Source organism: Paenibacillus arenilitoris, from assembly GCF_014705655.1.
GTDB lineage: Bacteria > Bacillota > Bacilli > Paenibacillales > Paenibacillaceae > Pristimantibacillus > Pristimantibacillus arenilitoris.
The window spans coordinates 1-56,185 of the sequence record NZ_JACXIY010000045.1; the positions used below are offsets into that span (position 1 = coordinate 1).

The following is a 56,185-nucleotide window of genomic DNA, read 5'->3' on the forward strand; positions in this document are numbered from 1 at the left end:
CCCCTTGAAGACGACGAGGTTGATAGGTTCGGGGTGGAAGCGCAGCAATGCGTGCAGCTGACGAATACTAATCGGTCGAGGGCTTACCCTAAAGAAATATCAGAAACTAAGCATTTCAGCACACACTTTCGTATCCAGTTTTCAGCGTGCAAATGATTCATGCTGACGGTAATTGCATTACATACGGAGCTGTGGTGTAGAGGCCTAACATGCCTGCCTGTCACGCAGGAGACCGCGGGTTCGAATCCCGTCAGCTCCGCCATTTCTTTACGGTATGGCTAACAACGTCGTTGGGGATTAGCCAAGCGGTAAGGCAACGGACTTTGACTCCGTCATGCCTAGGTTCGAATCCTAGATCCCCAGCCAACCTTTATATTTGCGGAAGTGGCTCAGCGGTAGAGCATCGCCTTGCCAAGGCGAGGGTCGCGGGTTCGATTCCCGTCTTCCGCTCCATTCATTCACTAAAGCATCTTGCGAAGCAGGATGCTTTTTTTGCGTTATTCGGCGTAGTGTCCATGCAGTTACGCTGCATTTCGTACAACGGAAATCCGACGTGGGAGCTCAGTGAGGCGATCGATGCATGCGGCTACGATCTTGTATAATCGGCGGAAGGGGCTTACGATAGAGGAGGGAGGCGAGATGGTTGCGGAAATTAGTGTTTTTCTTGGGGGGAGCCGGCGCGGGCAAGACGACGCTGGCGAAAGCAGTTGCCCGGAGAAGCGGCGCGGCGCTCTTCGATATGGATACGCTGCTGCGGCCGGCGGCGGTCGCGCTGATGACGCAGGCCGGACTCGATCCGAGCGATCGCGATTCGGCCGAGTACAAGAAGCTGTGCCGCGACCTGGGTTATCGCATTACGATGGATGCCGCGCTTGAGAATATCGGCATCGGCAACGACGCCTTCGTTATTGGTCCGTTCACGAAAGAAACGGAGGCCCCGGAGTGGATCGAGCGCGAGCTCGCTTCCATCGGAGTCTCTTTGGGAGACGTGGACGTGAAGGTTATTTTCGTCTCGTTGCAGGTTGAGCGTCTGTATTTCGAACGAATTGTCGGAAGAGGTTCGGAGCTCGATCAATGGAAGCTGGACCATTGGAACGATTTCAGCCGATCGCTTGGGAAGCGAGAGCTGAGCTGGCCCCTTCCGGCAGAGTCCGTGCTGTCCTACGACAATTCGGAACCGCTAGGCACCGAAACGATAGACGCCCTGGAGCGGTTCATTTACGGGACAAGCGTTTAGGCGCTCGGTTCGGGTGCGTCTCGTAAAGCTTTCAGTTCATCGAAAATCGCCTTTGTGTTAACCGCATTCTTGTCGTTGAAAATAACGTACTGGCCGTCCAGCTTCGCCAAAATGTACGGCGGCGATTTTTTGAATACATACAGCTTGGCGTTCCCGAGCTTCTCGAGGTTGAAGCTGCCGCGGGCATACTCGGCCGTAGCCGTTCCGTTCGTACGAAAGCCGCTCGGGATGGAATCCACCAGCGACAATTCGCGTACCTCGCCGATCTCGAAGCTGTAGTCGTGCAAAGGGTAATCGATCGCGACGATGCCGCTCTTCCCAATATGGAGCACGGGCGCCGTATGGTCGGACTGCACGGCGAACGCGGCGAGCGGCAGGATGATCGCGAAGGCGAGCACGACGCTGCCGTACCGGAACCATTTGCCCGCGCGGGTGGCCATGTTGAAGGTCGTACCGATGCCGACGCGTTTAGGAACCATGACCGATTGGTCATCCGGATTGTAGTAGGTGGATCCGTTAATCCAGTAAGCATCGTCGTCGGCGATCATCCCTTGACCGTCGCTCGCGGCAAGGCTCTCTTCCAGGGCGCGAACTTTGTTATGGACGAAGAAGACGGCGCCGAGCGGCACCAGCGATACCATTACGCCTCCGATCAGCCACAACGTGAAGTCGGAGGCGCTTCCGCTGTTCAATATCGCATAGGCCACCATCGCGTTAAGGCTTTCAAAAATAGCCATGCCAAGCCACAGAATGGACCAATATCGCCGGCTGGCGCGGTTGATCGCCGCATTGACGTCGGGGTTGCCGCCGTATATTTTCGAATCCAATTGGCGGAACGCATGGGAGATGGCGAACAATACGGCGGTCATGGCGAGCGAAGCGAAACCGGTCATTTTGAGAAGAACATTGGCGTTGGTAAACGATGCGACGATAAGCGTGACGGACATGAGGGCGGGAATGAGAAACCAGTAGGGCGATAAAGCCTTCGCTTGTTTGTGGTGCCGCAGCTTGGCATCCATCTGGACGAGCCTTTTTTCGCCGACGAACCAATCCTTCTCCCGCTTGAGCGCGGCGGCCTGGCGGTGTATGCGGTTGAACGGGAGCTTGGAGGTGTAAATAAAAGCCGCGAACCAAATGAACATATAGATAAGCGCCATGGAGAAGTAATCGGCGAGCGCAAAAAACGGAGCAATCGCCAATAACGAAACGACGCCGTACCAGGCATAGGTCTTCTTATACTCGGTCCGGAGCTTCGCGATCGAAGGGTCGAGCAGCGCGTCCGAGGGAAGCGTTACGCCGAACAAAAGCCGGTTGCGGGGCGTGGCCTGCCGGATAAACATAACCATTATGCAAATGTAAGCTAACAGGGCGGGTACGATGAAATAGATAGCGTCCATGATCGTGCCTCCTTTTGGATGATGGTTGTTGGCATCTTAATACAAAAGCTGGATTTTGTCAAAGGCGCGGGGCGGCCGATTTGGACAGAAGTTTCCTTGCGAGGCTATAATAGGAGGAGACTTTGGACACTTTTTTTTGGAAGCGAAATTAGCACAACGAGGAGCTGCAAGCCATGATAAGATTCGGATTGATCGGGACGAACTGGATTACGGAGGCGTTTATCGACGCCGCGCGGGAGGTCGAAGGATTCCAATTGGCGGCGGTGTATTCGCGCTCGGAAGAAACGGGACGCGCATTCGCGGAGAAGCACGGGATCGCGGCGGTTTTCACCGATGTGGACGCGATGGCCGGCAGCGGCGAGATCGACGCCGTCTATATCGCAAGCCCCAACGCTTATCACGCGGTGCATGCGGTGGCGTGTATGAATCGGGGGGTGCACGTGCTATGCGAGAAGCCGCTCGCTTCGAACGTACAAGAAGCCCGGCGGATGATCGAGGCTGCGCGAAGCAACGGCGTGCTGCTGATGGAGGCGATGAAGTCGACGCTGCTGCCCGGTTTTAAGGCGATACGGGATAACGTCGCGAAGCTGGGGACGGTTCGCCGTTATTTTGCGAGCTACTGCCAATACTCCTCCCGCTACGACGCTTACAAGGCGGGGACGGTGCTTAACGCGTTCAATCCCGTGTTCTCGAACGGGGCGCTGATGGATCTCGGCGTGTACGGCCTCTATCCGCTCGTGGCGCTGTTCGGAAAGCCGGAAGCCGTCAAAGCGACGGGGGTCATGCTGGAGTCCGGCGTCGACGGCGAAGGCAGCATCGTGCTGCAGTATCCGACAATGGATGCGGTCGTCATGTACTCGAAAATTACCGACTCTTCGCTGCCTTCCGAAATTCAGGGCGAGGGCGGAAGCATCGTCATCGACAAGATCAGCGAGCCCGGCAAAATCGAGTTGCGGTATCGAAACGGTGAGGCCGAGGATCTCTCGCAGCCGACGAATCCGAAGACGATGTATTACGAAGCGGCGGAGTTTATCGAACTGATCCGGGCGGGGCGGACGGAGTCGTCGGTCAATACGTTCGAGAATACGCTGAAGACGCTGGAAATTATGGACGAAGCCAGAAAACAGCTCGGCCTTGTCTATCCGGCGGATTTGGCTGCGGCTGCGGATTAGCGTGGATAGGATCCAGTCAAAAGCATGCTTAGAGGCGGAGTTTATGATTTGACTGGATATTATCCAACCAAACAGACGAAAAAGGACGTTCGGAGCCAATTTTCGAGCATTTTGGATGGAAAAAGTACATTCAAATCAAGTAGAGTGAAAGGAAAGGCTGCTTTTGGCTGGATGAAATACAGGCAAATCAAGCAGCGGGTCGAATAGGCGAGCCAAAAAGCGGCTTCAATGAAGGAAAGCCTGCCTTTTGGCTGGATGACGTACATGCGACCCGGGGATCTGGCTGAACGGGGCGTGCATGGCAGCAACAGCCTGCAATTGGAGAAGCGGCGAACAGCCGCTTTTTTTCGTGCCGGGCCGGCGCTTGCCGGGTCACCTTCGCAGCGTCCGCCTGCCAAGGCAGCAGAGCGGCAAGAGCCAGCGGTCGGCGATGTGAAGAGTGACTGCCGCCTCTCCGCAAGCCTATTTTTGACAAAAGGGATTGACATCGACCTTTGATAATGTCATTATGATAATATCAAATCGACAAAATAAAATTAGCAGGTGAACCGAAACGATGATCGAGAACGAATCGAACTATTCCGCGAGTCGATACCGGACGCCTGACGGGGCGCCCGCGGATATCGTGATCTTCACGATCGTGTCGTCCGGAAAGCGGACGAAGAAGAAGGCTTTGCCGACGCGCGAGCTGCAGGTGCTGCTGATCCAGCGCAAAATATGGCCGTTCGAGGGACAGTGGGCGCTGCCGGGCGGCTTTACGAAGGAAACGGAATCGGTATACGATTGCGCGCTTCGGGAGCTGAAGGAGGAGACGGCGGTGGATCACGTGAAGCTGGAGTATTTCAACGCGTACAGCGCTCCCGGCCGCGATCCGCGCGGATGGATGATCTCGCACGCGTTTCTGGCGCTCGTGAACGAGCGGCAGCTTGCGCATCGGGCCGCGGCGGTGGACGCGATGGACGTTCGGCTGTTCCCGGTCGAAGAAGCGCTGCGGCTGGAGCTGGCCTTCGACCACAGGCAAATTTTGAGCGACGCCCTGCAGGTCGTTCGCCGCAAAATGATGACGACGAAGATCGCCAAGGAATTTCTGCCGGAAGCGTTCACGTTAAGCGAGCTGTACCAGGTGATCCGGACGGTCGTGCCGGATTACGAGGAGCCGAATTTTATCCGCAAGCTGACATCGACGAAGAGCCGCAGCGCGATTCTCGAAGAGGTCAAGGACGAGAAGGGCGAGCCGTTGTCGTCCAACCAATATTCGCAGCGGGCGGCGCAGCTGTACCGGTTCACGGATGACGAGCCTTCATTGTCGATATACGGCTAATAGGGGAGAGGAGAGACGGCCATGATGAAGCTGAACGGCAAGGAGCTGAGCTTTAAAACGTTTCCGAACGGGGAGACGCTGGTCGACGGCGAACAAATTTTAACGCATATGACGGATTTCAACGCGATCTATTGGAAGTACGAGGACGACGGCGATCTGATCAGGCTCATGTTCGTGAAGAGCTATCTGGATGCTCGCGGAGCCAATTGCTCGCTGACGATCGCGTATATGCCGTACAGCCGGATGGACCGGGTAGAGGGCACGTCCGTATTCACGCTTAAGGCGGCGGCGGCGTTCATCAATTCGCTCCGGTTCGAATCCGTGACGGTCATCGAGCCGCATTCCGACGTTACGCCGGCGCTGATCGACCGGAGTCTGACGAAATATCCGACGCTGCAGCTGATCGGGCAGGTCGCGGCCGAGATCGGGTTCGATCCGGAGCAGGATTATTTGTTCTTCCCGGACGCGGGCGCGCAGAAGCGCTACAGCAAGGTGACGGGCTACAAGCAGCTCGTCGGCTTCAAGGAGAGGGATTTCCGGACCGGCGACATCAAAAGCCTGGAGGTCGTCGGGCAGCTGCCGGCGGGCGCCTTCAAAGCGATCATCGTCGATGACTTGTGCTCGTACGGCGGCACCTTCCTGAGGAGCGCGGAGAAGCTGAAGGCGCTCGGGGCAACGAATATTTATTTGCTGGTCGCGCACTGCGAGAAATCGATTTACAAAGGAAAGCTGCTCGGTTCGGGACTAATCGACCGCGTGTACACAACAGATACGATACTGGAGCCGGGCGGCCATGATGACATTCACGTATACGAAATGGGAGGTTTGTGAGATGAGCGAACGATTCGTTTACCCGGCAACGCTGCTGTGCGATTTCTATAAGGTCAGCCACAAAAATCAATATCCGAAAGGGACGGAGCTGGTCTATTCGACCTGGACGGCCCGCACGAGCCGCCTCGAAGGCATTAACGAAGTCGTCGCCTTCGGCTTCCAATCGTTCGTCAAGCAGTATGTGATCGACTACTTTAATGAGCATTTCTTCGCACGAACGAAGGAGGAGGTCGCCGAAGAGTACAGGAGAGTAATCCGCCACGCGCTCGGCGAGGCGGATCCGGACGCTTCGCATATCGAAGAGCTGCACGAGCTCGGCTATTTGCCGATCAAAATCAAAGCGATCAAGGAAGGCACGCTCGTACCGGTTCGGGTGCCGATGCTGACGATCGAAAATACGCTGCCGCGGTTTTTCTGGCTGACCAATTATTTAGAGACGCTCATGTCGTGCCAGCTGTGGATGCCGGCGACGAGCGCCACGCTCGCCTTCGAATACCGCAAAATATTGGAGGACTATGCGCGCAAAACAAACGGAGACGTATCGGGCGTGCCGTTCCAAGGGCATGATTTCTCGATGCGCGGCATGGGCGCGCTGGAGGCGGCGCTCGGCAGCAGCGCGGGGCATTTGATTTCGTTTACCGGTACGGATACGATCCCGGCTATTCTCTATTTGGAAAATTACTACAACGCCAATATGGAACGCGAGCTGGTCGGCACCTCGATTCCGGCGACGGAGCACAGCGTCATGTGCGCGCACGGACGGGATGAAATGGCTTCGTACCGATACCTCATCAAAGAAATATACCCGAGCGGCTTCGTCTCGATCGTATCGGACACGTGGGATTTGTGGAGCGTGCTGGACGTGGTGATCCGGGGGCTGAAGGACGACATCCTGAGCAGGGATGGCCGAGTCGTCATCCGACCGGACAGCGGCGACCCGGTTAATATCATTTGCGGCGATCCGGACGGGGAGAGCGAATTCGAGCGCAAGGGCGTCATCGAGCTGCTATGGGACATCTTCGGCGGCACGGTGACGGAGAAGGGCTACAGGCAGCTGGACAGCCACATCGGCGCCATCTACGGCGACGCGATCACGATCGCGCGCTGCCGCGAAATTTGCGAGAAGCTCGAGGCCAAAGGCTTCGCTTCGACGAATATGGTATACGGCATCGGCTCGTTCACGTACCAGTACAATACGCGCGATACGTTCGGGTTCGCCCTGAAATCGACGTTCACGATCGTGAACGGCGAAGAACGCAAAATTTACAAGGATCCGAAGACGGACAGCGGCGTCAAAAAATCGCAAACCGGCCTCGTCCTCGTCACGGAGGAGAACGGGAAGCTGGTCTATACGGATAACCTCGGCGTCGCGGAATACGAGCGGCGCAAGGAGGAGGACCGGCTCGAGGTCGTGTTCGAGAACGGCAAGCTGATGCGGGACATGAAGCTGTCGGACGTGCGCGCGAACTTATTGGCTCATTTATAAATAGCAGGAAGGCTGCCGCTTCGTCGCGTACGAGGCCGGCGGCCTTTTTCGCTTATACGTCATTTTGCCGCCTCGCGGTCCTCCCGCCCGGGATCGTGATCGACGGCGAAGGCGAAGGCGACTTTGACGAGATAAAATAAGAGCGTTGCGAGCAGCAGCTTCGGAAGGGACCCGGCGTACTGCAGCAGGAAAAAGCCGATGCCGGCGCAAAGCAGAGCCGCCCCAATCGTGCGCTGCGCGTAATGCCGCGCGCAAGCATTGACGATGAGGGCGCTGGCGGCCGCATACAGCCAAACGAACAGGCAGGCGGACCAGCCTTCGCCGAGCAGCCAGGCAAGCAGAAGCGGCTGGACGTGCACGAGGATGAACAGGTAACGGGCGCCCGGGCTTGCCCGGTAATACCGATTCGTGGATGCGGTAAAATTGGCGATGACTCCCCCGTTAATATCGAGCAGCAGCAGCGCGAGCGCCGCGACTTTCCAGCCGGCGAGCGTCAGCCACTCCTTGGCGGAATAAGCGAGCATCGCCGCGCTCATCGCAGCGCTGAAGAACAAGGTGACGGACAGCTCAAGGACGCTCGTGCGCCTGCCGAAAAGCTCATACAAATAGGGCGGGATGTTCACGGTTTTCATCGTTTTCGATTCCTCCTCATCGTTTAGAAATTGACTGATCGATCGGTCAGTTATAAGGCGAATAAAAATGCCCGCTGGACAAACGGGCATTTATTCGTTGTCGAGCAGCCGGACGATCATCTGCGCTTGCATGCGCCAAGCGTGCTCGAAGCGCGCGGCTTCGCCGTGCAGCAATACGTGCAGCCCCATGCCGTCGATCGTCGACAGCAGGACGGACGCCAGACTGTCGATCGTCTCAGGGGAGACGCGCGGCGAAGCGAGCTTCTCCAGTTGACGGCAGAGCAGACCGTGCATCTCGTCCGCGCAGCTCACCAGAAGCCCGCGGTACGTTTCATGGAACATCCCCTCGTGGTAATAGGAGAAGAACGCTTTGAACACGGCGACCTCTTCCTCGCGCGCGCCCGTGACGAATCCGCCTACGGCGGTCAGGAAATGCGCCGGATCCCGATACTCGGCATGCAAAGGGGCAAGCATCGCTTCGAAGATTCGCCGGAGCACCCCGGTGCGAATGTCTTCGATCGTAGCGTAATGGTGAAAAATATTGCTTTTGCTTACGCCCGACGCGCTCGCCAGCTTGGCCGCGGACAGCATCCGAACGCCTTCCGCCGCGATGATCGCGATGGCGGCCTCCTCGATGCGGGCGCGCGTCTGGCCGCCCTTCTCCGTTCGTTTATCCGAAAGTTGCGATGTCAACGGCTTCCCTCCTCATGCCGATCATCATATCACTGACCAATCGGTCAGTCAATATCGGCGAAGCATTTCGAATCCGGTGCGTCTGACGGAAGGGAATGCTTTGTTTTTTTTAGGAAATAGTAGTAGTTGAACAGGGGGGATTCGAGTGAAGCTAACGCCGGAGCAGCGGATTCAGCTGCATGGCTTCAATAACCTGACCAAATCGTTAAGCTTCAACATGTACGATATTTGCTACACGCGGACGAGGGAGGAGCGCGAAGCTTACATCGCTTACATTGACGAGCAGTACAATTCGGACAGGCTGACGAAAATATTGAGCACGGTGTCGGATATTATCGGCGCGCATGTCCTGAACATCGCCAAGCAGGATTACATCCCGCAGGGCGCCAGCGTCACGCTGCTCGTGTCGGAAGGGCCGGTCGATACGGCGCCGACGGAGTCGTTCGAGGAATCGCCGGGCCCGCTTCCGGAGTCGGAGGCGGTCGTCATGCATTTGGACAAAAGCCATATTACGGTGCATACGTACCCGGAATACCATCCGAACGAAGGGATCAGCACGTTCCGGGCGGACATCGACGTATCGACCTGCGGCGAAATATCCCCGCTCAAGGCGCTCAACTATTTGATCCACTCGTTCGATACCGATATTATGACGATCGATTACCGGGTGCGCGGATTCACGCGCGACATTAACGGGTATAAACTGTTCATCGACCATGACATCAATTCGATCCAGAACTACATACCGAGGGAAGAAGCCGAGTTGTATGACATGATCGACGTGAACATTTACCAAGAGAACGTGTTTCACACCAAGTGCAAGCTGAAGCAGTTCGATCTGAACAATTATTTGTTCGGCTACACGAAGGATTCGCTGACCGGGCAAGAGCAAGAGGAAATTACGAGAAGATTGAAAACGGAAATGGACGAAATCTTCTACGGAAAAAACATGAAGGAGCTGAATTGACGTGACCTCATCCTCGAAAAAGCAAATCAACCCGCCGCAGCATCAGAACCGCCAGCCGGGCATCGAATCCGAGATGAAGCCGCTCCCCGTATTCGAAACGGACGCCTATCGCCCCGCGGGCAAGCTGAAAGGGAAGACGGCGCTGATCACGGGCGGAGACAGCGGCATCGGCCGCGCGGTGGCGGTCGCCTTCGCGAAGGAAGGCGCGGACGTCGCGATCGTCTATCTGAACGAGCACGAGGACGCGAAGACGGCGAAGGCCGCGGTCGAGAAGGCCGGCGCGAAATGCCTGCTCGTCGCGGGCGACATCGGCGACGAGGGCTTTTGCCGAAGCGCCGTGGATCAGGCCGTGAAGTCGCTCGGCAAGCTGGACGTCCTCGTGAACAACGCCGCCGAGCAGCATGTAAGGCAGAAGCTCGAGGACATTACGGCGGAGCAGCTGCAGGCCACGTTCCGCACGAACGTCTTTGGCATGTTCTATCTGACGATCGCCGCCATGCCGCATCTCAAGAAGAAGTCCGCTATTATCAATACGGCGTCGATTACGGCGTACCGGGGCAATCCGACGCTGATCGACTATTCCGCGACCAAGGGAGCGATCGTATCGTTCACCCGGTCGCTGGCCGTCAATGTGGCGGGCCAAGGTATCCGGGTGAACGGCGTCGCGCCGGGACCGATCTGGACGCCGCTCATCCCGTCCACCTTCGACGAGAAGGCCGTCGCAGAATTCGGCTCGGACACGCCGATGCAGCGCCCGGGCCAGCCGCATGAGCTGGCGTCGGCTTACGTGTATCTGGCCTCGGACGATTCAAGCTATATGACCGGGCAAATTTTGCATGTGAACGGCGGCGAAGTCGTGAACGGTTAACCGATCGCGGCTGCGCGCTTTCCTTACAGGAAGCCGTTCGCCTTGGCGTAATTGCCCCAGTGCGGCCGCCGCCCGTCGATATCGGTTATGCCGAATTCGTCGGACAGCTGCCAGCTCGGGAATACGCGCCCGGAGCGCTCCGGTAAGTTCCTGACGGCGGCGAGCGCTGCGATGCCACGTCCGACGAAGTAAGGCGTCTCCGACTGGCCGAAATGCTCGGCTTGCGGCTTGCCGCCATGAACGGCATCCATCCAGTTGTCCTTCGTTACGCCGAAGTGCTTCAGCATCTCCTCGGAACGGAGAAAGCCGGGCGTCACGGCAACCGCCGCGACGCCGTGCGGTTTAAGGTCGGCGGCCATCGCCTCGGCCAGATGGATCGGCGATATTTTGGCCAAGCTGTAGAACAAGCTGCCCCGGTAGCGGTAATCGATCCCGTCCGTCACCTCGACGATGAGACCCGTCTTTCTCTTCACCATAAGCGGCGCCCCGTAGTGGCTCGTTATTAGATGCGCCTTCACGGCCCGCTCCTGCATCAATAAGCCCTTCCGCAGCGAATGCTCCCAGAACGGCTTCTCCCACTCCGTCAGCTGCTCGCCGCCCCAAATGTTGTTGACGAGCAGATCGAGGCGGCCATCTTGCTCGTCTTTGATCCGCTCGAACAAAGCCTCGACGTCCTCCGGGACCGTATGGTCCGCTCTGACCGGTATGCCCAATCCGCCTAGCGACGAGACCAGCTCGGCCGTCTCCTCGATCGTCTCCGAACGGTTCAAGTCGGACGCTTGTCCGCGCACGCTTCTTCCCGTGCAGTAGACCGTCGCTCCCGCCTCGCCGAGACTGGCCGCGATTCCGCGTCCCGCTCCGCGCGTCGCACCCGCGACGACCGCTATTTTGCCTGCCAATGGTTTCATCTTGATCGCTCCATTCCATCGTTTTATTCACCGTCAGCGTACCAAACGAAATACGACAACCTTTGTCATATATCAATGCTATAATAAAAAATAAGAATGGATCTTAGCGGATGAATAAGAAAGGCGGTGGCGCCGCATGCGGGCGGGCCGGTTACTATCGATCGTGTTGCTTATGCAAAATTACGGCAAGCTGACGGCGAAGGAGCTGGCGGAGAAGCTGGAGGTATCCGAGCGGACGATTCTGCGCGACATGGACTCGCTGAGCGGCGCGGGCGTTCCGGTGTACGCGGAGCGGGGGCAGCGCGGGGGCTGGGCGCTCTCCGAAGGCTACCGGACGAACTTGACGGGGATGCGCGCGGAGGAGCTTGCATCGGTGCTGGTGGCGAGCCAATCGGGCTTGCTGGGCGACCTCGGCATCGAGAAGCATTTCGAAGCGGCGGTTCAGAAGCTGCTCGCCGCTTCTCCCGACGAGGCGAGCAAGGATGCGGCGCTGGCGAGGCAGAAGATTCATATCGACGGGGCGGGCTGGCATCGTTCGAACGAAACGGCGCCGCTCCTCTCGGTCGTACAGGAGGCGGTGTGGGAGGAGAGGAAGCTGCGGATCGCTTACGGCAGGGAGGACGGTCCCGCGGAGCGCGTCGTTCATCCGCTCGGCTTGGTGGCGAAGCGCAGCGTCTGGTACTTGGTCGCGGAGTCGGAGGGCGAGCTGCGGACGTACCGCATCTCCCGGCTAACCGCGGCGGAGACGCTGGCGGAGCGGTTCGAGCGGCGGCCCGGATTCGACCTGGCCGCCTGCTGGGAGCAATCCATCAGCGAATTCAAGCGGCGGCTGCCGAAATACCCGGCCAAGGTGAAGGTGCGGGAAGCGACGGCGGGGCGCCTCGCGAAGGAGCGGTTCGTCCGTCTGGCCGAACCCATGCCGGCGGATGGCGGCTGGATGGTCGCGGAGGCCGAGTTCGAGACGCTGGAGTCGGCCTGCGAAATCGTGCTTAGCTTCGGCCGGCGCATCGAAGTGCTGGAGCCGGAGGAGCTGCGGGCAATGGTGCGGGCCGAAGCGGCGGCATCGGCAGCGCTGCACGAAGGCGAGCATTGAATGGGCGCGGCGGTGCCGGACATCGGCGTTTCATTTGACTCCGAGCTCGGGAATTCGATACAATTTAACCCATAGCCATATCAATTTTATCGATCGTATAGAAGGAAGGAGATTAGGCGCGATGAGTCAATTTGAACAGCTACTCGATAAATACGCCGAATTGATCGTTCGGGTCGGCGTGAACGTGCAGCAAGGACAGGAGGTATTCCTTGCAAGAGCGCCGATCGATCAAGCGCAGCTCGTCAGGCAGATCGCACGCAAGGCGTACGAAGCCGGCGCGAGCAACGTGCACGTGGATTGGTCGGACGACGAGCTTGGCCGTTTGAAGTACGAGAAAGCGGCCGACGACGTCTTCACCCGCTTGCCGGCCTGGGAGACGGCGATGCGTAACGCGCTCGTCGAGAATGGCGCGGCGTTTATCTCGATCACCTCCTCAACCCCCGACCTGCTGAAGGGCATCGATCCGCAGCGGATCGCGAACTTCCAGAAGGCTTCGGGCGAAGGGCTGAAGGAGTTCCGCCGGGCGATTCAGTCCGACAAGGTCAGCTGGACGGTCGTGGCGGCCGCCGGCAAGGATTGGGCGAAGAAGGTGTTCCCGCACGCTTCGGAAGCGGAGGCGGTCGAGCGGCTGTGGAAGGCGATCTTCGATTCCGTCAGGCTGCATAACGAAGATCCGGTCAAGGCATGGGATGAGCATAACGCGACGTTACATACGAAGGGCGAGAAGCTGAACGAGAACCGGTTCCGGAAGCTGCATTACACGGCGCCGGGCACCGACCTGACGATCGAACTGCCGGAGGGCCATGTATGGGTCGCGGCGGGCAGCACGAACCAGAACGACGTCCCGTTCATGGCCAACATGCCGACGGAGGAAGTGTTCACCGTTCCGCTGAAGACCGGCACGAGCGGCTACGTCTCGAGCACGAAGCCGCTCAGCTACGGCGGCAACATCATCGACCGCTTCAAGCTGACGTTCGAGAACGGGCGCATCGTGAAGGTGGAAGCGGAGGAAGGGCAGGACATTTTGCAGAAGCTGGTCGATACGGACGAAGGCTCGCATTACCTCGGAGAGGTTGCGCTCGTTCCGCACGAATCGCCAATCTCGCAATCGAACATTTTGTTCTACAATACGCTGTTCGACGAGAATGCGTCGAACCATCTGGCGATCGGCAGCGGCTACGCCTTCAACATCGAGGGCGGCAAGACGATGTCGCCGGAGGAGCTGGAGGCAAAGGGCGTTAACGCGAGCATTACGCACAACGACTTCATGATCGGCTCGGCCGAGATGGATATCGACGGCATTAAGGACGACGGCACGGTCGTTCCGATCTTCCGCAAAGGGAATTGGGCGATTTAACCACAAGGCCCTGTAAGCAACGCAAGGCACGTTTCTCTACCGGGGAGGCGTGCCTTGTTGTACTTCTATCGAGGACTAGGAGGCGTTCATGATGGACCGTTCCGCGAAACCGACGACTGGCAGCGATCTGCCCAAAATTAGCCGCCCCGCGACGCAAGCGCTCGCGGAAGCCGGGATTTACAGGCTTGAGCAGCTTACGAAAGTGATGGAAGCGGATATTTTGAAGCTGCACGGCATGGGGCCCAAAGGAATTCGCATACTTAACGAAGCGCTCAAGGAAAATGGGCTGTCGTTCGCCCCGAAAAAATAGGTGCGATTCGGCGTCTTACGCCGATGTTACGCTGATTACGAAGAACCCGCTAATACGGCCAACCAACTGCCGCTCTTTCAACAGGTCTATATATTGACCTGTTTTTTTGCGTTACCGGCATGGCTGCGCCAATGCATGTTCGACGAATGACAAAAAAATCCGGCAACCATGACGTTTGTCATGTCCCCTCACTGACGTTTATGACTTCAGCGGACCGGCGCCAATCTTTACAATTAGGGAAGATTAGCGCTTCCGACGTCCGAAAGCATGCTTGCGGCGTCCACTTGAGGAGGAAATAGGACCATGACAGAGCCGAAGCACGCCCAATTGAGAAAAACGGTTGCCCCATTCGAGAAAACGAACGTAAAAACGAGCGTCAGGCAAATGGCGAATACGCTTATTCCCCTAGTCCTGCTCTGGTATGCCGCTTATGCGAGCTTATCGGTCTCCTACTGGCTGACGCTGGCAATTTGCATCGTCGCATCCGGGTTCGTCATTCGAACATTCATTATTTTTCATGACTGCTGTCACGGCTCGTTCTTCCAAAGCAAGAAGGCGAACGATATCGTCGGCACGATAACCGGCGTTCTGACGCTCGTGCCGTATTTGCAATGGAAAAACGCGCATGCCATTCACCATGCGACGAGCAGCAATCTCGACAAGAGAGGCGTCGGCGATCTGTGGATCCTGACGGTGGAGGAATACGCGTCCGCATCGTTCATCAGCCGTTTGGCTTACCGCATCTACCGCCAGCCGCTCGTCATGTTCGGACTTGGCCCGATCTACGTGTTCCTCATCCAATACCGGTTCAATCGCAAAGGCGCGAAGCGGAAGGAGAAGCTGAACACTTACTTGACGAACGCATTGCTCGTGGCGCTTTACGCGCTGCTATGCTGGGCTATCGGCTGGCAGGCGTTCGCGATGGTCCAGGGACCGATCTTTTTCGTATCGGGGCTGCTCGGCGTCTGGCTGTTCTACGTTCAGCATCAATTCGAGGATTCCTATTTCGAACACGATGACGAGTGGAGCTACGTGAATGCGGCCGTGGACGGAAGCTCGTATTATAAATTGCCGAAGGTTCTGCAATGGATTACCGGAAACATCGGCTTTCACCATGTCCATCACCTGAGCCCGAAGGTGCCGAATTACTATTTGGAGGATGCCCACAACGCGACGCCGCCGCTGCACAAGGCGACGACGATCAACATAAGGGAAAGCTTGGCGTCGCTGCGGTTCCGGCTGTGGGACGAGGAAGCGAAGAAGTTCGTCAGCTTCAAGGCCGTCAAGACGCGCATGCGGAAGGCCGGGAAGGCGGACGAGAAGAAGCTGAGCTCCGCCCGGCCCAGCCTGCAGGGCAAATGATTACGTTCGGCGCCGATTGTGCTAGAATAGGCAGTATATGAAGACGAATGGGGAATTAGGTGGACGGCATGAACAAGTGGTATCAGATTTTTCATAAAAACACCGGTCTGCTTCCTTACGTGTGGATCGTCTTCTGCATCCTGCCGTTTTATTTCATCTTTCAATCGTCCTCGACTTACGAAGCGGCATCCGGCATCGTCATGATCATTTTGTTCTTCGTCTGCTACCGGCTGTCCTTCGGCGCCAAGGGCTGGCTCGTCTACTTCTGGACCAGCGGCCAGATTGTCATCTCGATCGCGATGACGCTGCTGTTCAGTTATGTCTATTTTTCGATTTTTCTCGCTTTCTTTATCGGAAATATTCAGAATCGCGCCGGCTTCTTCACGCTGTACGCGATCCATATCACAAGCACGTTCGTCACGGTCAATTACGGCTTCGCAACGCAGAACAAGCTGTTTTTCACGCAGTTTCCGTTCATCCTGATCAGTCTGATCGTCGTGATCCTGCTGCCTTTCAATACGTACAACCGAATCAGGCAGGGGCAGCTTGAAGGTCAGCTCGAGAACGCGAACAAGCGGATATCGGAGCTGGTGAAGCTCGAGGAGAGGCAGCGCATTTCGCGAGACCTGCACGATACGCTCGGCCAGAAATTGTCGCTGATCGGTTTAAAGAGCGATCTGGCGGGGAAGCTGATGAGTACGAACCCTGCCCAGGCGCTCGCCGAAATAAACGACGTCCATCAGACGGCAAGAACGGCGCTCAAGGAAGTAAGGGAAATGGTTACACAGATGCGGGGCGCGAAGCTCGAGGATGAGCTGTTCCGGGTCAGGCAAATGTTGAAGGCGGCGCAAATCGAATTCGAGTTCGAGGGCGAATCGGCGCTGAAGGATACGACGCTCATTGCGGAGAACGTGCTCAGCATGTGCTTGAAGGAAGCGGTCACGAACGTCGTGAAGCATAGCGCCGCCTCCGCATGCTCGGTGAGTATCGAGTCGTCCCGCACGGAGGTGGTGCTTCGCGTGAAGGACAACGGCGTCGGATTCAAGGAACGCAGCAAAACCGGAAGAGGGCATGGGCTTCAAGGGATGAAGGAGCGTCTGGAATTCGTGAACGGGAGTCTCGAGGCCGGATCAAGCGATGGCGCCGTTCTTACGATCCGGGTGCCCAAAGTAATCAGGCAGGTTGAATGAAGCCAGCGGGGAGGGAGTCGGAATATGATTCGAATCGTCATTGCCGAGGATCAGCGCATGCTGCTGGGCGCCCTTGCGTCCTTGCTTGATTTGGAGGAGGACATGAAGGTCGTCGGCCGGGCAAGCAACGGGGAGGACGCGATCTCGCTCGTTCATCAGCATAAACCGGATGTGTGCATCATGGATATCGAAATGCCGGCGAAGACCGGGCTGGACGCGGCGGAGGAGCTGAAGGGGCTCGGCACGAAGGTCATCATTCTGACGACCTTTGCCCGTTCCGGCTACTTCGAGAGGGCGCTCAAGGCCGGCGTACGCGGCTATTTGCTCAAGGACAGCCCGAGCGAGGAGCTCGCGAATTCGATCCGCAGCGTCATGGCCGGCAGGCGCATCTTCGCCTCCGAGCTCGTGGACGAAGCTTACGGGCAGGAGAATCCGCTGACCGAGCGGGAGAAGGAAGTGCTGGGGCTGGTCGCGGACGGCAAAAACACGAAGGAAATCGCAAGCGAGCTGTTCATTACGACGGGAACGGTCCGCAATTACATTTCGGTCATTCTCGACAAGCTGGACGTCAGCAACCGGATCGAAGCGATTACGAGGTTCAAGGAGAAAGGCTGGTTTAAATGACGGAGCAGAAATTCGAGGCCGTCCTTGTCAGGCCGGAAGCGGTAGGGGCATGGACCTATATGACGGTCCCGTTCGACGCGGAGAAGCTGTTCGGAAGCAAAGCGCGCATAGCCGTGAAAGGGACGATCAACGGCGTTTCGTACAAAGGGACGTTGATGCCGAACGGCAACGGGGAGCATTTCATGGTCGTCAACCAAGCGATTCGCGATGCGATCGGCGCCGAAGCGGGCGACCGGGTAACGGTTACGATGGAGCGGGACGAAGAGGCGCGGATCGTGCGCGTTCCGGACGACTTCGCCGGGCAGTTGGCCGGGCATCCGAAGGCGGAAGCGGCGTTCCATAAGTTCTCGTATTCGTGCCAGAAGGAATACGTCGATTGGATCGAATCAGCGAAGAAGGCCGAGACGAGGCAAAGCCGGATACAGAAGGCGATCGAGAAGCTGACGCTGGAGCAGAAGCTGAAATAAAGGCACGCTTTCGGGTGGGAATCGCTCGGAAGCGTATTTTTTGCGAAGCAGCAGACAGCCGAGTAAAAAGGACACCGCAGCCGCCAGGCGAACCGCGTCCGTCATACGGTCGCAGCCTAGTGGGCGATGTCCTTATTTTTATTGCGCTAAGCCCTGTCGCAGCCGCTATCTTCTTCTCGTCCAGCCGAACACCTTCACATGCACGAGCAGCTTCGTAATCCAGTGCGTCGCGACGTACAGCACGATGAAGACGAGCACGAGCGGCTTGAACAAGATCCAAAGAACGAGCCAGCTGACGAGAATTTGCCAAGGCTTCATCTTCTTCGCCAGATTGCCCGGCGTCAGCAGAATCCGGTAAATCAGGTAGTTCTTCTGCAGCGCGACGAGAAATTCGTCCCGGATCTGCTTGTTCTCCGGATCGAGCCGGATTGCGTTCTTCAGCATGAGCAAATAATCCTCGTAATCATTGCGCCGCTCCGCCGCCCAAGCCAGGTGCAAGTATACGATCTCGGACTCCACCTCCAGGCGAAGGGCTTTGGCGGCAAGCGCCCTCGATTCGTCCAAATTGCGCAGCAGCGCTTCGTTGTAACTGAGGGTCGAGAGGAATAACGGATTCTCCGGCGTAATATCAAGCGCCTGCAGCATGTAAGCCTTCGCCTCGTCGAACTTGCCGCTTTTGTTGCTCAGATTGGCCTGCAAAAAATAATAGTGAGGCTCGTACGGATCGATCCGCATCGCTTCTTCAAGCGCCTGCTTCGCCGCTTTCCAATTCTCGGTATCGTAATAGGCCGTCGTGCGGACGAACCAGGCGATCCCGTTCTCCGGGTCGCGCTTCAGCGCTTCGTCCGACCAGCGAAGGGCATGCTCGTAGTTTTCCATCCGGAGGCTGACGTGGGCAAGCATCGCATAGGCGTCCGGGTCCTCGGGCTCCTCGCGGATGAGCTGCATCGCCTCATCGGCCGCTTCCTTGTACTTTCGCCATTCCATAAGCTGATGGATTCTGGCGTATCGGCTGCTGCTCAAGTTGGCATCGATCATGTTCGGGCTCCCCTCACCTCGCTCTATCCGCTTATTTCAATCCGTTCGCTTTCATATAGTCCAGCACGATTTGATAGTCTTGGTTGACGTCGCTGAACGTCGCGTAGTTTTTGGCCGTCGCGAACCAGTCCAGCGTCGTCGCTTTGCGCGACTTCGCCGCCTTCTTCAAATCGTCCTGCCGGATCGGCTGGATGTCGCCCGTCTCGAGCGTCCGCTCGAGCGCCCCTTCCACCGCGTCCTTCACGATCTGCTCCAGATCGGCGCCCGAAAAATGCTTCGTCTCGCGAGCGATCCGGTTCAGTTCGAGGGAAGCGAGCGGTTTACCCGCCAGCTTCAGCTGCAGAATCGCGGCGCGCTCGGCCTCCTCCGGCGGCGGTACGAAAATCATATGATTGAACCGGCCCGGCCTGCGAAGCGCCGAGTCCAAGTACCATGGCGTGTTCGTCGCGCCGATGACGAATACTTGGTCGTTGAACGTCCGCAGCCCGTCGAGCTCCATCAGCAGCTGGTTGACGAGAATACGGTCGTGATGCTGGCGCATCTGGTTGCGGCTGCCGCCCATGGCGTCGAGCTCGTCGATAAAAATGACGCAAGGCTTATTCTCGCGGGCCTTCTCGAAAATATCGTGCAAATTGTTCTCGCTCTGCCCGACGTACATGCCCAGTATCGCTTGCAGCTCGATATGCATGAAGTTCGCGTCGATTTCGCCCGCTACCGCCCGGGCGAGGAACGTTTTGCCGCAGCCGGGAGGGCCGTACAGCAGCAGGCTTCCGCCGGCCTCTTTGCCGTACGCGGCGAACAACTCGGGCTGCTTCAGCGGCAAAATGAAATTCATCCGGATTTTTTTCTTCACGTCCTCCAGTCCGCCGACATCGGCGAACGTCTCGTCGGGCTTCTCCGATTCTACGATGTCCTTGCCGTCCTTATCGAAATGCAGCACCTTCAGCTTGTTGCGCCGCCGTTCGGCGAGGTCGTCGCGGTCATTGAAATCTGACATGTCATCACCCTTTTACGATTAGAAATTACTTTCATTATACTAAATTTCGGAAGCGGGGAGGGGATTTGGAAGATTTTTATAATCTTCGCTTCGTCAGCTCTCGTCCAGCAGCCGCAGCTGCTGAGCGGCCATAAGCGCCTGCGTCCGCGACGAAACGTTCAGCTTCGCGTAGATGCGCGACAAATACACCTTTACCGTCCCTTCCGTCAGCGACAGCTTGGCCGCGATGTCCTTGTTCGCGGCGCCTTGCCGGATGAGCCGAAGCAGCTGCAGCTCGGTTCGGTTAAGTTCTTCCGCTGCGGAAGGAGGCTTGGCCGCCGCATCGGGCTTGTCCGGGAACAGCGCCAGCAGCCTCGTTACATACTCGCCGGATACGGCCCTCCTGCGCGCCTGCGCGTCGTCGCTTTGCATGAGCTGACCGTATTTGCGCAGCAGCTGTCCGAGCGATTCCCCTTCGTCCAAGTAGCTGCGTAAATAGCCGAACGGTTCCGTCATCGCGAGCGCTTCCTCCAGCAGCACGAGCGCGGCGGTTCGGCGTCCAAGCTGCTCTTCGAGGCAGGCTTCCACGATTGTAAGCTCGACAATGCTGACGACGTGGTTCTCTCTGACGGCTTGGGCCTTCAGCAGCGACAGCAGCCGCAGCGATTCGATCTCCTTGCGCTGTGCGCCAAGCAGCCGGATCAGCGCGACATATTCATAATATTTGGAGAAGACCGGCCGGTCCTTCGCGGTGACCGAAAGCAAGGGGAGAAGCTTCTTCGCATACTGTACGTTGCCTTCCATGAGGCATAGACGGATTTTGCAAGCATGCAGCGCCCGCTTCCAATGCGGGCTCATCCGCTCGTTCGTCGCTTTGTGCAGCGCTTCGTCGATGGCGTCATGGGCCAGATAGGGCTTGCCCTGCGCCATGTGGATCAGCGACTGCGCGATCCGGTTCGGCACGAACAAGCCCGGCGTCCGGTTCGCGCGCGAGGCGCGGTCGACGACGGGAAGAAGCGCCGCCGCGTGGTCCAGCCTGTTCCATTCGTAGTACCCCTCGCCAAGGGACTGCATGACATACAGATTGATGAGGGATTCGTTCCAGTTATGAGCGTTCAGCGTGCTCGTGAAAAGGCGGGCGATGCTCTCCGTGTCGGTCGTAAGCGTGCCGTTCATTCCGAAGTCGGTCCTTCTCACGAGCGGCTCCGTCACATTGTAATTGAAATTGTAGTAGATCGAATCCCGAGGCAGCATTTGGTCGAGTCCGCCGCTGGCAAAAGAAAGCCACTGCTCGAACTTGCCGGTCGTAAACAGCAGATTGGATTTGACGAACAGCAAGCCGCTCTGGATTTGCTGCCTCCGCTCGCCGGGAGGAAGCCCCCTGCCGTACTGCTCGATGCCGGCGAGCAGTTCCTCCGCCCGGCCGGAATGGCCGGTCACGACAAGGACGAACGCGTGCAGGAGCGACGTCTCCGGGAGGCGCCCGGTCCGCTCCTCCGGGAAGCTGTCCAGCCAGCGCTGCAGCGTCGCGAATTCCCCTTGCGTGAGCAAGGCGGGAGCATGCCGCTCGAGCAGCCGTTCGGCGAAGGCGGCGTCCCGCGAAACGATGGCGTGGTCAATGGCTTCGACGACGTAGCCGAGCTCGGCAAAAATCGCGCTGGCCGCGCGGTTGGCGGCCAGCCATTGCTCCTCGTCCTGCCGCCGCATCCGATTTTGCAAAAAATCCGCGAAAAGATGATGGTAGCGGAACCAGCCGTTATGCTCGTCCAGCGCGATGAGAAACAAATTGCGCGCTTTGAGCTGCTCCAGCATCGCCTCGCTGTCGTTGTTGCGCAAGAGCTCGTCGCATATCCGGGCGTTCAGGCGGGCGAGCATCGAGGTATGCAGCAGAAATCGGGCCGTTTGTTCCGGAAGTCCGGCGAACACCTCTTGAAATAAGTAATCGGCGACGAAGCGATGGCCGCCGGAGAAGCTGTCGATGAGGCGGTCGTAATCGGGCTCGCCTTGCAGGGAGATGGAGAATAGCTGCAGCGCCGTCACCCAGCCCTCCGATCGCTTATGAAGCGCGGCGATTTGCGATGGCGTCACGGACAGCTCGGTCGTCTTGCCGTAGTAATCCGCGGTTTCGCCCAGCGTGAATTGCAGCTGGCGGACGTCAAGCAGCGTCAGCTCGTCCCTGGCGGCCCATTTCACCGTCGGCAACGGCAGCTCCGAGCGGCTTGCGATCACGAGATGCGCATGCTCCGGCAGATTGTCGACGAAGTAGGCGGCGTGGGCATGAAGCTCCGGAAGCCGTATGAACTGGTAATCGTCCCATGCGAGGACGATCGGCTCCGGATAACGATAAAGCTCGTTGATCAGCGCGTCGATGAACGTGTCGGCCGCTGTCGCCTTAAGCATCGGAAGCAGCTGCGAGCAGCGGTCGGCCAGCCGGGGGCAGGCTTCGATGACCGATTGGGTGACATATCGCCAGAATCGTACGATGTCGTTGTCCCTCTCGTCCAAAGACAGCCAGGCGACCGCTTGGCCGCGCTCCCGGGCCCACTCGCCGAGCAGCGTCGTTTTGCCGAAGCCGGCAGGCGCGCATACGGCCGTCAAACGGCGAAGCGCGCCATTGTCGAGCTGTTCGTTCAGGCGGCTTCGGCGCACGAGCTTTTTCCGCAAGACGGGCGGAACGGTTTTTGTTCGTAACAGGATATCATCGTGAGCTGGATTCATAACGTCCTCCGTTATTTTCGACAATGATCGCTTTTTTTCTATTATAGGCTACTTTTTTCGTCAAAATCGAGAGAAAGTTAACTTTCGTCAATCGTTAATCGCGATTCGGCTTGCTAAACTGGATGTCGATTATAGCAATTGTCGATAGAAAGGGATGTGACCGGGTTGAAATTGATGCGATCGTTAAACAGGATAACCTGCCTTGCGCTGGCCGCGTGTGTGCTTGCATACGGCGGAGCGGTGCTAGCGGCGCCGAGCGTATCGGCGGAAGGCGGCGGAGGATACCGCTTCGAGCGGATGACGCCGGAGAAGCAATATTTCTTCGAATACATTCAGGATATTGCCGCGGACGGCGCGGGCAAGCTGTACGTGGCCATGTCGCACGGAGTCGAGGTTTATTCCCCGGAAGGGGAACTGCTCGCAAGCTGGGACGCGGTCGGGTTCGAGGAGGATCAGGATCCCGTCGGGATATCGCCCAGGCGTCTCGCCGTCGACGCGGACGGCTTTGTCTATGTATACAGCCAGAGCCTTCAGAGCATGAACGATAAGATGATCTACAAGCTGGATGTTTCGGGCGGCCAATGGCCGAAGGTCGTCGGCGAATGGAACGGGGCCGAGCAATTCGATTACATTTCCGGCCTCGCGGCCGACTCCGTTACGGGTTCGGTCTATGCGGCGGATCCCGAACGCGGTTCCGTGTGGGTGCTCGATAACGCAGGCGGCATCGGAGAATGGGGGGCCTATGCGGTACCCGAGGAAGCGGATCGCGCTTTCGTCGAGCCGATCGACGTTGCCGTCGACGGGGACGGGAATCTGTTCGTTATCGAAGAGGAAGAGAGGATCGTGAAGCTGGACGGAACCGGCCAGCTGACAGATGAGTGGAAGGAGACGGACATCATTCTTCCCGGGCCGGACGGGCCGGTGCCGACTGAGGTGGAGTCGCTGACAGGCATAGCGGCGGGCGCCGACGGCTATTTATATGCGGCCGACGAATCGGCAAGCCGTCTCATCCGGTTCGACGCCGATTGGAGTGCGGCCGCGGTCGGGGAGAACGGCTACGGCAGCGCGCAGTTTAGCAGCCTATCGGATTTGGCGGTCTTCGACGGCGGCGTTTATGCTGCGGATACGAATAAAGCAAGCATCCAGAAATTTGGCGCCGATCTTGGTCTTTTGGACGAATGGGGCAAAAGCGGCGATCAGCCGGGCTACTTCTTGGAGCCGGGAAATATCGCGATCGACCGCGAAGGCAACGTGCTTGCAGCCGACCGGGGAAACGAGCGCATACAGCTGTTTGACAACGACCTGCGGTTCATCGCCGAGCAGGTCGGCGGCGACGGCTTCGAGCCGTCCGGCGTCGCGGTCGATGCCGCCGGACTCGTGTATATAACGAGCGGCGGCTCCCTCTATCGCTTTAACCGTTCGACCGGCACGGCGGATGAACTGTACAGCGGCATCTGGGGAGTCGCAGATATCGCGATCGATCGCGACGGCATTTTGTACGCGACTAGCGGCAGCTCCGTTCTGAAGCTGGATCAGGCGACTTACGATCCGGACGAACCGGACATGGAGACCTTCATCGACGGAGGCAGCTGGAATCTGGAAAGCATCGCCATCGATCGTAACGAGGGGATTCTGTACGCCACGAATAAGCATACGATCGCGGCGTACGGCCTGGACGACGGCGAGCCTATTAGCGCGAATTGGGATGCCGTGTCGGGCGGCTCCGGCGATTATACCGATCTCGCGGTGGATGCCGCCGGGAACCTTTATGTAACGGTTGCTTCACAGGGCATCGTCTATAAACTGGCAGTCCGCGATATAGAAGAAAATAGGAAGCTCGGCGAGATCATCGATATTTTGGGCGGAGAAGGAACGGGCGAAGGCGAATTCGAATACCTGTACAAAATCGCGATCGATCCAAGCGGCAACGTCTTCGCAGCGGACCGCGACAGCAACCGGCTGCAAAAATTCGAGTTTTTGCTCAATCAGCTTGCGGATCTGACGCTGTCCGCCGGTGAGCTTGACACCGAGTTCGATCCGCAAAGGAATAGCTATACGGCTCAAGTGTCGAACGAGGTAAGTCAGATCGCCGTAACGCCGACGGCGCGAGCTGCCGGATCGGTGATCCGGGTAAACGGCGAAGAGGTTGACAGCGGCGGAACATCCGCGCCTATTTCCCTTGCGGCCGGGACGGATACGGTTATTACGGTTGCAGTAGAGGCAGACGACGGCCAGTTTAGAAGCTATTCGCTTACCGTCAGCCGAACGGCTGACAGCGGAGGCGACAGAGGCAATGGGGGAGGAGGCGGCGGTTCGGACGGGACCGTAACGGCTCCGGGCGACGCGCTGCTTGATGAAGCCATTGGCGGACAGGCGGGCAGAGTGCTATTGCAGGATGCGCAGGCATCGGTATCGGCAGACGGGACGTTGTCGGTCGCTATTAGCCGGAAGGGCGTTGACGCGCTTCTCGCGCTTGCGTCACGTCCATCATCCGTCGTCATCGGGACGTTGCCGAATGAGGCGGCGAAGACGGTGCTTAGCGTCCCGGCGTCCATTACGGAGCTGTCAGCCGGTAATCCGCAGGCTGTGCTCGAATTTCAATCGCCGCAAGGCCTCCTTCGGCTGCCGCTGGCCGAGCTTGCCCGTCAGGTCGAACCGGATGCGGATTCGATCGAGATCGCGCTTGCCGTGCAAGAGGATCGCAATGGCAACGGCATGGCGCAGGAACACGGTGCGGCAGACGTTGGCGCCGGCCTCATCCGAGTAGAACTGAACGCGGTAAGACCGGACGGCAGCCGCTTCGGCGCCCGCTTCGGCGGCGGATACGCCAGGTACGCGATGAAGCTGCCGGCCGGCGCTGGCCAAGTGCCCGCATACGAACTGGCCGGCATTGCTTTAGACGAATCGGGTGAGGCCGTACCTCGGCCGGTTCCGACCTTGTTCGGCGCTGGCGCGGATGGCGCAAACGCGGAATTTTGGCTGAAAGGCAGCGCAGTGTTAACCGTTTGGCGCCATGCGCAAGCGTTCGAGGACGGGGGAGAAGTCCCTTACGCAGCGGATGCGATCCGGGCGTTAAGCAATAAGTTCGTGCTGCGGGGCGTGAGCGAGGATCGCTTCATGCCGAAAAGCGAAGTGACGCGGGCGCAGTTCATTACGATGATGATCCAGTCGCTCGGGATTCAGCCGGCGCAAGGCGATGGCGCCGCTTTTGCGGACGTGACGCCCGGGCAATGGCATTATGACGCCATCATGACCGCTTACGGGCTTGGCCTGGCTAACGGCTACGAGGATGGCCGTTTCCAGCCCGGGAAATCGTTAAGCCGTCAGGAAATGGTGACGATGCTGTACAACGCGCTCAAATTTACCGGCCAAATCGAGCCGCTTGCCAACGAGGAAATCAACTCCCGGCTCGGCGGCTTCGAAGACGAAGCGAGCATTGCCGCTTGGGCGAGGGAAGCGGTCGCCTATGCCGTCAAGCATGGCATTGTGCGCGGTACCTCGAGCGGCACCTTCTCGCCGGACACCGTATCGAACCGCGCCCAAGGCGCAATGATCATTCACGGGATGATGCGCCAGCTGGGATTGATCAACAGCTAACGATCAGGTCTAAAAAATAGACCTGATCCCCTCGCGTCTCCGCAAAATAGCCTCGGATCCGCCGGATTCTCGCAATCAGATCTAAAAATTAGATCTGATCCCCCCACTACCTCGAATAGGCTCCTAGTCTACCGGCGCCCTCATAAGATTAAGCCGGCAGCCTTCGAGGTGAGGCGATAAGTAAATAGGCGCTGCCCGCCCGAGGCTTGCTCGAGCAAGCCCTTATCCAGCAGGGCATATAACGTCTTGAGCGCCGTACAGCGGCTGACCGCAAGCAGAGCAGTGGCATCCTTCGGGCCGAAAGCGAAGAGCGGCCCGCGGCGCTGCGCCCAGCGCAGCAGCTCCCGCTCCCTTAGCGCCAGCTTCAGCTGCAGCCCCTCCGACCCCCCGAGGCCGTATAGCTTGCCGAGCAGCTGCTGAAGAAACTGCTGGCACTGGCGAGGCTTCTCCCGAACGTCGTCGAAGGCGAACCGCACGACCGTCCAGCCGTCCAGCACGAGCTGGTTTTGCCGAAAGCGGTCGTCGCCGAACGAACGCCTCGAAGCATTTCGCTGATGCGTCCCGAAACCGTCAATCTCGATCGATATTCGGTATGGCGGACGCAAATAAGCAAAGTCGAGAAACCGGCTCCCGTCCCGGTAGTCGTTCACCTCGTATTCGGGATGCAGATCGTCGAAGCTTCCGACTACCGGCCACCACACGTCCATGGCAAACAGCCGCTCGCCATGGTCATCCCGCTCCTCGAGCCTCCTTCTGCATTCGCTGTTCGCGACCCGCCGTTCCATATGCCCACTAACCCATAGCCGGTACAGTACCTCAACATCATCTTTTTCCGCGTAACCGGCAATTGCAGCCTTTTCCTTCATTAACGTCCCATCCCTCTCCTGAAAATAAAAAAACACCGCCTACCCACGGATAAATTCGCGGAAAAAGCGGTGTGCTTCACCTGATCGGCCATTCTTCCATATACATGTTGTTAATGCGATAATAGCTTTCAACCAGCCATACGTCAAGGGAATGGAGTAATGCCGTATTCGTACGCAACCTTGGTTAGCGGTCATCTAAAGGCGTATCCCTCGGTCTCCGAAGCATTATTTCACAAAGGCGACAAGCCCCGTATTCAAGAACGCCAGCTCTCGCCGCCCCTAGCCCTCCAGCCTCTCCAAATAAGCCGCGGCTTCGGCCGGCGTGCGGACCGGGACGATCGTGATGTCGTCCCCCCGCCGCTTCGCCTCGTCCCGGATATCCTTCTCGTTGCGGTCGGAAGCCTTCACGTCCGCCGGGCAAAAGAACAGCTCGACCCCTGCGCGCTCGGCGGCGATCAGCTTGTCGCGAATGCCTCCGATCTGGCCGACGTTGCCTTCGGCATCGATCGTGCCGGTGCCCGCCACGAACTTCCCGCGAGTCAACTCCCCGTCCGTCAGCTGGTCCAAAATTTCCAGCGCGAACATGAACCCGGCCGAAGGGCTGCCGATGTCCGATGCCGCGTATTCGATCTTCACCGGCGTCTCGATCGTATATTGATCCTCCGTCACGATGCCGATCCGCGGCATGGTCGTCCCCTTGCCGTCAGCGGCGACGCTCTCGGACAACTCGACCGTCAGCGGAACGCGCCGCCCGTCCCCGATCAATTCGGACAATTCGCTCAGCCGCGTAACGGGCTTGCCGTCCGCTTCCACGATCACGTCGCCCGGCGCGATAACCCCTGCCGCCTTGGAACCTTCGGCAAGCGACCGCACGAATACGCCCGTGTAGACGGCTTGCGCCGGCATGCCGGCCGCGCGCAAGGCTGCCGACATCGCATTGTTCTGCGAGCTGCCCATCATATGCTTCAACAGCGACAAGTACTCGCCGTCCGTCAGCGCGCCTCTGATTTGATCCGCTCTATGAATCTCGGTGTCCTTGCTGATTAAACCATAGAGCAGCGTCAAGGCGTTGTTCACCTTGATCGAATAGACGGTTGTCAGGTTAAAGCTGTCGTTTGCGGACGGCTTGCCGTTCTCGACGAGCACATAATCCGACAGCTTCTCGACGGTGCCCGGCTGGTAGAGATAATAGGGAAAGGGAATGAGCACGGCTGCTGCGATCAAGCCGAGCGATAAGAGAATGGAGACCGCCAGTTTGAGCCTTCGCGCGTTGTTCCGTCTAGTCATGGATGTCGTTCTCTCCGATCGGATTCGATTTATACATTCTCATATATTAGCAGAAGATAGGGTATGATAGAATGAGTGGTAAGGAAAGTTCGGAAGAATGCCTCAACCTTAACGCAAAGAAGGAGATTGCCGATGTTGAACAAACATGTCTTGCGGCAGAGCTACGACCAGTATGCCGAAGAGAGGGACAAAAGCGACCTCGCTCCTTGGAAAGAAGCGGAGCGCGAAGCCTTCCTCAGCCTCGTGAAGCAGGAAGGAAAGAAGTCGCTGCTGGAGATCGGGGCCGGAACGGGACGGGACAGCTTGTATTTCGCCGAGAATGGCCTCTCGGTCGTGGCGACGGATTTCTCGGTAGAAATGGTCGCGCGCTGCCTCGCGAAGGGGCTGGACGCGCGCAGCATGGACTTCTACGCGCTTGAATTCCCGCCGTCCTCGTTCGAAGCCGTATATGCGCTGAACTGTTTGCTGCATGTGCCGAAGGCCGATCTGACCGTCGTGTTCGAAGGGATCCGCAAAGTGCTGAGGCCGGGCGGTTTATTCTTCTGCGGCCTATACGGCGGTCGCGATTCGGAAGGGATTTGGGAGGAAGACTTTTACGAGCCGAAGCGCTTCTTCGCAATGTACCGCGATTCGGCGATCGTTAAGGCGGCGGAAAGGCATTTCGAGGTCGTCAACTTCCATACGGTGCCGATGGGAGAGAGGGCTCCTCACTTTCAGTCGCTGACGCTGCGCAAATAACCGATCGAGCGTCTCGGACGGAGCTGAGCGTGGCGAATCGGCAAGCTTGCGACAGGCGATAGCCCCTGAACGACGAGTTCAGGGGCTATCGTTTTCACTAAATATACCTTGACAGGAATATTCCTGTTGAAGTATATTTAGAGCAAGCTTGAATCGAAGGACTAAACTTTAGGGAACCTAATTCCATTCCCTACATTTGGAGGATTGAACATGACCGATAACGTTGACGCAACAAAGGCGGCGAATAACGAATTCGTCATTACGCGCGAGCTCGATGCCCCGCGCGAGCTCGTGTTTAAAGCATGGACCGAACCGGAGCATCTGCAGCGCTGGTGGGGACCGAAGGGACTTACGATAACCGTCGTTAAGCTCGATCTGCGGCCGGGAGGCCTGTTCCACTATATCATGCGAACCCCTGAAGGGGACGAAACATGGGGCCGGTTCGCGTATCGGGAGATCACCGCGCCGGAGCGGCTCGTTTATGTCAACTCCTTCTCCGACCCGGAAGGCGGCATCGTCCGTCCGCCGTTCGACGATCCATGGCCGCTCGAAATTTTAAATACGGTAACACTTGAAGAACAAGACGGCAAAACGACGGTCACCATAAGCGCGATTCCCGTCAACGCTTCGGAGGAAGAGACGCGTGTGTTCCGAGCGGGCTTCGAGTCGATGGAGCAGGGGTACGGAGGCACGTTCGATCAGCTTGCCGAGCATTTGGCAGCTTTGTAATCCGACAAGCCGCCCGCCGGAAACGGCAGGCGGTTTGTTTGAAACATAAGCATCTATAAGTTTTCACTAATAAATGAGCTTATCTTTCATCGCGAAACGAGCTTATGCCGCCAAAGGACGGCACAGAACCGAGCTGCGCAAGATGCAGTTAGCGGTTCGCGCGTAGCGTCAGCCGTTTACACTTGTCCGCAGCGACTTAACGTCGCATGCGGTTTTTTTTTTGCCAAAAAACGGCTATCGTCCTTGACATCGCATTCGTATGGTTGTATGGTTAGTTACATAAGTAATTAACCGAATGAGTGAAGAGGTGATGAAGTGTTTGACGACCGCAGTCCCATTTACCAGCAAATTGCCGACCAGATTAAAGAAGATGTTGTTAGCGGCGTACTCCGCGAGGATGAGCAGGTCATGTCCACGAATCAATACGCCTCCTTCTACCGGATTAATCCGGCTACGGCGGCGAAGGGCTTTCAATTGCTGACGGATGAAGGCATTTTGTATAAGAAGAGGGGAATTGGCATGTTTGTGAGCGCGGAGGCGAGACAGACGCTGCTCGCGCAGCGGAGAGAGCGCTTCTTCGAGGAGGTCGTCGATCGGATGCTGGCGGAAGCCGCGAAGATCGGCGTGCCGATCGAGGAAATTATCGGACGAATCGAACAAGCGAAGGGGAGAGAAGACGTATGACGCTAGGCATTGAAGTGAACGGGCTGAGACTCGACTACGGCAAATTTGCGGCGCTTCGGGATGTTTCGTTTAAGCTGCAGGGCGGCAAAATATACGGGCTCCTCGGTCGGAACGGCTCCGGCAAAACGAGCCTGCTGTCGATCCTCGCTTCCTTCCGGAAGCATACAGGCGGCAGCGTGGCGATCGGCGGAGAAGCGCCGTTCGAGAACGCGCGCATCGTGGAGCAAGTCTGCTTCATCCAGGAGAGCGGGCATATGACCGACGGCGTCAAGGTGCGCGACGCGCTGAAGCTGGCCGCGAGCTGCTGGCCGAATTGGGACGACGATTACGCGGATAAGCTGATCCGGCTCTTCAACCTTCCCGTGAAGAAGCGGGTCATGGCGCTTTCGCGCGGGATGAAATCGGCGCTCGGCGTCACGCTGGGACTGGCCAGCCGCGCGCCGGTCACGATTTTCGACGAGGCATACCTCGGCATGGACGCTCCGTCGCGATACGCTTTTTACGAGGAGCTGCTGAACGATTACATGGAAAATCCGCGCACGTTTATTTTGTCCACGCATCTGATCGAAGAGGTCGGCTCGCTGTTCGAGGAAGTGCTCGTGCTCGACGAGGGCAAGCTGCTGTTTCATGAAGAGACGGAGGCTCTGCGGTCGCGCGGCGCGGCGATCACCGGGCCGGCGGAGGCCGTCGACCGAATCGCGGAAGGCTTGACGGTACTCGGCGAGCAGAAGCTCGGCAGGACGAAGTCGGTCACGGTGTTCGGCGCGCTGACGGAGGAAAAACGGAAAGCGGCGCAGTCGGAAGGGCTCGAGTTCGGGCCGGTATCGCTGCAGGACTTATTCGTTCATTTAACGAAGAAGCGGGGGGATAAGCAATGACCAGATCGAGAAAGCATCCGGCGCTGATCGTGGCCGGCAATCTCATGTATACCTACCGGTGGGTGCTTGCGACGTACTGGTTGGTGTTTATCGTGATTTATGTAGGCATCGGCTTCATTCTCCGCATGAACGGTACCGCCGGAGGGGACATCGACGGTCAAAGCATTTGGGAGGGGGCGGGCAGCTCGCCGAAAATTTTCCTGATGGTCGTCGGGATCATGATGACGCCGCTCTCGCTGGCCAGCTTCGTTGCCAACGGCATCACGCGGCGGCATTTCATCGGCGGGGTCATGCTCGTAATTGCGATATTCGCCATTGTCTCCTCGATCCTCCTGACGGTCGGCTATCCGATCGAGCGGGCCGTCTACGAGATGAACGGCTGGCCGCTCGCGCTCAAAAATCCGCATTTGTTCGAGACGACCCGTCAATACGGATGGATATTCGTCGAATCCTTCCTGCTGTTCTTCGCCTACTTCGGGAGCGGCTGGCTGATCGGCTCCGGCTTCTACCGGTTCCATTGGCGGGTTGCGATCGTCCTGTCCGCGCTCGCGCTCCTTCCGGCAATGGCGATGGAGGTCGTGCTGTATTCGGATTGGATGGGCCAGCTGCTGCAGACGGCGTTCGAGGCCGATCGCGCGCCTATGCCGCTCGCGCTTTCGCTGTCCGTGATCGTCGCCGCGCTGACGGCCGCGCTCAACTACTTGATGCTTCGACATGTTGCGATTAAGAAGAAGCTGATATGATATAACGCACAACCTAAGGCCGTTCCCAAGATCTTCGCGATTTTGGGAACGGCCTTATTTTTGTCGAAAAAGTGACGAACCAAAAACGGCGGGAACTGGTATACTTTAAATAAAGACAAAATCCGATGATTGCGGGAAATACTTGCAAACTTTTGTCGATTTGGTCAGTAAATAATTTCGGGAAATAGGAAAATGTTAGAAGGAAATTCATCGAAGATTGTCGAAATATAGTGAAATCGACGGATGTACATTTTCATGACACTGAGGTGCTGAATGAACGCTTTACGCAAGCTCGCGATCGTCCTCGTACTGTCGCTTTTCGTGGTGCTCCCCGTTTTGGCTTCTCCTGCGAACGCTTTAACGAACACTCCGATGATTGAAGTAACGGATTGGGAGATGAAGTGGGAGGATGACCCAAGCAGCACCTTGCAGGATATGATTGCCGGAACCGATGAAAGCGAGTGGCAGACCTTCACCTATGGAGACGATCTGCCCGAGAAGCCGGAAGCGATTAAGGCGGCATGGTTAAGATTCCGGCTTCCGGCATTCGAGTTTGCCAGGCCGACGCTATTAATCAGCAAGCTGACCGGCAAGGACGTCACGATCTATATCGATAACCGGGTCGTGTACGAGTCTCATCGCAGTTATCCTTACAATAAAAACGAAATATTATTGCCCTTGGATGCGAGCGAGTCGGGTCATACCGTTTATGTTTTATTGGAAACGGACTCTCATTGGCTCGGGTTGAAGCAGAAAATGCTGTTGGGTGAAAATCAGACCCTTAGCAAAGGTTATTTGAAACACGATATGTTAGACGTTGTTTTAGGCGCGGCACTCATTTTTGTTTCATTCTCCATGTTTTTTAGCCTGTTTTTTTTGAATAAGTCTTATATTGCCGGTTGGAGGCCGCTTAGCATCGTCATTTTCTCCATAGGGCTCATGATTTTGACGTATTCGCCTTATTTGCATACCGTCTATAGGGATTACGGCTTCACCCTTTATTATTTGTTCGATGTTGCCTCCAATTTGTTGATGCCATCCATATATTTCTTTTTTGAACGCATATTCGGAGCAGGGCCTTACAAACTGATTACCAGAATTAGAAAGCTTCTTATTACGATATCAACCGTAAGCCTATTACTGCTAATTGCATCGTTTACGCCGTTGGCCGTCGGAAGTCTGTACACATCCGTAACCACCCTCACCTTTGGCGGTTCTGTTGTTATCGGCAATATATTGATCTTTATTTTGCTCATTCGGTACTGTCTGCAAAAAAATCGGGAAGCGATTATTTTAACCTCCGGTTTTGGCATTTTCGCCTTAGTCGGAGTATCGGAAGTGGTATGGTACTTCAAACAAAGCATGAATTACAACCTGTTTTTTTGGAAGTGGGGCATTATTTGCTTTATCGCAGCGCTCGTTATCATTCTGGCAAGAAGAATATTGCACAATTACGAGCAGGTCTTGAAATATTCGAAGCAGCTTGAAGTGTTTAATAACGAGCTTCAGCGCTCCGAAAAGATGGAGATCATAAGCCAATTGGCGGCGTCCGTTGCGCATGAAGTGAGGAATCCGCTGCAGGTGACGAGAGGCTTCCTTCAACTGCTGCGCGATAAAACAAAGATCGATAAGGACAAAAGCTTCATGATGCTGGCGATAGACGAATTGGACCGAGCCTCCGAGATTATTACGGATTTTCTAACCTTCGCTAAGCCGCAGCTTGAACATACGACGATATTGAATGTTAAGGAGGAGCTTCATCAAATTGAAGGGATATTAATCCCCTTAGCCACGATGCAAGGCGGCGTTATCAACGTGGAGCTTGCCCCCGACTTGTACGTGAGAGGCAATTCGTCGAAGCTGAAACAAGCCTTAATCAATATTATAAAGAACAGTATTGAGGCTCTAAATAAAGAAGGCGTTATCTTTATTCAGGCGTATTTGGAGAATGATTCCAAGCACGTGGTCATTCGAATAAAAGACAATGGCGAGGGAATGAACGAGACGGACTTAAAAAGACTCGGAGAGCCGTATTATTCCAAAAAATCGAAAGGCACCGGGCTAGGTTTGATGGTAACATTTCGAATTATCGAAGTTATGCAGGGAAAAATCGAGTTTAGAAGCCAGAAGGGCGTCGGAACGGAAGCTACCATTCATTTTCCCGCTGCGGCAAAAGAATAGCGCCGGTCACTCTGCCCGAGTGATTCGGCGCTTTATCATTATTCCCACATAGCTGCTTCGGAATCGGCAGCGGCCTTCACGTCGGCAGGATTCGGAGGAAGGACCAGGTAGTACTTGTCGGCCGATTCTTCCACGACTTCGACTTCGACGGCATCCGGCACGTCAACGCCGAACGCCTCTTTGACGGCTTCTTTCGGATTGGCGATGAGCTTCTTCTTGAATTCGGCGTCTTCCCAAGCTTTTTGAATGATTTGATCTTTCAATGTTTGTTTTGCGGACATTGCAATCACCCTTCCGAATATGTATAAGATTACCATATTCCCAGTGTATCATGTCCGTTCGACATAATCCATACTATTCTACTAATTTTTCGACAAAAAATAGTTAAATCCGCCCTGAAGCAGTGAAACTCTATTTGATTCTATAGTCTCTTCCGTATGGTTCAAATGACGTAGAAGGAATGAATGGAAGTCTATCAGCTCGGCAGCGTGAATTTCCAATTCAACCAGCCTCCGATGGTTGTCGCGCGCGACCTGCACGTACGGCTTCAGGCCGCCGCGCACGTAAATCGCGTTCTCGGCCTGCCGCTCGGTCAGCCGCTCCTCCGAATTCCGGCTTGCCGCGAGCAGGGCGAGCAGCCCGTTGTAGCTGCCTTCCTCCAAATCCGTTTTCCAGTCCGCCCAATCGTCTGACATTTGAAGCGTCGTCAAGACGAGATCGACGGCTTGCTCCATCCGTCCGATCGCCTTCTGCCGTCCCGCCAGGAGCAGGGCGCCCGTGCTCGCGATCTTCACCGGTCCCGCTTTGCCCGCCGTTCGGAGCGGATCCGACATGAAATAATCGGCCGCGGCCTCGTTCATCACGCTATCCGCCCATGTGTTCACATAGCGATGGTAGTAGCCCCAGAACGGCGATTCCGACGGGAACAGTCCGCGAAGCACGGCGAGCATCTCGAGGAGCAGCAGGTTGCCGAGCGCGAGCTGCTTCTTCCAGTCCGCGGACGGGGCGCCGTCCATCACGTCGTCCTGAATAAAAAAATAAAGCATTCCATATACATTAGCTAACGCCAGACTCCGGCACTCTCCATCGCCGATTCCCGCCGCTTCCTTCATCCAGAACGGCAGCAGGCAGCAAATGTAATCCTTGCCGTTGTCCTGCTTGACCGGATCGAACTTGTCCGCGTACGCCAGACCGGCCGCGCCAAGCGGAGCGGGGAACGACGCGATCCGCCGACCGGCCTCCTCGTATACGAGCGCGAGCTGCGGCTTATAGCGATTGTACCATTCCATCATTTGAGTCCTCCGCAACAAAAGAATAGGATGATCCGTCTATACTAATGAGCCGATTCGGGCATATGGTAGTATAAGACGGGAAGTGCTGGTCCTATCCTAATATAGCACGGAACCGGCATGAAAAAGTTAACATTTTTTCGAGATCAATCCATAAATGACGGCGAACTCATTATTGAGGAAAAACCGAAAATCCAGTAAAATGGAGATGGGTCGCTGTTGCTTCAAAACTGGACTTAGGTCGAGGGGGCGTCTATTACCTGAGCAGGTTTAGAAATTTGTTCTCCTGCATTAAAGTTAATACCAGATGATAGCTCTTTAATGTGGAGGTATACGGAATGAATAAAAACATGGAAATCTACGTGCTATTGACTCATACGGGTACGTTGTTCTCGAGAACGATTCAACTATATACGAAAGATAGATTGAACCATGCCTCTATCGCTTTCGACCGCGATCTGACGGAAGTATACAGCTTTGGAAGAAAGAGCCCGAACAATCCGTTCATCGCCGGATTCGTGAAGGAGAACGTTCGCAGCGAGTTTTTTAAGCATTCGACCTGCGCGGTGTACAAATGCGAGGTCAGCCAGACCGCATACATGAACATTCGCAAGCGGATTTACCATATGGAGCAAAATCAAGATTTGTACAAATACAATTTGTTCGGCTTGCTGGGCGTCATGTTCAATATCGAAATAGAGAGAGAGTACGCGTACTTCTGCTCCCAATTCGTCGCCTCGGTATTCGAGCAGGGCGGCGTCAGCCTCGTGAACAAACCGCCGTTGTTCGTGACGCCGGGCGATTTGGAAAATACGTCGATGCTGGAATTGGTGTACAACGGCAAACTGCGGTCCTATACGGGCGCAGGCGAAGAGCTGCAACCGGCCGGATCGTTCCGGACGGCCTAATCAAGATCTCTCAAGCGGAGATCTTTTTTTCTTTCGAAAGAGGAGGTTGGATAACTTTTGTCCATAATAACGTTCGGGATAATCGGCGGCGGCTGGCGCGCCGAATTTTATTTGCGGATTGCAAGGGCGCTGCCTGACCGATTCCGCGTTCATGCGATGCTCGTGCGGGATCAAGAGAAGGGCAGGGCGATAGAGGCCGAATGGGGCGTTCGGACCGTCCGCACGATCGAACAGTTCACCTCGGAAGCGGAACGGTTCGGCTTTGCCGTCTTGTCGGTGCCGAGGACGGCTGCCCCGGAGCTAATCCGCGAGCTGGCAGGGCGCGAAGTCCCCGTGCTGGCCGAGACGCCTCCGGCGGCGGATCTTGAGGCGCTTGCCGCCTTATACCGCTCGCTGCCCAAAGCGGCCAAGATACAGGTCGCCGAGCAATACATCTACCAGCCGATGCATGCCGCCCGCATCCAAATTGCACGCTCCGGCCTGCTGGGAGACGTGTCGCATGTTCAAGTGTCCGCCGCCCATGATTATCACGGCATCAGCTTGATCAGGCATTTGCTCGGCGCCGGCTTCGAGCCGGCCGTCATCAGCGGGCAGCGGTTCGCATCGACGATCATGAAGGGACCGGACCGGCAGGGGGACCCGAAGGAAGAAGCGCTGATCGGTACGGATCAGCAGCTGGCGACGCTTCGCTTCGGCGATAAGCTGGCCGTATACGATTTCACGCGCGACCAATATTTCTCATGGATCAGGCGGAGCCGCATCCTCGTGAGGGGCAGCAAAGGCGAAATCGTCGACGCGCAGCTCAGCTACTTGAAGCGGTTCGATACGCCGATTCACACGGAGCTTCGCAGGATAGACACCGGTCATAACGGCAACCTGGAAGGCTATTACCATCGAGGCATAGCGGCGGACGGGGATTGGTTGTACCGGAATCCGGTCGCGCCTGCCAGCCTAAGCGACGACGAGATCGCGATCGCGACGAGTCTCCTCAACATGGGCGCCTACGCAGCCGGCAGCGGCCCCTCGTTCTACAGCTTGGCCGAGGCGGCCCAGGATCATTATTTGGCGTTGATGATGGGACGAGCCATCGAGACGGGACAGACGGTTACGGCGGAAAGACAAGTGTGGGCGAGCGAATAACGCGTCCGGTTTGTGGTATGATCGTTGTCAAAGGGGGATCTGGACATGAAGGGACAAGGCGTGCTTCTATCGGCTTTGGTGTTCGCGCTGCTCATCGCGATTTTCGCGGTCATCAACGTGGAACAGGTCGAGGTGAACTTCCTCTTCACGAGAGCGACGCTGCCGCTTATTCTCGTTATATTGGCATCGACGCTGCTGGGCGGCTTGACGGCGCTTCTGCTCGGCTTGATCCGCCAAATCCGGCTTCTCCGGACGGTGAAGGCGCTGGAGAAGCGTGTGGCGGAGCTCGAGTCGGAGGCCGAGCTGTTCGGCATGCCGTCTGCCGCCCCGGCGCGAACGGAGCCGGAGGGAGCGGCGCCGGAGCGGCCGGGCGAATAACAATACGGCAAGGAATGTGAGGCTTTCCATGTATATTTATACGTATGCGTGCCACGAGGACGAGGCCGAGCTTTGCGCGCTGGAGCTGAAGACTCTGCTCGGCGCGCCGGTCAGCGGGGGCATCGCGCGAAGCGGAGCCGACGTGCACGTCGACCGGAGCCCGTTCGTGAAACGGCGCATCGGCGTCATGCTGGAAGCGGCAAGCATGGACGAGCTTACGGAGAAGCTGCCGTCGGTCGACCTGCGCGGGAAAACCTTCAAGGTGCTGTTCACGGCAGGGGACGAGCAGCCGGACTTCGACGAGCGCCGGCAGCTGGAGCGGACGGCGGGCGCGGCCATTCGAGGGCAAGCGGACATGCGCCGGCCGGAGCTCCTGTTCGGCCTGGCGAAGCTGGATGGCCGCTTGTATTTCGGTCCGTGCGAGGAGAACGGGGCGGTCTGGCTGAAGCATCAGCGCAAGCCGCAAAATTATTCGACTGCGCTGCCGACGCGCGCCGCCAGGGCAATCGTTAATTTGGCGTCGGGGCCCGAGTCCGGGACGATGCGGATGATCGATCCCTGCTGCGGCATGGGAACGGCGCTGATCGAAGCGAAGTCGATGGGAATCGACATCGAGGGTCTTGACGCAAATCCGCTCGCCGTGCGGGGAGCGCGCGTCAATCTCTCGCATTTCGGCTACCCGGCCCGCGTAAAGCTCGGCGATATGAGACAAGCCGAAGGGAGTTACGACGCGGCGATCGTCGATTTGCCCTATAACTTATGCTCGGTGCTGCCGGAGGACGAGCAGCTGGCGATGCTGGAGGCCGCGAGGAGACTCGCGCGGCGGGCGGTCGTCGTGACGACCGAACCGGCCGGCCGTCAGCTGGAGCGGGCGGGATGGCATCGCGCCGCGTGCGCGAAGCTGAGCAAAGGCTCTTTTACCAGATATGTAACTGTAGTAGAATAAAGATGATGCGGCGCATAAAGCGAGGTGAACCTATATGTCTACAAATGAACAAAACGAATCCGTCCAGCAGCAGAAGAAGCTGACCCAAGCGGAGAAGGCGAAGCAACTGCTCGCCCAGAAGAAGCAGCAGCAGGCCGGAAGCGGCTTGCCGGGTCAGAAGCATTTTTCTACGGGTACGCACGAATTGAAGAGCCAGAACACGAAGAAGGTTAACAATCAACGTAAAAAAATGGGTGTATAACCTTAAGGCGGAGACGATCCCCTACTACATCGCAGCAAATCAGGGCGCCGGCTGGCAACAGCTTGGCGCCCTGTTTCCATAGCCCGGAATAGCCTGCCGCGGGATAGCAAATGCTGAGGGAAAAGCACCGCGAGGAGAGTGAGAGCGATGATTCGCTTTGGCAGAAGGAGAAGCGTTCGGCGCGACGGCTTGAAGCGGTTGGCGGCCTTTCTCCTGGCGGGGACGGCTCTGCTCCTGTCGCTTGCGCAAGCGGGAAGCGCCGCCGCATCGATACCCGCCGCGCCCAAGCAGGATTGGACGATCCATTACGTCCCGGAAGGCTCGGCGTACAAGCTGGCGAAGGCCGAGCCCGAGTCCGGCGTCTATCTCGGCGCCTACGTGCTGCAGGACAATACGATCGGTCGCAGCATGCAGGCGTTTAACGAGAAGACCGGCCGCAAGCATGCGAGCTTCTTCAAGTATGTCGGCTACGGCATGCCTTATCCGGCCGACTGGGTGGAGGAAGTGAAGGCGGCGGGCGCCTTCCCGCATATCGCGTGGGAGCCGAACGGGGGGCTTGCGCAGGTGAAGGACGACGCGTATCTCCGTCAGTTCGCCGAGCAGGCGGGGCGGTCGGGCGTTCCGATCTTTCTCAGGTTCGCCTCGGAGATGAACGGCACATGGACGAATTACGGCGGCAATCCGGACAAATACAAAGAAACGTGGCGGGCGGTGCATCGGATATTCGCCGAGCGTGCCCCGAACGTAGCCATGGTATGGACGGTTCTGGCGATGCCGGAAGGCACGATCGAGAAGTTCTACCCGGGCGACGCGTACGTGGATTGGGTCGGCGTGAACGTCTACAACGTAAAGTATCATGACGGGCTGCGAAGCTTCAGGGCCTCCGACGAAGACCCGCTGGATCTGCTTAACTACGTCTATAATCGGTTCAGCCGGACGAAGCCGATCCAACTGTCCGAATTCGGCGTGACCCATTTCAACACGACGGACGGGGTGCACGACACCCGCTTCGCCGCCGTTCGCCTTTCGCGGCTGTACAGGCATCTGGAGCATCGCTATCCGCGCGTCAAGGCGGTCTATTACTTCAACGTGAACAACGTTGCGGAACCGAACGAAGCGCGCCGCATCAACGATTATTCGCTGACCGGCGAACCGGAGCTGCTGGCCGCCTACCGCTTGGCGACCGCATCGGAGCATTTCCTTGACCGACCGGTTCCGGCTGCGCTGGCGGGGAGTTACGTGGCCCAGCGGTTTACTTACCGGGGCCGCGTCTTCAAGGAGGGCGGCGTCCTGTACGCGGACGAGCTTTTTTATACCCGCATGATGATGCTCGGCATCTCCTTTGCGCCGGATGGGCGACCGGGTCTGGCTGCCGTGTCGGCGCAGAAGAACGGACGATACCGGATGTCGGCACCGATCAAGGTCGTCCGCCGTAATATATGGACGGGCACCACTACGAGCGGCGGTCGCCGCATTTACCGGACGGTCCGCGCGCTTCCGCTCAGGCAGGTCGTCCAAGCGGCAGGCTTACGGGTCCATTTACGCGGAAATAACATTTATATACAAGAATGAATTCGGATGTCCTCCCACATAATGAAGGTACATCTATATTCATCGGAGGGATAACGTTATGACGGCGACCAAATCATCACGATTGAACATCTATTTGTTAGCCGGTGTGGCAACATCCAACAGCATATTTACCGAATGCAAAATAAAGCTTGAAAAGCTGTTCCGGTCCGACGGTTACGATCCGGTGGTGCATGTGCTGTTTCCTTACGGAGACGCAAGCCGGAGCCTCGTCAGACAAGTGCTGGAGGTGCGAAGCGACTTGTCCAACCGGCTGTCGGCAGGCAGGATCGGGGGACTGAACGCGCTTGGCAAAATCAAGGAAACGCTCACCGGCGACCGGATGCTGCTTATTGGACACAGCGGCGGCGGAGCGGCAGCCTACCAAGCGGCGAAGCTTCTTTACGAGCGGGATGAAATCGGCGAATTCCGCGTCGTGCAGGTCGGGGCGCCGAAGACGCCGATCGAACCGAAGCTGCAGGAACGCGTCAGCTATTTCCATTCCATCGACAGCCTGGGCAAGCTGAACGACCCGATCAGCCGGATCGGCACCTGGGGCGGCTGGACGAGAACCGGATACCAGATGCCGAGATGGAACCGCATGAAATTCGCGCCGGGCTACGTGGAGGGCATTCCGACGGTAGGCGGCCACGCCGATTACTTCCGCCATACGCATCCTTTTACGGATCAGGAGAAGGTATGCAATCTGGATAAGACGGTAACCCGGGTGCGCGAGTGGTTGAAAGGGTGGGGCTGATTCGATTATGATGGGAGAAAGCGGGCGGCGCGGCCGTCCCGCGGACCGGGAGGTGCTTTCTCTTATGGCGAATACCCATACGTACACGAGACGGGAAGAATTGGCCAACGCGATCACGCATGGCATCGGCGCGGCGCTGAGCGTGGCGGCTCTTGTGCTGCTCGTCGTCTTCGCGGCGGCGAAGGGGACGGCGTTCCATGTCGTCAGCTTTACGATATACGGCACGGCCATGCTGCTGCTATATGCGGCTTCGACGCTCGTGCACAGCTTTCCGGAAGGGAAGGCGAAGCGGGTGTTCGAATCGCTCGACCATTCGTTCATATACGTGTTTATCGCGGGAACGTATACGCCGATATTGTTCCATATCGTCCAGGGCAGGCTGGGCTGGGTACTGTTCGGCATCGTTTGGGGCGCGGCGGCGGTCGGCGTCGTCTTCAAATCCTTTTTTGCTTCGCGATTTTTGTTCACATCCACGATCGTCTATATCGCGATGGGCTGGATTATCGTCTTTGCATGGAAGCCGTTGACGGCGCATCTGGCGCCGGGAGGGGTGCAGTTGCTCGTCACGGGAGGGCTGCTGTACACGTTCGGCACGATCTTCTACATGTGGCGCAGCTTTCCGTACCATCACGCGGTCTGGCATCTGTTCGTGCTGGGCGGTTCCATCGTCCATTTCTTTGCGATCCTGTTATATGTATTGCCTGCATAACGAGGGCATCTCCTTCATGCCAGCGAAGCGCGTCTTCGCTTCAGAAGGGGATGCCTCTTTTTATCTATAGCGGCAGCCGTTTATGCTTGGGCTTCATCGGCCGGACACCAGCCGGGAGGCTCGGCGCAGACGCTCATGGCGAAGGCGGGTTCCTCGCGGGCGAGATCGGCGAAATAGCTTGACAATAAATGGTTGCCCGCAATGGAGCCCATCCGGAAGGATCGCTTCACCTCGCCTTTTACATGCATGTAATAGTACGTCTGGTTCGTGTCCGGCGATTGGTAGACGAGCGTCGGCAGATGTGGCACGATGTCGAACTCGTTCTGAAAGCGCCAATGGGTGCCGACGGTCCCGTTATAGGCGGTCACGAACTTCGGATCGCCGACTCTCGGCGCGCCGAACGTGTAGACAATCGGCTCTTTGAACGCGGAATTGGACGCCAGATCGAGCGCCGCCAGCGTCGCGAGCGCGCCGCCGAGGCTGTGGCCGGTGACGAACAGAGGCTTATCTCCCGGAAGCTGCTTTGCGATATTCATGATTTGGCCGCGCGCCGACATGTAGATGTCGGTAAAGCCCTTATGGGTGAGGCCGGCGTTTTTGACCGGCCGGTACGTCGTTTGCTGCGCGATGAAATCGGATACCCAATCGACCGCGGAGCCGCTTCCCCGGAAGGCGAGCACGGAAGCGCGATCCGAGGTAAGGGCGAAGCCGAACCGTTCCTCGCTGTCGTCGTAAGCCTTCGCCGTAAAGCCGCTCGCCAGCCGGTACGGTTTCGGTACGAGAAACAAGCCGTCCTTGTTATTGAACTGCATGTACGTTTGTCCGCATACCGCGGCCAAAAACAAGGCGGTCCGAAGATCCAGCTCCTGCGGCCCTTGCCTGTTATGCAACGTCGTTCCCATAGCATCCCTCCGTTCATGCGCCCCGATTCTATCGATGTTGTATAGTATGACGGAGCCGGCGAATGGGTACCTGCGGATAAGAAATGGACTTTTGCTCTCCATCGCAAGTATAATCGGCTTAAGTCAAACGAAAAAGGTGGAATCATTCATGACGCTTCAGGTAGGAATCATTGGCACGGGCTGGTTCGGCATGATGCATGCGCAGAAGCTCGCGCAGCTCGAAGGCGTGAACGTAAGGGCGTTCACGGCGACGAGCCGGCAGAAGGCGGAGGATGCGGCCCGGAAGTTCGACGACGCCCGCGGCTACGAATCCGTCTCGGACATGCTGGACGACCGCAAGCTGGACGCGGTCTATGTTTGCGTGCCTCCGTTCGCGCACGGCGAGATCGAGGCCTCCCTCATCGACCGCGGCATCCCGTTCTTGGTGGAGAAGCCGATCGGCGTGGACGAGCAAGCGCCGTCCGCTATTTTGAAAGGCATCGAAGAGAAACGCCTCATTACGTCCGTCGGCTATCATTTCCGCTACATGGAAGGAACGGACCGCGCGAAGGAGCTGCTGCGCGAGCGAACGGTCGGCATGGCGCTCGGCTACTGGATGGGCTCGATGCCGGGCGTCAGCTGGTGGCGCAAAATGGAGGGCTCCGGCGGACAGTTCGTGGAACAGACGACGCATATCGTCGACCTGCTCCGGTACACGGCAGGGGAAGTCAGCGAAGTATATGCAGCCTACACCGGACCGAGAATCGATAGCGAGCATGAGGGGATAACCGTTCCCGCCTTCGGCACGGTCACGCTTAAGCTGGCGTCCGGCGCCGTCGCGACGATCAGCAATACATGCGCGATTCCGGCCGGCGACCGGACCGGGCTGCATCTCTACACGGACGGAGGCGTGCTCGAGCTTGGACACGGCGGCCTCACGAACATCGAACCGGGACGCCGGACGGAGTACGCGAACCGCGCGAACCCGTACGAGCTGGAGAACGACGCGTTCCTCCACGCGGTTCGGACGGGGGATGCGTCGCGCATCCGTTCCGATTACGGGGATGCTTGGCGGACGCATCGGGTAACGATGGCCGCGAACGAGTCGGCCCGCACGGGACTGCCCGTCAAGCTGTAACCCTATAATGACCTATACAAGAAAGGAAGCCGCCTGCCGGATCGAACCGATACCGGAAGAGCGGCTTTTTTAACTTCCGGATGCCAAGATTTGTATATCCCATTGCGGGTGGGACCATACTGATTAAAAACGAATGGCAAAGGTGTATGGGCATGGCGGAGAGAATCGTCGTCCTTTGCAGCGCGTTTGCGGGGATGCTTCTGTTTGAACGGTTTCATTTGAACAACAAGAGGAGCAAGGGAGAGCGGGCCGCCTATATCTTGCTTCTGCTCGTTTCCTTCTATTTGGGCATGGATTACGTCATGGCCAAGGATTGGACGGACTCCTACGATTTGTTTGATTTTGTCTTTGGACGGGCGGCCAAAGCGATCGACGATTTTCTAAACGTGCGAAATTGACGGAGGGCAGCGGTTGAATGAACGAGAGCGGAATAGCGAAGCAAAACGTCAATCATTTCCAAATGGGATTGCTGTTCTACGTCTTTATGACGGGTTCTTCGATCATCAACGTTCCCGGGCCGCTGATAGGCAAGGCGCTTAATGGCGCGTGGTTGTCGCTTCTTCTGTCGGGGTCGCTCGGGATAGGCATTCTGGCCTGCATTTTGTTCCTTTACCGCCGCTATCCCGATTTAACGTACGTGGAATACAGCCGCAAGCTGATCGGGACGACGCTCACCGCGATCCTCTCGATCTTGACCGTGTCGTTTTTTCTGCATATGCAGTCGGCCATCGTCGTGGACGTCGGGCTGTTCATGATCAGCTCCATGCTCAGGGAAACGCCGATCTACGCCTTTACGTTCCTGCTCATGGCCGTCTCGGCCGCGACCGCTTTCGCCGGAATCGAAGTGATGGCCAGAATGTTTACGCTCATTACGGCGATGACCGCGTATACGATCGTTTTCGTATTTATGCTCGGCATACCCGACTACGATCCGACCTTGCTTTTCCCGATTATGCCGGAGGGCATCAAACCGGTGCTGCACGGCGCGTACTTCACGTTCGGCTTCCCGTACGTCGAAGTTTTTTTGTTCGCGATGCTGCTGCCGTTCGTGAAGAAGGAGTCGTCCGGCAAGCTGCCGAAGACGATGATGGCCGTGCTGGTGTTCAATATTTTCACGTTGTGCTTGTCCGCGATATGCTCCATCATGATATTCGGGCCGTTCGCGGGAGAGAGGACTTACGTTCTATTCTCGCTGGCAAGGGTCGTCGAATTTCAGGAAATCGTGCAGCGGATCGAATCGGTCATCGGCATGGCGCTCATTCTGGGCTCCTACATGAAAACGACGATTACGTTATTCGTCGTAAGCTTGTACGTCAGCCAGCTGTTTCGATTCAAGGACCATCGGACGCTCGTGATGCCCTTTGCCCTGATCGGCTTTCTGCTTGGCCTCGTTAATTTCGACAGCGCGATGGAGTGGGTCGGCATCGTCGCGGTCGTCCATCCGGTGTGGGGGACGGCGGCGTTCGCCTTCCCGCTGCTGCTTCTTACGATCGTGGCGATGTTCAAAAAAGAAAAGCAAAAGAGCGAGCGGCCATGACCGAATCATGGCCGCTCGCTCTTATTTGCGATGGGCGCGCAGGTGCGAGCGCCTGACCGGATCCAATCGCCTAACGGCGCTTGCGGCTGGGAAGGGGCTTGTCGCCGTCCGCAGCTTCGGGCTTCGCGGCCAGAGGGGCCGTCCGCTCGGCCCGTCTCTTCCCGCCGGCCCGCCGCGCCCGCGAAGGCGGACCTTCCGAGGCGATCTCGCTCGGCCTGCGCCCGTGCAGCAGATCGCCGGTCCAGCCTTTCTTCCACAGCCAAGCATAAATGACGGACGTTACGATCGCGATCGACGTAATCATTCCGGCGAATCCCCACTTGACGTCCTTCCACGGCAAATGGTTGAAGTTGGTACCCCAAATCGTGCCCCCGATCGTAGCGGGCAGGAACAGCACCGTAAAGATCGTCAGCGTCTTCATAATATCGTTGCCGCGGAAGCTCGATATGGCATCGTCCATCGAAATTAACGTATCGATCTCCAGCGCGTAATGCTTCAGGAGCGCATCGATTCGCTCAAGCTTATGCGTAATCCGCTTGAAGCTTTCGGTTTCCGTCAGCTCCTCCATGAACGCTTCCTTGGCCGCGCCGTGCAGCTCCCTCACCGGGATGAACAAATGGCTCCAATGAAGCAGATCGTAACGCCTTTCGAAAATGACGTCGATCAGCACCGTTTTGTTCGCTTGCCGCATCGAGGCTTCCAGCTCGCCCAGCCGGGTCTCGAAGCCGTCGAGCCCTTCATGGAACGTCTCCAGCACGATGCCGAGCATGACGAAGAGCGCTTCCGGCGCCGTGCCGCAGCCGGCGAGCTTCGCTTCATGCTCGCCGGATTGCAGGCGCAGCGGAAGGCGAATGTCGTCATGCATCGTAAGCAGCCGCTTCTGCGACACCCAGAAGTGAAAGGGCTGCACGTCCGATTGCGATTCGGATAATTGAAACATCAGCGTGCCGTACAGCAGTCGACCCTCCGCCGGATTGTCTCCGATCGATATTTGATTCGTCCGCCTGCCCGCGCATTCGTCGATCCAGGAAGCGCATGCCGGGAACGCCTTTTTCATTTCGTCCGCCTGCTCCCGGGCCGCCTCCAGCTCCAGCCGTTCTGCGGCGCTGACCGCCTTCTGCTCCCCGCGCGGGGAAGCGGCGGGCTTCCGGGAAGCTTTCCGGCTTGGCAGCGCCTCCTGACGAACGGCCTGCCGCTCCTCCAGCTGCAGCACATGCCATTCCCATTCTGAGGGATAGCGAAGCATCCGATGGATCATCGCTTTGCCTCCTGCTTTGTCCGTAATGTCCAACATCTATTCCTTCATCATAACCTGAAGCGGCAAGATTGCACAACCTAAGCAATAAACGACTTATTCCGACAGCTTTAGGGCATACCAAGAAGGCCGGAACCATCTCAGACGGCCGACCGCGAGCGCGGGACAGCCGCTCTAACGAAACCGCTTTTGCCCGGGCAAAAGCTTTCAGGAGGAACAGCAATGGCAAAAAAGATCGGCGTATTCGAAACGGAGAGGCAAGCGATCGAGGCGGTTCGGCAATTGGAGCAAGCCGGATTCGTCCAAGGAGAGCTGCAGGTGCTTGCTAAGGATTCCGAGCATTCCAGACGCATCGAGGCGGAGAGCGGGGTGCACGCCGACGAGCTGCGCGAATTGGCGGAAACGTCGGACGGAACCCGCGGCATAGGCAACCTGAACACGATGGCCGCGGCAGGCTTCGGCGGTCTCGGCGCGGCCGCCGCTTACGGCATTTCCGGCTACGGCACGGCGGCTCTGATCGGCGGCACTTATCCGCTCGCCGCGGCCGCGCTGACCGACGACGATTACGGCTTCCGCGGCGTGCTGCAATCGCTAGGGCTCGGCGAGGAGGAAGCCCAGCTCTGCTACGAGGAGCTGCGAAGCGGCTCGGTCATCGTCATCGCCCGGAACGACGAGAGCAAAACGCTGCTCGATACGGACGGTCCGGATCTGTCGCGTCTGAGCGAAGCCGAGGGGATCTTCCGCCAATGCGATGCCAAGACGATCGCGACGGGAGCCTAGCCGAGCCTCGTCTGCCGCCCTTGCGCGGCACAAGAAAAAGCCCCACTTCGGCTGCCTCGTGGGAACGGGTCGCCGGTGGGGCTTTTTTTGCCGTCAAAAAGACGGCGTCAGCCGTTTAGGCTTTCTCGCTCTTGTCGTATTATTTCGCCCCCGCCGGCCAGCGGCGGCCGACTCCGATGACGCGTTCGAGCGGATGCGTGCCGCCTGCGATCAGATCCCGCAACATGTCGGCGGCAAGCATGCCGTACACCGTGCCGTTGCCGCCGTAGCCTAAGCAATAGTAGACGTTCTTCCAAGCGGGATCCTCTCCGATGAACGGGAGGCTGTCCCGCGATTCGCCGAAGGTCGCGCTCCATTCGTATTCGGCCGACGCGCTTAGCCCGGGGAACAACGATCGAAGGCGCTGCAGCAGCTTCCCGCTTCGGGAGCCGAGCGCGTGCCCGCTTTGCACCGGATGCGAGGGCGGCTCGTCGAGCCCGCCGATGATGACCCGGTTATCGGCGGTCGTGCGCATGTACAGGTATGGGCGCGCCGTCTCCCATATAAGGAAGCGCTGATGCCAGCTTTGCAGGTCGGGCTGCGGATCCGTAACGATGACGAACGTCCGGTTCAGGTTGGCCATTACCGGATTGCCGCGCAATTCGCCCGGCTCGTAACCGACCGCGTAGACGACGTGCTCGGCTTCGACCTCGAAGCCTTCCGCCGTCCGCAGCACGTGACGTCCGTCCGGGCGCGTCTCGTGCGAGACGATGCCGGTGCGTTCATGGATTTCGGCGCCGCAGCGGGAGGCTTCGCCGGCAGCGGCGTTGACGAACTTGTACGGATTGAGCTCGGCATCGCCGTGCGTGACGATCGCCCCGGGCTTGCGGAACGGAAAATGGTTGGCGATCGTCTCCGAGGTCCAAAATTCGACGTCGAAGCCGTACGATCGAAGCGCTTCGTATTCCGCCTTCAGCTTCGGCAGCTCCTTCCCGGTCGAAGCGTAGTACAAGCTGCTTCTGCGTCTGAGATCGACGTCCGGCGTAAGGGCGGACGCCATCGAGGCCAGCTTGTTCACGCTGTCCCGGCATGACCGGTACAGCGCAACGGCGTCCCGCTCCCCGATTTGGTTGATCAAGTCGATTAGCATGACGTCGTTGACGTATTGCAGCATTCCGGTGCTGGCCAAGGTGGTGCCGCCGGCGACACGGTCCCTCTCGAGCAGGACGACCGGGAGACCGCTGCGGGCGAACGTAAGGCAGCAGGTCGTACCCGACATCCCGCCGCCGATGACCGCGATTTGCGTTTTTTTGTTTTGCCGCAAAGGTTCGTATTGTTGCACATGGCTCAGCGTTCCCGGCCAAAATAAGCGGCCGGCGTACAGCTCGGTCATCGCGATCACTCCCACACGTAGTATTGCCCGCTTTTCCGATTATGAAGCTTGAAGCGGGCGGGGAGGATTCGAGGTAACTTTCGGGCAACCGCGAGGGCGAAGCTATTCCATGTTCCCCAAGCTTCTCATCGCTTCGCGGTAAGCGGTCGGCGATTGCCCGTGCAGCTTGCGGAACTGCTTGGAGAAGTACAAGGCATCCTGCAGTCCGACGGAAGCGGCGACCTGCTCGATCGTGAGCTCGGGGCGCTCGCGGAGCATGCGGCGGGCCGTATCGATGCGCAGCTTGAGCAGGAACGTCACCGGCGAGACGCCGGTCCGCTGCTTGAACAAGCGCGACAGGTAGGCGCGGTTGTAGCCGAGCGATTCCGCCATCTGTTCGATGGACACGGGATGGGCGTATTGCGTCGACAAGTAATGCACCACCTGCCGGAGCAGCCTGTCGCCTTCGGCTTGACCGGCCCGAGGCGAATCTCCCCCATCCGGATGGAGCAGCGTCTTGTATTCGGCCATGAGCAGATGGAGATAACCGGCCGCCTTCATGTCGGCTGCCGATCCGCCGCTTCGGAACGTGTCGTAAATCCGCCGGAACAAGACGGCAGCCCTGCGCGGATCCGCCAGCAGCGCGACCTGCCGCTCGCGGGTGAACCCCGCCGCCTTCGCCAGCGGGGCTGCCTGTGCGCCGTGAAAGGCGACCCAGCGGTAAAGCCAAGGCTCGTCGCCGTCGGATTCGTAGCTGATCAGCTGTTCGGGCTCGATCAGGAACGTATGTCCGGCGTGAAGCTCATGGACGCTGCCTTCGCATTGGAAGGTGCCTTTGCCGCCCAAAACGATATGCATAAGGTAGAAATCATAGACCTTAGGACCCAGCCGGTGATGCGGCTTCGTCTGGCTCTCACCGGCGAACAGCACGTCGAGCGCGCCGACGTCGCCCTCGCCGATGACCGGATTGGAGGCAACGGTATACATATCCTGCTGCATTGTACTTTACACCTGCTTCAAATTTGATGGGATTCGAAGGAATCAAACGGTTTTCCTAATCATAGCATGTCCAGTCCGAGGATGAGAAGTCACATAAATCCATATAATAAGCACTTAGCGCCATTTCGTTTCGATGCGGCTTCCCTTATACTGAAAAAAGAAAAAGCAAACCACACTATATTGTTAAAAAAGGAAAGTGATCGCAAATGGCAAACCTCGAGGCGCTAACCCGGCGGTTTATACAGCAATACGGCGGAGAGGCCGGCGATATTGCCGTATTCCATGCACCGGGCCGCGTCAATCTGATCGGCGAGCATACGGACTATAACGGAGGCTACGTCTTTCCGGCCGCGCTGACGTTCGGGACGACGCTTCTCATCCGCAAGCGTCCGGACGGCAAGCTCGGCCTCGCGACGACCAACTTCCCGTCGAGCAAGCAATTCCCGATCGACGCGATCGTCTACAACGACGCCGACGACTGGATGAACTATCCAAAGGGCGTCGTCTACGTGCTGCAGCAAGCCGGGGTTGCGTTCAAGAACGGCTACGACCTGCTGTATCACGGCGAAATTCCGAACGGCGCGGGCCTATCGTCCTCCGCCTCCATCGAGGTCGTTACGGCTTACGCGCTGCAAACGCTCGAAGGCCTGCCGATCGACACGGTGAAGATCGCCCTGCTCGCGCAAAAATCGGAGAACGAGTTCAACGGCGTGAAGTGCGGCATCATGGACCAGTTCGCGGTCGCGAACGGCAAGAAGGACCATGCGATTCTGCTCATGTGCGACACGCTGGAGTACGAACTGGTGCCGTTTGAGCCCGGCCGCTACAAGCTGATCATCGGCAACACGAACAAACGCCGCGGACTGGTCGACTCGAAGTACAACGAGCGCCGCAGCCAATGCGAGCAGGCGGTTGCCGATCTGCGGTCCGCGTTCCCGGATTTACAGCTGCTCGGCCAGATCAACCTGGAGAAGTTCAACTCCGCCAAGCATCTGATCAAGGACGAAACGGTCCGCAAGCGGGCGCAGCACGTCGTCGAAGAAATCGACCGCGTCCTGCAGTCGATCGAAGCGCTCAAAGGCAACGACCTTGCGCGGTTCGGCAAGCTGATGAACGGCTCCCATGACTCGCTGCGCGACCTCTACGAGGTGACGGGCGACGAGCTCGACGCGATGGTGGCGGCGGCGCGCGAAGTGCCGGGCGTGCTTGGCTCGCGGATGACGGGGGCAGGCTTTGGCGGGTGCACCGTGTCGCTCGTTCATGAAGACAGCATCGAGGCGTTCAAGGAAGAGGTCGGACGCAAATATAAAGAAGCGACGGGACTCACGGCCGATTTCTACGTATGCTCGATCGGTAACGGCGTGGAGCGGCTTGTCTAATCATTCAACTATAAACAATCGATAGGAGAGGAGAATTCAACATGGCGGTACTTGTAACGGGAGGAGCGGGCTACATCGGCTCGCATGCGGTCGCGGCACTGCTTGAGCGCGGCGAAGAAATCGTCGTGATCGACAATTTGCAGCAAGGGCACCGGGAGGCGCTGCTCGGAGGAAAGCTGTACGAGGGCGATCTTCGCGACGCGGCTTTTCTGGATACCGTGTTCAGAGAGAACAAAATCGACGCGGTCATTCATTTCGCGGCCAATTCGCTGGTCGGCGAAAGCATGAAGGACCCGGGCAAATATTATCATAACAATGTGTTCGGCACGCTATGCCTGCTCGAGAAGATGAACGAGCACGGCGTCCGCAAAATCGTCTTCTCGTCCACGGCGGCAACGTACGGCGAGCCGGAGAACGTGCCGATCGACGAATTCGACCGCACGCTTCCTACGAACGCATACGGCGAAACGAAGCTGGCGATGGAGAAAATGATGAAATGGTTCGACGTCGCGCACGGCGTCAAATTCGTCTCGCTGCGCTACTTTAACGCCGCGGGCGCGCACGAGAGCGGCAAAATCGGCGAGGATCACAACCCGGAAACGCATCTGATCCCGATCGTGCTGCAAGCGGCGCTCGGCCAGCGTCCCCACATTTCGGTATTCGGCGACGATTACGACACGCCGGACGGCACCTGCATTCGCGATTACATTCACGTCAGCGATCTTGCCGACGCGCATGTCCTGGCGGTCGACCGCCTGCGGACCGGCGCGGACAGCGCGGTCTACAACCTCGGCAACGGCACCGGCTTCTCGGTGAAGCAGGTGATCGACATCGCGCGCGCCGTAACGGGCAAAGAAATCCCGGCCGTCGTCGAAGCGCGCCGCGCGGGCGATCCGGCCGTGCTCGTCGCTTCGTCGGATCGGGCGCGCAAGGAGCTTGGCTGGAATCCGAAGCGCGACAAGCTGGAGGACATTATCCGAAGCGCCTGGAACTGGCATGAAGCCAACCCAGCCGGATATAACGACAAGTAACGGCGCCGCATAAGCGAAAGGAGCAATTACCAGTGGCACAACAACAACAGGCGACTACGGCAAGCGAGGCTCTGCCGCTGATCGAGCGGCTGCTGCAATTCGCGCTGCAGCGCGGATTCATGGAGGAGCTCGATGTATATGCGGCGCGTAACGCGCTGCTCGATCTGTTCCGGTTCACGGAGCCGGGCGAGGCGGGCGCGCCCGAGGAGAGGCTCGAAAGCGCGGCGGAACTGCTCGAGCCTCTCCTCGATTACGGTTACGCCATCGGCCTCATCCCGGATAACACGACGACGTACCGCGACCTGCTCGACGCCCGCATTATGGGGCTGCTCATGCCGCGTCCGTCCGAGCTGAACGCCTCGTTCCGGCGCACGGCGCGGGAAGAGGGCTTGAAAGCCGCCACCGACGCATTCTACCGGCTGAATATCGATTCCAATTACATCCGGATGGACCGGATCCGCAAAAACCAATATTGGCTTCACGAGACGCCGTTCGGCAAGCTGGAAATAACGATCAATCTGTCGAAGCCGGAGAAGGACCCTAAGGAAATCGCGATGCTCAAGGCGCTGCCGCAGGCGCATTATCCGAAGTGCCTCCTCTGCGCGGAGAACGTCGGCTACGCCGGACGCCCCGATCATCCGGCGCGCCAAAATCTCCGGGTGCTGCCGCTTACGCTGCAGGGGGAGCCTTGGTTCTTCCAGTATTCGCCGTACGTTTATTACAACGAGCACAGCATCATTTTCAAAGGCGCGCACGAGCCGATGGCGATCTCGCACAAATCGTTCGCGAGGCTGCTTGACTTCGTGGAGCAATTCCCGCATTACTTTATCGGCTCGAACGCCGACCTGCCGATCGTCGGAGGCTCCATCCTGAGCCACGACCACTTCCAGGGCGGGCGCCACGTATTCCCGATGGAGACGGCGCCGACGGGTCAAGCGTTCGCGGATCCCGGGCTTCCGGGCGTGCGCTTCGGCATCGTCGACTGGCCGATGTCGGTCGTCCGCGTGAACGGCACCTCGAAGGCCGATGTCCACAAGGCGGCTTGCCGGCTGCTTGACGAATGGCGCGGATACAGCGACGAATCGGCCGAAGTGCTTGCGTTCACGGAGCAGGCGGACGGGACGCGCACGCCGCATAACACGATCACGCCGATCGCGAGGCTGAGGGATAACGGCGAATACGAAATCGACCTCGTGCTGCGCAACAACCGCACGAGCGAGGAGCATCCGGACGGCATCTTCCATCCTCACCGGCATTTGCATCATATCAAGAAAGAGAACATCGGCCTCATCGAGGTTATGGGTCTGGCCGTGCTGCCGGGACGCCTGAAGGATGAGCTCGAGCAGATCGCCGCTTATTTGACCGGCGAGCAGCCGGCTTCCGAAGCGGAGCTGCGCGAGTCGTCGCATCCGCTGCATAAACACTCGGAGTGGCTGCTGTCGCTCGTCGGACGGTACGGCGCCTCCTGTTCGCCCGAGCAGGCGATGGCGATCGTTCAAGCGGAGACGGGCGGCAAGTTTCTGGAAGTATTGAAGGACGCGGGCGTGTACAAACGCACGGAAGACGGCATCGCAGCGTTCGAGCGGTTCCTGACTTCGATCGGACTTCAGCGCGCATAACGAAAAAGCAGAGCCACCTAAAGCGTTTTTTGCGGCGCGAACGGGTGGTTCTCTTTTTTTGCGCAGACGGTGCAATGTCCAAATGTGAAATTATATTAATTTGTAAACAGCCGAAATTTATGGTATTTTTTATATGAATATTAATGCGATTTTGCAAATATAAGAGCATTATTTCGTTTCTGCTTATACTTTGCGTTCATTTTCAATTTTGTTATCGGAGGGGTACACATGTCCGAAAAAATGCTGCCGCTGGACGAGTTCCTGCAGCTGAGCACCGATGAACAGGTCGAGAGGCTGAAGCGCTGGAAGATGGACTACACGCTTAAGGATATTCGCGAAGCTTGGAACTTCAAGCATTCGGCGCAATATTACATGCTGCTGAAGAAGCTGCGGATTTATGAAAGAGTTGTGAATAAGTCAGACAAATTTTACCCGGTTCAAGAGCAATTGCTGGCCCAATCGAGCGGCGCCGCCGAGCGGGGCTGGAGGGGGCAGGGCGCCTTCGGCGACCGCAGGCTGCCGTCGGACAGCTTCGATTATCATTTGAATACGACGCTGAGCGGCCCCGAGCTTGCCGATAAGCTGGAGCGGATCGCGCATTTCCTGAAGGGCGAGCTGAAGGACGTATCGATCAAGCTGTCGATCACGGGCGCCGAGCCGAAGGAAGAAGAGCAGGAATAAAGAGCAAGAACCGGGCCGCCGCAGCAATGCGGAAGCCCGGTTCTTTTGTTGCGGCCATTGTCGCGGCACGGCGCAAGAGTCCTCCGGACCGAAATTTATGAGAAGAAATGTCGAATACTGGAATAATTTGGCTTTAAAAATCGTTATCCCTGCGAGCGGAGCCTGCCCAGCTCCGACACGAGCGCTTCGACCTCGCTGATACTGAATTTTTCTTTGGACGCAACGACCTCGTACAAATCCTTGATGTCCTCGTACTGTTCCAGCTTGAAATGCGACGGCTGCATCGCTGCCGCTGAAGCCATCTTCAGCTTCGTCTTGATTTCCTCGATCATGAAAGCGATGTTCTCTTCGGTTTGAATCTGCAAATTGTTCATGTGCGCCTCCTATTACGGATTTCGTTCCGATTCGTTAAGCCATTGTACCATGTTTCAAAGGACAATGCCCGCAAATTGAACACGGACCTGAAATTCGATACAATTGACGGTAAGTCGAACAATTACGCTAATACGCTAACTTTTACGAAATAGGCAGGTGCAGGAGCGACGGAGAAGCAGGAGAAGAGTCAATTGGCGCGGTTTTTGGATGCGGTGGCGGAATCCCATGCGGACCGCGGCCGCATCGTATTTGTTTGCATCGGAAGCGACCGTTCGACCGGCGACTCGTTCGGGCCTCTGGTGGGCACGATGCTGGAGGAGCTCGGATGGCCGAACGTCATCGGCACGCTTGCGCAGCCGTGCGATGCGCATGCCGTGGAGCAGGCGGCCCGGAGGCTGCCGGAAGACGCGGTCGTGATCGCGGTCGACGCTTGCCTCGGCAAGCCGGAATCGGTCGGGAGCTACATCCTGGCGAGAGGCGCCATCCAACCGGGCAAGGCAATCGGAAGGCGGCTGCCGGCAGTCGGCCATTACAGCATCGCGGGCGTCGTCAATATGAACGGGCCGAAAGCGTACTGGAAGCTGCAAACGACCTCCCTCTACCTCGTGATGCGGATGGCGAGGGAAGTGGCGGCCGCCGTTCGCGAGGCGTGGGGCTGCCATGCGGGAGAGCAGCGGGGAATCGGCCGCGCTTTCGCGATTTCGGATCATATAATCGAAGGAGAGTGCTTCAAATGAGCAGAGAAGAGAGCAACATCCAATCCATCGCGCAGCGCAGGCTGTTTGTGAACAACGGCGTGCAGCTCGCCTATTACGATTCCCATCCGGAGGACGGCGGCGCGGCGGACGGAATCGAGAGCACCGTCGTCCTGC

Annotated in this window: 55 protein-coding genes, 3 tRNA genes, 1 rRNA gene and 1 pseudogene (1 of these 60 cut by a window edge); 44 read left to right on the forward strand and 16 right to left on the reverse strand. The window is 57.8% G+C overall.

Annotated elements, in window-relative coordinates; genetic code table 11:
* The 5 genes from IDH41_RS27380 to IDH41_RS27400 form a co-directional block, all read left to right on the forward strand.
* A 23S ribosomal RNA gene (locus IDH41_RS27380) occupies nt 1–91 on the forward strand; the annotation flags it as partial.
* Nucleotides 92–185: 94 nt separating this feature from the next.
* A tRNA-Asp gene (locus tag IDH41_RS27385) sits at nt 186–262 on the forward strand.
* A gap of 29 nt (nt 263–291) precedes the next feature.
* Nucleotides 292–366 (forward strand) — tRNA-Gln (locus IDH41_RS27390).
* 12 nt (nt 367–378) lie between these two features.
* A tRNA-Gly gene (locus IDH41_RS27395) sits at nt 379–453 on the forward strand.
* A 190-nt stretch (nt 454–643) separates the two neighbouring features.
* The gene (locus IDH41_RS27400) at nt 644–1,237 is read left to right on the forward strand and encodes an AAA family ATPase (protein ID WP_190866880.1); all 594 of its coding nucleotides are present in this window, start codon (nt 644–646) and stop codon (nt 1,235–1,237) included.
* On the opposite strand, the gene IDH41_RS27405 is transcribed toward IDH41_RS27400, so the two are convergent.
* Nucleotides 1,234–2,634: a DUF5808 domain-containing protein gene (locus tag IDH41_RS27405; RefSeq protein WP_190866882.1), complete on the reverse strand. Its 1,401-nt coding sequence runs from the start codon at nt 2,632–2,634 to the stop codon at nt 1,234–1,236. The genes IDH41_RS27400 and IDH41_RS27405 overlap by 4 nt on opposite strands.
* A gap of 173 nt (nt 2,635–2,807) precedes the next feature.
* Between IDH41_RS27405 and IDH41_RS27410 the strand changes: the two genes are divergently transcribed.
* The 5 genes from IDH41_RS27410 (at nt 2,808) to IDH41_RS27430 (ending at nt 7,444) form a co-directional block, all read left to right on the forward strand.
* Nucleotides 2,808–3,806: a Gfo/Idh/MocA family protein gene (locus IDH41_RS27410; RefSeq protein ID WP_190866884.1), complete on the forward strand. Its 999-nt coding sequence runs from the start codon at nt 2,808–2,810 to the stop codon at nt 3,804–3,806.
* Between the two features lie 228 nt (nt 3,807–4,034).
* Nucleotides 4,035–4,304, forward strand: a complete 270-nt coding sequence (locus tag IDH41_RS27415; RefSeq protein WP_190866886.1) for a hypothetical protein — start codon at nt 4,035–4,037, stop codon at nt 4,302–4,304.
* 58 nt (nt 4,305–4,362) lie between these two features.
* The gene (locus IDH41_RS27420; protein ID WP_190866888.1) at nt 4,363–5,127 is read left to right on the forward strand and encodes an NUDIX domain-containing protein; all 765 of its coding nucleotides are present in this window, start codon (nt 4,363–4,365) and stop codon (nt 5,125–5,127) included.
* Nucleotides 5,128–5,148: 21 nt separating this feature from the next.
* The gene (locus tag IDH41_RS27425; RefSeq protein ID WP_190866890.1) at nt 5,149–5,958 is read left to right on the forward strand and encodes a ribose-phosphate pyrophosphokinase; all 810 of its coding nucleotides are present in this window, start codon (nt 5,149–5,151) and stop codon (nt 5,956–5,958) included.
* 1 nt (nt 5,959) lies between these two features.
* Nucleotides 5,960–7,444: a nicotinate phosphoribosyltransferase gene (locus IDH41_RS27430; protein ID WP_190866892.1), complete on the forward strand. Its 1,485-nt coding sequence runs from the start codon at nt 5,960–5,962 to the stop codon at nt 7,442–7,444.
* 59 nt (nt 7,445–7,503) lie between these two features.
* Here IDH41_RS27430 and IDH41_RS27435 read toward each other — a convergent pair whose 3' ends face one another.
* Both IDH41_RS27435 and IDH41_RS27440 read right to left on the reverse strand, forming a co-directional pair.
* Nucleotides 7,504–8,076: a hypothetical protein gene (locus IDH41_RS27435; RefSeq protein WP_190866894.1), complete on the reverse strand. Its 573-nt coding sequence runs from the start codon at nt 8,074–8,076 to the stop codon at nt 7,504–7,506.
* A 90-nt stretch (nt 8,077–8,166) separates the two neighbouring features.
* Nucleotides 8,167–8,769: a TetR/AcrR family transcriptional regulator gene (locus tag IDH41_RS27440; protein ID WP_190866896.1), complete on the reverse strand. Its 603-nt coding sequence runs from the start codon at nt 8,767–8,769 to the stop codon at nt 8,167–8,169.
* A 145-nt stretch (nt 8,770–8,914) separates the two neighbouring features.
* Between IDH41_RS27440 and speD the strand changes: the two genes are divergently transcribed.
* Both speD and IDH41_RS27450 read left to right on the forward strand, forming a co-directional pair.
* The gene (speD, locus tag IDH41_RS27445; protein WP_190866898.1) at nt 8,915–9,736 is read left to right on the forward strand and encodes an adenosylmethionine decarboxylase; all 822 of its coding nucleotides are present in this window, start codon (nt 8,915–8,917) and stop codon (nt 9,734–9,736) included.
* A 1-nt stretch (nt 9,737) separates the two neighbouring features.
* Nucleotides 9,738–10,604, forward strand: a complete 867-nt coding sequence (locus tag IDH41_RS27450; protein ID WP_190866899.1) for an SDR family oxidoreductase — start codon at nt 9,738–9,740, stop codon at nt 10,602–10,604.
* A 23-nt stretch (nt 10,605–10,627) separates the two neighbouring features.
* On the opposite strand, the gene IDH41_RS27455 is transcribed toward IDH41_RS27450, so the two are convergent.
* Nucleotides 10,628–11,512, reverse strand: coding sequence for an SDR family oxidoreductase (locus IDH41_RS27455; protein WP_190866902.1), 885 nt, complete (start codon nt 11,510–11,512; stop codon nt 10,628–10,630).
* 136 nt (nt 11,513–11,648) lie between these two features.
* On the opposite strand from IDH41_RS27455, the gene IDH41_RS27460 reads away from it, so the two are divergent.
* The 7 genes from IDH41_RS27460 to IDH41_RS27490 all read left to right on the forward strand — a co-directional run bounded on the left by IDH41_RS27460 (nt 11,649) and on the right by IDH41_RS27490 (nt 17,915).
* Entirely contained in the window at nt 11,649–12,605 is a 957-nt protein-coding gene (locus IDH41_RS27460) for a helix-turn-helix transcriptional regulator (protein ID WP_190866903.1), read from the forward strand.
* Nucleotides 12,606–12,726: 121 nt separating this feature from the next.
* On the forward strand, nt 12,727–13,962 hold the full coding sequence (locus tag IDH41_RS27465) for an aminopeptidase (protein WP_190866905.1): 1,236 nt from the start codon (nt 12,727–12,729) through the stop codon (nt 13,960–13,962).
* 91 nt (nt 13,963–14,053) lie between these two features.
* Nucleotides 14,054–14,272, forward strand: a complete 219-nt coding sequence (locus tag IDH41_RS27470) for a helix-hairpin-helix domain-containing protein (protein WP_190866907.1) — start codon at nt 14,054–14,056, stop codon at nt 14,270–14,272.
* 303 nt (nt 14,273–14,575) lie between these two features.
* Nucleotides 14,576–15,634: a fatty acid desaturase gene (locus IDH41_RS27475; RefSeq protein ID WP_190866909.1), complete on the forward strand. Its 1,059-nt coding sequence runs from the start codon at nt 14,576–14,578 to the stop codon at nt 15,632–15,634.
* A 68-nt stretch (nt 15,635–15,702) separates the two neighbouring features.
* Nucleotides 15,703–16,824 carry a sensor histidine kinase gene (locus IDH41_RS27480; RefSeq protein WP_190866911.1) on the forward strand — a complete coding sequence of 374 codons (1,122 nt, stop codon included), beginning with the start codon at nt 15,703–15,705 and terminating at the stop codon, nt 16,822–16,824.
* A gap of 24 nt (nt 16,825–16,848) precedes the next feature.
* A complete protein-coding gene (locus IDH41_RS27485) occupies nt 16,849–17,448 on the forward strand; it encodes a response regulator transcription factor (protein ID WP_190866913.1) in 600 nt (199 codons plus the stop codon).
* Entirely contained in the window at nt 17,445–17,915 is a 471-nt protein-coding gene (locus IDH41_RS27490) for a YdeI/OmpD-associated family protein (protein WP_190866915.1), read from the forward strand. The genes IDH41_RS27485 and IDH41_RS27490 overlap by 4 nt, the downstream gene beginning before the upstream one ends.
* A 165-nt stretch (nt 17,916–18,080) precedes the next feature.
* On the opposite strand, the gene IDH41_RS27495 is transcribed toward IDH41_RS27490, so the two are convergent.
* The 3 genes from IDH41_RS27495 to IDH41_RS32055 all read right to left on the reverse strand — a co-directional run bounded on the left by IDH41_RS27495 (nt 18,081) and on the right by IDH41_RS32055 (nt 22,578).
* Complete coding sequence (locus IDH41_RS27495) at nt 18,081–18,953, reverse strand: tetratricopeptide repeat protein (protein ID WP_190866917.1); 873 nt, start codon at nt 18,951–18,953, stop codon at nt 18,081–18,083.
* A gap of 31 nt (nt 18,954–18,984) precedes the next feature.
* Nucleotides 18,985–19,950: an ATP-binding protein gene (locus IDH41_RS27500; protein ID WP_190866919.1), complete on the reverse strand. Its 966-nt coding sequence runs from the start codon at nt 19,948–19,950 to the stop codon at nt 18,985–18,987.
* Between the two features lie 93 nt (nt 19,951–20,043).
* Nucleotides 20,044–22,578, reverse strand: coding sequence for a LuxR C-terminal-related transcriptional regulator (locus IDH41_RS32055; protein WP_190866920.1), 2,535 nt, complete (start codon nt 22,576–22,578; stop codon nt 20,044–20,046).
* A gap of 243 nt (nt 22,579–22,821) precedes the next feature.
* Here IDH41_RS32055 and IDH41_RS27510 point away from each other — a divergent pair, with 243 nt between their 5' ends.
* Nucleotides 22,822–26,244, forward strand: a complete 3,423-nt coding sequence (locus IDH41_RS27510; protein WP_223830120.1) for an S-layer homology domain-containing protein — start codon at nt 22,822–22,824, stop codon at nt 26,242–26,244.
* A gap of 140 nt (nt 26,245–26,384) precedes the next feature.
* On the opposite strand, the gene IDH41_RS27515 is transcribed toward IDH41_RS27510, so the two are convergent.
* Nucleotides 26,385–27,110 carry a DNA-binding response regulator gene (locus IDH41_RS27515; protein WP_223830117.1) on the reverse strand — a complete coding sequence of 242 codons (726 nt, stop codon included), beginning with the start codon at nt 27,108–27,110 and terminating at the stop codon, nt 26,385–26,387.
* Nucleotides 27,111–27,389: 279 nt separating this feature from the next.
* Entirely contained in the window at nt 27,390–28,397 is a 1,008-nt protein-coding gene (locus IDH41_RS27520; RefSeq protein WP_190866922.1) for a YlbL family protein, read from the reverse strand.
* Nucleotides 28,398–28,529: 132 nt separating this feature from the next.
* Here IDH41_RS27520 and IDH41_RS27525 point away from each other — a divergent pair, with 132 nt between their 5' ends.
* The 6 genes from IDH41_RS27525 (at nt 28,530) to IDH41_RS27550 (ending at nt 34,350) form a co-directional block, all read left to right on the forward strand.
* Nucleotides 28,530–29,135, forward strand: coding sequence for a class I SAM-dependent methyltransferase (locus IDH41_RS27525; protein WP_190866923.1), 606 nt, complete (start codon nt 28,530–28,532; stop codon nt 29,133–29,135).
* Nucleotides 29,136–29,345: 210 nt separating this feature from the next.
* Entirely contained in the window at nt 29,346–29,864 is a 519-nt protein-coding gene (locus IDH41_RS27530; protein ID WP_190866925.1) for an SRPBCC domain-containing protein, read from the forward strand.
* A 315-nt stretch (nt 29,865–30,179) separates the two neighbouring features.
* Entirely contained in the window at nt 30,180–30,548 is a 369-nt protein-coding gene (locus IDH41_RS27535; RefSeq protein ID WP_190866927.1) for a GntR family transcriptional regulator, read from the forward strand.
* Nucleotides 30,545–31,426 carry an ATP-binding cassette domain-containing protein gene (locus tag IDH41_RS27540; RefSeq protein WP_190866929.1) on the forward strand — a complete coding sequence of 294 codons (882 nt, stop codon included), beginning with the start codon at nt 30,545–30,547 and terminating at the stop codon, nt 31,424–31,426. The genes IDH41_RS27535 and IDH41_RS27540 overlap by 4 nt, the downstream gene beginning before the upstream one ends.
* Nucleotides 31,423–32,169 carry a hypothetical protein gene (locus IDH41_RS27545; protein WP_190866930.1) on the forward strand — a complete coding sequence of 249 codons (747 nt, stop codon included), beginning with the start codon at nt 31,423–31,425 and terminating at the stop codon, nt 32,167–32,169. Before IDH41_RS27540 ends, IDH41_RS27545 begins: the two co-directional genes overlap by 4 nt.
* A gap of 762 nt (nt 32,170–32,931) precedes the next feature.
* Nucleotides 32,932–34,350 carry a sensor histidine kinase gene (locus IDH41_RS27550; protein WP_190866932.1) on the forward strand — a complete coding sequence of 473 codons (1,419 nt, stop codon included), beginning with the start codon at nt 32,932–32,934 and terminating at the stop codon, nt 34,348–34,350.
* Between the two features lie 38 nt (nt 34,351–34,388).
* Here the strand turns inward: IDH41_RS27550 and IDH41_RS27555 are convergent, their stop codons facing one another.
* Together IDH41_RS27555 and IDH41_RS27560 are read right to left on the reverse strand one after the other, a co-directional pair.
* Nucleotides 34,389–34,631, reverse strand: coding sequence for an NHLP leader peptide family RiPP precursor (locus IDH41_RS27555; protein WP_190866933.1), 243 nt, complete (start codon nt 34,629–34,631; stop codon nt 34,389–34,391).
* 81 nt (nt 34,632–34,712) lie between these two features.
* Nucleotides 34,713–35,639, reverse strand: coding sequence for a hypothetical protein (locus tag IDH41_RS27560; protein WP_190866936.1), 927 nt, complete (start codon nt 35,637–35,639; stop codon nt 34,713–34,715).
* Nucleotides 35,640–35,977: 338 nt separating this feature from the next.
* Between IDH41_RS27560 and IDH41_RS27565 the strand changes: the two genes are divergently transcribed.
* The 8 genes from IDH41_RS27565 (at nt 35,978) to trhA (ending at nt 42,287) form a co-directional block, all read left to right on the forward strand.
* Nucleotides 35,978–36,547 (forward strand): C40 family peptidase, encoded by a 570-nt coding sequence (locus IDH41_RS27565; protein WP_190866938.1) that lies wholly within the window; start codon nt 35,978–35,980, stop codon nt 36,545–36,547.
* Nucleotides 36,548–36,604: 57 nt separating this feature from the next.
* Complete coding sequence (locus IDH41_RS27570; RefSeq protein WP_190866940.1) at nt 36,605–37,687, forward strand: Gfo/Idh/MocA family oxidoreductase; 1,083 nt, start codon at nt 36,605–36,607, stop codon at nt 37,685–37,687.
* A 45-nt stretch (nt 37,688–37,732) separates the two neighbouring features.
* Nucleotides 37,733–38,065 (forward strand): LapA family protein, encoded by a 333-nt coding sequence (locus IDH41_RS27575; RefSeq protein WP_190866942.1) that lies wholly within the window; start codon nt 37,733–37,735, stop codon nt 38,063–38,065.
* 28 nt (nt 38,066–38,093) lie between these two features.
* A complete protein-coding gene (locus tag IDH41_RS27580) occupies nt 38,094–39,011 on the forward strand; it encodes a TRM11 family SAM-dependent methyltransferase (protein ID WP_190866945.1) in 918 nt (305 codons plus the stop codon).
* A 34-nt stretch (nt 39,012–39,045) separates the two neighbouring features.
* Nucleotides 39,046–39,252, forward strand: a complete 207-nt coding sequence (locus tag IDH41_RS27585) for a hypothetical protein (protein WP_190866947.1) — start codon at nt 39,046–39,048, stop codon at nt 39,250–39,252.
* A gap of 147 nt (nt 39,253–39,399) precedes the next feature.
* Nucleotides 39,400–40,824, forward strand: coding sequence for a glycoside hydrolase family 26 protein (locus IDH41_RS27590; RefSeq protein ID WP_190866949.1), 1,425 nt, complete (start codon nt 39,400–39,402; stop codon nt 40,822–40,824).
* Nucleotides 40,825–40,882: 58 nt separating this feature from the next.
* Entirely contained in the window at nt 40,883–41,578 is a 696-nt protein-coding gene (locus IDH41_RS27595; protein ID WP_190866951.1) for a hypothetical protein, read from the forward strand.
* A gap of 64 nt (nt 41,579–41,642) precedes the next feature.
* The gene (trhA, locus tag IDH41_RS27600; protein WP_190866953.1) at nt 41,643–42,287 is read left to right on the forward strand and encodes a PAQR family membrane homeostasis protein TrhA; all 645 of its coding nucleotides are present in this window, start codon (nt 41,643–41,645) and stop codon (nt 42,285–42,287) included.
* An 80-nt stretch (nt 42,288–42,367) separates the two neighbouring features.
* Here trhA and IDH41_RS27605 read toward each other — a convergent pair whose 3' ends face one another.
* Nucleotides 42,368–43,189 carry a lipase family protein gene (locus IDH41_RS27605; protein WP_190866955.1) on the reverse strand — a complete coding sequence of 274 codons (822 nt, stop codon included), beginning with the start codon at nt 43,187–43,189 and terminating at the stop codon, nt 42,368–42,370.
* A 148-nt stretch (nt 43,190–43,337) separates the two neighbouring features.
* Here IDH41_RS27605 and IDH41_RS27610 point away from each other — a divergent pair, with 148 nt between their 5' ends.
* From IDH41_RS27610 to IDH41_RS27620, 3 genes are all read left to right on the forward strand, one after another.
* Nucleotides 43,338–44,306: a Gfo/Idh/MocA family protein gene (locus IDH41_RS27610; protein WP_190866957.1), complete on the forward strand. Its 969-nt coding sequence runs from the start codon at nt 43,338–43,340 to the stop codon at nt 44,304–44,306.
* Between the two features lie 152 nt (nt 44,307–44,458).
* A complete protein-coding gene (locus tag IDH41_RS27615; protein ID WP_190866959.1) occupies nt 44,459–44,704 on the forward strand; it encodes a hypothetical protein in 246 nt (81 codons plus the stop codon).
* Between the two features lie 17 nt (nt 44,705–44,721).
* Complete coding sequence (locus IDH41_RS27620) at nt 44,722–45,843, forward strand: GerAB/ArcD/ProY family transporter (RefSeq protein WP_190866961.1); 1,122 nt, start codon at nt 44,722–44,724, stop codon at nt 45,841–45,843.
* A gap of 70 nt (nt 45,844–45,913) precedes the next feature.
* Here IDH41_RS27620 and IDH41_RS27625 read toward each other — a convergent pair whose 3' ends face one another.
* The gene (locus IDH41_RS27625) at nt 45,914–47,101 is read right to left on the reverse strand and encodes a magnesium transporter CorA family protein (protein ID WP_190866962.1); all 1,188 of its coding nucleotides are present in this window, start codon (nt 47,099–47,101) and stop codon (nt 45,914–45,916) included.
* A 219-nt stretch (nt 47,102–47,320) separates the two neighbouring features.
* Between IDH41_RS27625 and IDH41_RS27630 the strand changes: the two genes are divergently transcribed.
* A complete protein-coding gene (locus IDH41_RS27630) occupies nt 47,321–47,878 on the forward strand; it encodes a general stress protein (protein WP_190866964.1) in 558 nt (185 codons plus the stop codon).
* 139 nt (nt 47,879–48,017) lie between these two features.
* Here IDH41_RS27630 and IDH41_RS27635 read toward each other — a convergent pair whose 3' ends face one another.
* Nucleotides 48,018–49,250, reverse strand: a complete 1,233-nt coding sequence (locus tag IDH41_RS27635) for an NAD(P)/FAD-dependent oxidoreductase (RefSeq protein WP_190866966.1) — start codon at nt 49,248–49,250, stop codon at nt 48,018–48,020.
* 102 nt (nt 49,251–49,352) lie between these two features.
* The gene (locus IDH41_RS27640; protein WP_190866968.1) at nt 49,353–50,228 is read right to left on the reverse strand and encodes an AraC family transcriptional regulator; all 876 of its coding nucleotides are present in this window, start codon (nt 50,226–50,228) and stop codon (nt 49,353–49,355) included.
* Nucleotides 50,229–50,434: 206 nt separating this feature from the next.
* Between IDH41_RS27640 and IDH41_RS27645 the strand changes: the two genes are divergently transcribed.
* The 4 genes from IDH41_RS27645 (at nt 50,435) to IDH41_RS27660 (ending at nt 54,938) form a co-directional block, all read left to right on the forward strand.
* On the forward strand, nt 50,435–51,607 hold the full coding sequence (locus IDH41_RS27645; protein ID WP_190866970.1) for a galactokinase: 1,173 nt from the start codon (nt 50,435–50,437) through the stop codon (nt 51,605–51,607).
* A 41-nt stretch (nt 51,608–51,648) separates the two neighbouring features.
* Nucleotides 51,649–52,638 (forward strand): UDP-glucose 4-epimerase GalE, encoded by a 990-nt coding sequence (gene galE / locus IDH41_RS27650; protein ID WP_190866972.1) that lies wholly within the window; start codon nt 51,649–51,651, stop codon nt 52,636–52,638.
* A 32-nt stretch (nt 52,639–52,670) separates the two neighbouring features.
* A complete protein-coding gene (locus IDH41_RS27655) occupies nt 52,671–54,257 on the forward strand; it encodes a UDP-glucose--hexose-1-phosphate uridylyltransferase (RefSeq protein ID WP_317890829.1) in 1,587 nt (528 codons plus the stop codon).
* Nucleotides 54,258–54,485: 228 nt separating this feature from the next.
* The gene (locus IDH41_RS27660; protein ID WP_190866974.1) at nt 54,486–54,938 is read left to right on the forward strand and encodes a hypothetical protein; all 453 of its coding nucleotides are present in this window, start codon (nt 54,486–54,488) and stop codon (nt 54,936–54,938) included.
* 143 nt (nt 54,939–55,081) lie between these two features.
* On the opposite strand, the gene IDH41_RS27665 is transcribed toward IDH41_RS27660, so the two are convergent.
* Nucleotides 55,082–55,312, reverse strand: a complete 231-nt coding sequence (locus IDH41_RS27665) for a DUF1128 domain-containing protein (protein ID WP_190866976.1) — start codon at nt 55,310–55,312, stop codon at nt 55,082–55,084.
* Between the two features lie 183 nt (nt 55,313–55,495).
* Here IDH41_RS27665 and yyaC point away from each other — a divergent pair.
* A pseudogene (yyaC, locus tag IDH41_RS27670) lies at nt 55,496–56,050 on the forward strand (spore protease YyaC); the annotation flags it as partial.
* On the forward strand, nt 56,047–56,185 hold the 5' portion of the coding sequence (locus tag IDH41_RS27675; RefSeq protein ID WP_190866979.1) for an alpha/beta fold hydrolase. 722 nt of this gene lie beyond the right edge of the window; only the first 139 of its 861 coding nucleotides appear in the window; the start codon lies at nt 56,047–56,049; its stop codon lies off the right edge, out of view. The pseudogene yyaC and the gene IDH41_RS27675, both read left to right, overlap by 4 nt.

Excerpts from the sequence above, each read along its gene's own strand:
- IDH41_RS27540 (WP_190866929.1), top strand. The coding sequence starts at position 30,545 with ATGACGCTAGGCATTGAAGTGAACGGGCTGAGACTCGACTACGGCAAA.
- IDH41_RS27500 (WP_190866919.1), bottom strand. The coding sequence starts at position 19,950 with ATGTCAGATTTCAATGACCGCGACGACCTCGCCGAACGGCGGCGCAAC.
- IDH41_RS27475 (WP_190866909.1), top strand. The coding sequence starts at position 14,576 with ATGACAGAGCCGAAGCACGCCCAATTGAGAAAAACGGTTGCCCCATTC.
- IDH41_RS27660 (WP_190866974.1), top strand. The coding sequence starts at position 54,486 with ATGTCCGAAAAAATGCTGCCGCTGGACGAGTTCCTGCAGCTGAGCACC.
- IDH41_RS27415 (WP_190866886.1), top strand. The coding sequence starts at position 4,035 with ATGAAGGAAAGCCTGCCTTTTGGCTGGATGACGTACATGCGACCCGGG.
- IDH41_RS27645 (WP_190866970.1), top strand. The coding sequence starts at position 50,435 with ATGGCAAACCTCGAGGCGCTAACCCGGCGGTTTATACAGCAATACGGC.
- IDH41_RS27565 (WP_190866938.1), top strand. The coding sequence starts at position 35,978 with ATGAATAAAAACATGGAAATCTACGTGCTATTGACTCATACGGGTACG.
- IDH41_RS27510 (WP_223830120.1), top strand. The coding sequence starts at position 22,822 with ATGCGATCGTTAAACAGGATAACCTGCCTTGCGCTGGCCGCGTGTGTG.
- IDH41_RS27455 (WP_190866902.1), bottom strand. The coding sequence starts at position 11,512 with ATGAAACCATTGGCAGGCAAAATAGCGGTCGTCGCGGGTGCGACGCGC.
- IDH41_RS27490 (WP_190866915.1), top strand. The coding sequence starts at position 17,445 with ATGACGGAGCAGAAATTCGAGGCCGTCCTTGTCAGGCCGGAAGCGGTA.
- IDH41_RS27590 (WP_190866949.1), top strand. The coding sequence starts at position 39,400 with ATGATTCGCTTTGGCAGAAGGAGAAGCGTTCGGCGCGACGGCTTGAAG.
- trhA (WP_190866953.1), top strand. The coding sequence starts at position 41,643 with ATGGCGAATACCCATACGTACACGAGACGGGAAGAATTGGCCAACGCG.
- IDH41_RS27525 (WP_190866923.1), top strand. The coding sequence starts at position 28,530 with ATGTTGAACAAACATGTCTTGCGGCAGAGCTACGACCAGTATGCCGAA.
- IDH41_RS27515 (WP_223830117.1), bottom strand. The coding sequence starts at position 27,110 with ATGAAGGAAAAGGCTGCAATTGCCGGTTACGCGGAAAAAGATGATGTT.
- IDH41_RS27620 (WP_190866961.1), top strand. The coding sequence starts at position 44,722 with ATGAACGAGAGCGGAATAGCGAAGCAAAACGTCAATCATTTCCAAATG.
- IDH41_RS27560 (WP_190866936.1), bottom strand. The coding sequence starts at position 35,639 with ATGGAATGGTACAATCGCTATAAGCCGCAGCTCGCGCTCGTATACGAG.
- IDH41_RS27495 (WP_190866917.1), bottom strand. The coding sequence starts at position 18,953 with ATGATCGATGCCAACTTGAGCAGCAGCCGATACGCCAGAATCCATCAG.
- galE (WP_190866972.1), top strand. The coding sequence starts at position 51,649 with ATGGCGGTACTTGTAACGGGAGGAGCGGGCTACATCGGCTCGCATGCG.
- IDH41_RS27470 (WP_190866907.1), top strand. The coding sequence starts at position 14,054 with ATGGACCGTTCCGCGAAACCGACGACTGGCAGCGATCTGCCCAAAATT.
- IDH41_RS27520 (WP_190866922.1), bottom strand. The coding sequence starts at position 28,397 with ATGACTAGACGGAACAACGCGCGAAGGCTCAAACTGGCGGTCTCCATT.
- IDH41_RS27410 (WP_190866884.1), top strand. The coding sequence starts at position 2,808 with ATGATAAGATTCGGATTGATCGGGACGAACTGGATTACGGAGGCGTTT.
- IDH41_RS27615 (WP_190866959.1), top strand. The coding sequence starts at position 44,459 with ATGGCGGAGAGAATCGTCGTCCTTTGCAGCGCGTTTGCGGGGATGCTT.
- IDH41_RS27605 (WP_190866955.1), bottom strand. The coding sequence starts at position 43,189 with ATGGGAACGACGTTGCATAACAGGCAAGGGCCGCAGGAGCTGGATCTT.
- IDH41_RS27480 (WP_190866911.1), top strand. The coding sequence starts at position 15,703 with ATGAACAAGTGGTATCAGATTTTTCATAAAAACACCGGTCTGCTTCCT.
- IDH41_RS27485 (WP_190866913.1), top strand. The coding sequence starts at position 16,849 with ATGATTCGAATCGTCATTGCCGAGGATCAGCGCATGCTGCTGGGCGCC.
- IDH41_RS27555 (WP_190866933.1), bottom strand. The coding sequence starts at position 34,631 with ATGTCCGCAAAACAAACATTGAAAGATCAAATCATTCAAAAAGCTTGG.
- IDH41_RS27630 (WP_190866964.1), top strand. The coding sequence starts at position 47,321 with ATGGCAAAAAAGATCGGCGTATTCGAAACGGAGAGGCAAGCGATCGAG.
- IDH41_RS27405 (WP_190866882.1), bottom strand. The coding sequence starts at position 2,634 with ATGGACGCTATCTATTTCATCGTACCCGCCCTGTTAGCTTACATTTGC.
- IDH41_RS27595 (WP_190866951.1), top strand. The coding sequence starts at position 40,883 with ATGACGGCGACCAAATCATCACGATTGAACATCTATTTGTTAGCCGGT.
- IDH41_RS27530 (WP_190866925.1), top strand. The coding sequence starts at position 29,346 with ATGACCGATAACGTTGACGCAACAAAGGCGGCGAATAACGAATTCGTC.
- IDH41_RS27575 (WP_190866942.1), top strand. The coding sequence starts at position 37,733 with ATGAAGGGACAAGGCGTGCTTCTATCGGCTTTGGTGTTCGCGCTGCTC.
- IDH41_RS27665 (WP_190866976.1), bottom strand. The coding sequence starts at position 55,312 with ATGAACAATTTGCAGATTCAAACCGAAGAGAACATCGCTTTCATGATC.
- IDH41_RS27635 (WP_190866966.1), bottom strand. The coding sequence starts at position 49,250 with ATGACCGAGCTGTACGCCGGCCGCTTATTTTGGCCGGGAACGCTGAGC.
- IDH41_RS27460 (WP_190866903.1), top strand. The coding sequence starts at position 11,649 with ATGCGGGCGGGCCGGTTACTATCGATCGTGTTGCTTATGCAAAATTAC.
- IDH41_RS27430 (WP_190866892.1), top strand. The coding sequence starts at position 5,960 with ATGAGCGAACGATTCGTTTACCCGGCAACGCTGCTGTGCGATTTCTAT.
- IDH41_RS27425 (WP_190866890.1), top strand. The coding sequence starts at position 5,149 with ATGATGAAGCTGAACGGCAAGGAGCTGAGCTTTAAAACGTTTCCGAAC.
- IDH41_RS27640 (WP_190866968.1), bottom strand. The coding sequence starts at position 50,228 with ATGCAGCAGGATATGTATACCGTTGCCTCCAATCCGGTCATCGGCGAG.
- IDH41_RS27435 (WP_190866894.1), bottom strand. The coding sequence starts at position 8,076 with ATGAAAACCGTGAACATCCCGCCCTATTTGTATGAGCTTTTCGGCAGG.
- IDH41_RS27545 (WP_190866930.1), top strand. The coding sequence starts at position 31,423 with ATGACCAGATCGAGAAAGCATCCGGCGCTGATCGTGGCCGGCAATCTC.
- IDH41_RS27420 (WP_190866888.1), top strand. The coding sequence starts at position 4,363 with ATGATCGAGAACGAATCGAACTATTCCGCGAGTCGATACCGGACGCCT.
- IDH41_RS27580 (WP_190866945.1), top strand. The coding sequence starts at position 38,094 with ATGTATATTTATACGTATGCGTGCCACGAGGACGAGGCCGAGCTTTGC.
- IDH41_RS27465 (WP_190866905.1), top strand. The coding sequence starts at position 12,727 with ATGAGTCAATTTGAACAGCTACTCGATAAATACGCCGAATTGATCGTT.
- IDH41_RS27625 (WP_190866962.1), bottom strand. The coding sequence starts at position 47,101 with ATGATCCATCGGATGCTTCGCTATCCCTCAGAATGGGAATGGCATGTG.
- IDH41_RS27585 (WP_190866947.1), top strand. The coding sequence starts at position 39,046 with ATGTCTACAAATGAACAAAACGAATCCGTCCAGCAGCAGAAGAAGCTG.
- IDH41_RS27610 (WP_190866957.1), top strand. The coding sequence starts at position 43,338 with ATGACGCTTCAGGTAGGAATCATTGGCACGGGCTGGTTCGGCATGATG.